Source organism: Ruegeria sp. CDSB117, assembly GCF_059611005.1.
This window is the reverse complement of the sequence record NZ_JBXWOS010000022.1, coordinates 1-56,998: the sequence shown is the minus strand read 5'-3', so window position 1 is coordinate 56,998 and position 56,998 is coordinate 1. Positions and strand designations below refer to the sequence as shown.

At 56.2% G+C, this 56,998-nt stretch carries 52 protein-coding genes and 4 pseudogenes (1 of these 56 cut by a window edge); 33 read left to right on the top strand and 23 right to left on the bottom strand.

All coding sequences use genetic code 11. The features are described 5' to 3' along the window. The 6 genes in view from AC2FJC_RS19865 to AC2FJC_RS19840 are tightly spaced (at most 24 nt apart) and all read left to right on the top strand, a layout consistent with a single transcriptional unit that may run on beyond the window. Positions 1 to 1,405 carry the 3' portion of an aldehyde dehydrogenase gene (locus AC2FJC_RS19865; protein WP_496741030.1) on the top strand. The gene continues 56 nt to the left of window position 1, outside the view, so the window shows 1,405 of its 1,461 coding nt (coding positions 57–1,461); its start codon lies off the left edge, out of view; the stop codon is at positions 1,403 to 1,405. Between the two features lie 24 nt (positions 1,406 to 1,429). Then, positions 1,430 to 2,800: a Rieske 2Fe-2S domain-containing protein gene (locus AC2FJC_RS19860; protein ID WP_496741029.1), complete on the top strand. Its 1,371-nt coding sequence runs from the start codon at positions 1,430 to 1,432 to the stop codon at positions 2,798 to 2,800. Next, positions 2,797 to 3,429 carry a hypothetical protein gene (locus tag AC2FJC_RS19855; protein ID WP_496741027.1) on the top strand — a complete coding sequence of 211 codons (633 nt, stop codon included), beginning with the start codon at positions 2,797 to 2,799 and terminating at the stop codon, positions 3,427 to 3,429. Before AC2FJC_RS19860 ends, AC2FJC_RS19855 begins: the two co-directional genes overlap by 4 nt. After that, the gene (locus AC2FJC_RS19850; RefSeq protein ID WP_496741025.1) at positions 3,429 to 4,055 is read left to right on the top strand and encodes a hypothetical protein; all 627 of its coding nucleotides are present in this window, start codon (positions 3,429 to 3,431) and stop codon (positions 4,053 to 4,055) included. The genes AC2FJC_RS19855 and AC2FJC_RS19850 overlap by 1 nt, the downstream gene beginning before the upstream one ends. Next, a complete protein-coding gene (locus AC2FJC_RS19845; protein ID WP_496741023.1) occupies positions 4,028 to 5,245 on the top strand; it encodes a YlbE family protein in 1,218 nt (405 codons plus the stop codon). Before AC2FJC_RS19850 ends, AC2FJC_RS19845 begins: the two co-directional genes overlap by 28 nt. Continuing rightward, complete coding sequence (locus AC2FJC_RS19840) at positions 5,242 to 6,525, top strand: amidase (protein ID WP_496741021.1); 1,284 nt, start codon at positions 5,242 to 5,244, stop codon at positions 6,523 to 6,525. Before AC2FJC_RS19845 ends, AC2FJC_RS19840 begins: the two co-directional genes overlap by 4 nt. Positions 6,526 to 6,529: 4 nt before the next feature. Here AC2FJC_RS19840 and AC2FJC_RS19835 read toward each other — a convergent pair whose 3' ends face one another. The 6 genes from AC2FJC_RS19835 to AC2FJC_RS19810 form a co-directional block, all read right to left on the bottom strand. Continuing rightward, on the bottom strand, positions 6,530 to 7,462 hold the full coding sequence (locus AC2FJC_RS19835; RefSeq protein WP_282170338.1) for an AEC family transporter: 933 nt from the start codon (positions 7,460 to 7,462) through the stop codon (positions 6,530 to 6,532). 91 nt (positions 7,463 to 7,553) lie between these two features. Next, entirely contained in the window at positions 7,554 to 7,967 is a 414-nt protein-coding gene (locus AC2FJC_RS19830) for a RidA family protein (protein WP_496741019.1), read from the bottom strand. A 13-nt stretch (positions 7,968 to 7,980) separates the two neighbouring features. Continuing rightward, positions 7,981 to 8,478 (bottom strand): sarcosine oxidase subunit gamma family protein, encoded by a 498-nt coding sequence (locus AC2FJC_RS19825; RefSeq protein WP_496741017.1) that lies wholly within the window; start codon positions 8,476 to 8,478, stop codon positions 7,981 to 7,983. 1 nt (position 8,479) lies between these two features. Next, the gene (locus AC2FJC_RS19820) at positions 8,480 to 11,350 is read right to left on the bottom strand and encodes a 2Fe-2S iron-sulfur cluster-binding protein (protein WP_496741015.1); all 2,871 of its coding nucleotides are present in this window, start codon (positions 11,348 to 11,350) and stop codon (positions 8,480 to 8,482) included. Further along, positions 11,337 to 11,594 (bottom strand): sarcosine oxidase subunit delta, encoded by a 258-nt coding sequence (locus tag AC2FJC_RS19815; RefSeq protein ID WP_282121036.1) that lies wholly within the window; start codon positions 11,592 to 11,594, stop codon positions 11,337 to 11,339. Before AC2FJC_RS19815 ends, AC2FJC_RS19820 begins: the two co-directional genes overlap by 14 nt. Before the next feature lie 14 nt (positions 11,595 to 11,608). After that, positions 11,609 to 12,859 carry an FAD-dependent oxidoreductase gene (locus AC2FJC_RS19810; RefSeq protein ID WP_496725722.1) on the bottom strand — a complete coding sequence of 417 codons (1,251 nt, stop codon included), beginning with the start codon at positions 12,857 to 12,859 and terminating at the stop codon, positions 11,609 to 11,611. A 308-nt stretch (positions 12,860 to 13,167) separates the two neighbouring features. Between AC2FJC_RS19810 and AC2FJC_RS19805 the strand changes: the two genes are divergently transcribed. Beyond that, positions 13,168 to 13,956, top strand: a complete 789-nt coding sequence (locus AC2FJC_RS19805) for a phytanoyl-CoA dioxygenase family protein (RefSeq protein WP_496741013.1) — start codon at positions 13,168 to 13,170, stop codon at positions 13,954 to 13,956. A gap of 113 nt (positions 13,957 to 14,069) precedes the next feature. Here the strand turns inward: AC2FJC_RS19805 and AC2FJC_RS19800 are convergent, their stop codons facing one another. Both AC2FJC_RS19800 and AC2FJC_RS19795 read right to left on the bottom strand, forming a co-directional pair. After that, the gene (locus AC2FJC_RS19800; protein WP_496741011.1) at positions 14,070 to 15,116 is read right to left on the bottom strand and encodes an aromatic ring-hydroxylating dioxygenase subunit alpha; all 1,047 of its coding nucleotides are present in this window, start codon (positions 15,114 to 15,116) and stop codon (positions 14,070 to 14,072) included. 96 nt (positions 15,117 to 15,212) lie between these two features. Continuing rightward, the gene (locus AC2FJC_RS19795; RefSeq protein ID WP_282154149.1) at positions 15,213 to 16,142 is read right to left on the bottom strand and encodes a LysR substrate-binding domain-containing protein; all 930 of its coding nucleotides are present in this window, start codon (positions 16,140 to 16,142) and stop codon (positions 15,213 to 15,215) included. Between the two features lie 96 nt (positions 16,143 to 16,238). Here AC2FJC_RS19795 and AC2FJC_RS19790 point away from each other — a divergent pair, with 96 nt between their 5' ends. The 3 genes from AC2FJC_RS19790 (at position 16,239) to AC2FJC_RS19780 (ending at position 18,739) form a co-directional block, all read left to right on the top strand. Continuing rightward, positions 16,239 to 17,324 carry a hypothetical protein gene (locus AC2FJC_RS19790; protein ID WP_496741009.1) on the top strand — a complete coding sequence of 362 codons (1,086 nt, stop codon included), beginning with the start codon at positions 16,239 to 16,241 and terminating at the stop codon, positions 17,322 to 17,324. A gap of 152 nt (positions 17,325 to 17,476) precedes the next feature. Continuing rightward, entirely contained in the window at positions 17,477 to 18,418 is a 942-nt protein-coding gene (locus AC2FJC_RS19785; protein ID WP_496741007.1) for a fatty acid desaturase family protein, read from the top strand. A gap of 3 nt (positions 18,419 to 18,421) precedes the next feature. Beyond that, positions 18,422 to 18,739, top strand: coding sequence for a non-heme iron oxygenase ferredoxin subunit (locus AC2FJC_RS19780; RefSeq protein WP_496741005.1), 318 nt, complete (start codon positions 18,422 to 18,424; stop codon positions 18,737 to 18,739). Positions 18,740 to 18,751: 12 nt separating this feature from the next. On the opposite strand, the gene AC2FJC_RS19775 is transcribed toward AC2FJC_RS19780, so the two are convergent. From AC2FJC_RS19775 to AC2FJC_RS19755, 5 genes are read right to left on the bottom strand one after another with little or no spacing between them, the layout of a single operon-like run. Further along, positions 18,752 to 19,360 (bottom strand): glutathione S-transferase family protein, encoded by a 609-nt coding sequence (locus tag AC2FJC_RS19775; RefSeq protein ID WP_496741003.1) that lies wholly within the window; start codon positions 19,358 to 19,360, stop codon positions 18,752 to 18,754. 13 nt (positions 19,361 to 19,373) lie between these two features. Next, complete coding sequence (locus AC2FJC_RS19770; protein WP_282170329.1) at positions 19,374 to 20,255, bottom strand: amino acid ABC transporter permease; 882 nt, start codon at positions 20,253 to 20,255, stop codon at positions 19,374 to 19,376. A 59-nt stretch (positions 20,256 to 20,314) separates the two neighbouring features. After that, entirely contained in the window at positions 20,315 to 21,148 is an 834-nt protein-coding gene (locus AC2FJC_RS19765) for a transporter substrate-binding domain-containing protein (protein WP_496741001.1), read from the bottom strand. Positions 21,149 to 21,183: 35 nt separating this feature from the next. Further along, positions 21,184 to 22,026, bottom strand: a complete 843-nt coding sequence (locus AC2FJC_RS19760) for an amino acid ABC transporter permease (RefSeq protein ID WP_496725729.1) — start codon at positions 22,024 to 22,026, stop codon at positions 21,184 to 21,186. A 1-nt stretch (position 22,027) separates the two neighbouring features. After that, on the bottom strand, positions 22,028 to 22,774 hold the full coding sequence (locus AC2FJC_RS19755) for an amino acid ABC transporter ATP-binding protein (protein WP_282121048.1): 747 nt from the start codon (positions 22,772 to 22,774) through the stop codon (positions 22,028 to 22,030). A 308-nt stretch (positions 22,775 to 23,082) separates the two neighbouring features. Here AC2FJC_RS19755 and AC2FJC_RS19750 point away from each other — a divergent pair, with 308 nt between their 5' ends. The 6 genes and pseudogenes from AC2FJC_RS19750 to AC2FJC_RS19725 all read left to right on the top strand — a co-directional run bounded on the left by AC2FJC_RS19750 (position 23,083) and on the right by AC2FJC_RS19725 (position 28,309). Then, positions 23,083 to 23,661 carry a carboxymuconolactone decarboxylase family protein gene (locus AC2FJC_RS19750; protein WP_496725730.1) on the top strand — a complete coding sequence of 193 codons (579 nt, stop codon included), beginning with the start codon at positions 23,083 to 23,085 and terminating at the stop codon, positions 23,659 to 23,661. An 11-nt stretch (positions 23,662 to 23,672) separates the two neighbouring features. Next, positions 23,673 to 24,260 (top strand): helix-turn-helix domain-containing protein, encoded by a 588-nt coding sequence (locus AC2FJC_RS19745; protein ID WP_282154157.1) that lies wholly within the window; start codon positions 23,673 to 23,675, stop codon positions 24,258 to 24,260. Positions 24,261 to 24,272: 12 nt separating this feature from the next. Continuing rightward, entirely contained in the window at positions 24,273 to 25,652 is a 1,380-nt protein-coding gene (locus AC2FJC_RS19740) for an MATE family efflux transporter (RefSeq protein ID WP_496740999.1), read from the top strand. Positions 25,653 to 25,806: 154 nt separating this feature from the next. After that, positions 25,807 to 26,515: pseudogene (locus tag AC2FJC_RS19735) on the top strand (IS6 family transposase). Between the two features lie 127 nt (positions 26,516 to 26,642). After that, positions 26,643 to 27,652, top strand: a pseudogene (locus AC2FJC_RS19730) (IS110 family RNA-guided transposase). A 120-nt stretch (positions 27,653 to 27,772) separates the two neighbouring features. Next, positions 27,773 to 28,309, top strand: a complete 537-nt coding sequence (locus tag AC2FJC_RS19725; RefSeq protein ID WP_496740997.1) for an adenylate/guanylate cyclase domain-containing protein — start codon at positions 27,773 to 27,775, stop codon at positions 28,307 to 28,309. A gap of 648 nt (positions 28,310 to 28,957) precedes the next feature. Here AC2FJC_RS19725 and AC2FJC_RS19720 read toward each other — a convergent pair. Then, positions 28,958 to 29,335 (bottom strand): hypothetical protein, encoded by a 378-nt coding sequence (locus tag AC2FJC_RS19720; RefSeq protein ID WP_496740995.1) that lies wholly within the window; start codon positions 29,333 to 29,335, stop codon positions 28,958 to 28,960. Between the two features lie 127 nt (positions 29,336 to 29,462). On the opposite strand from AC2FJC_RS19720, the gene AC2FJC_RS19715 reads away from it, so the two are divergent. After that, a complete protein-coding gene (locus AC2FJC_RS19715) occupies positions 29,463 to 29,690 on the top strand; it encodes a hypothetical protein (RefSeq protein ID WP_496740993.1) in 228 nt (75 codons plus the stop codon). 8 nt (positions 29,691 to 29,698) lie between these two features. Then, positions 29,699 to 30,350 (top strand): annotated as a pseudogene (locus AC2FJC_RS19710) (IS6 family transposase). Positions 30,351 to 30,498: 148 nt separating this feature from the next. Here AC2FJC_RS19710 and AC2FJC_RS19705 read toward each other — a convergent pair. After that, a complete protein-coding gene (locus AC2FJC_RS19705; RefSeq protein WP_496740991.1) occupies positions 30,499 to 32,469 on the bottom strand; it encodes a 3-hydroxyacyl-CoA dehydrogenase NAD-binding domain-containing protein in 1,971 nt (656 codons plus the stop codon). Between the two features lie 276 nt (positions 32,470 to 32,745). Here AC2FJC_RS19705 and AC2FJC_RS19700 point away from each other — a divergent pair, with 276 nt between their 5' ends. From AC2FJC_RS19700 to AC2FJC_RS19655, 10 genes are all read left to right on the top strand, one after another. Beyond that, positions 32,746 to 34,284 carry a class I adenylate-forming enzyme family protein gene (locus tag AC2FJC_RS19700; protein ID WP_496740989.1) on the top strand — a complete coding sequence of 513 codons (1,539 nt, stop codon included), beginning with the start codon at positions 32,746 to 32,748 and terminating at the stop codon, positions 34,282 to 34,284. A gap of 2 nt (positions 34,285 to 34,286) precedes the next feature. Then, entirely contained in the window at positions 34,287 to 35,504 is a 1,218-nt protein-coding gene (locus AC2FJC_RS19695) for an acyl-CoA dehydrogenase family protein (protein ID WP_496740987.1), read from the top strand. After that, the gene (locus tag AC2FJC_RS19690; RefSeq protein ID WP_496740985.1) at positions 35,501 to 36,673 is read left to right on the top strand and encodes a CaiB/BaiF CoA transferase family protein; all 1,173 of its coding nucleotides are present in this window, start codon (positions 35,501 to 35,503) and stop codon (positions 36,671 to 36,673) included. Before AC2FJC_RS19695 ends, AC2FJC_RS19690 begins: the two co-directional genes overlap by 4 nt. Continuing rightward, a complete protein-coding gene (gene pcaF, locus AC2FJC_RS19685) occupies positions 36,673 to 37,878 on the top strand; it encodes a 3-oxoadipyl-CoA thiolase (RefSeq protein WP_496740983.1) in 1,206 nt (401 codons plus the stop codon). Before AC2FJC_RS19690 ends, pcaF begins: the two co-directional genes overlap by 1 nt. Before the next feature lie 134 nt (positions 37,879 to 38,012). Continuing rightward, entirely contained in the window at positions 38,013 to 38,969 is a 957-nt protein-coding gene (locus AC2FJC_RS19680; protein ID WP_496740981.1) for a tripartite tricarboxylate transporter substrate binding protein, read from the top strand. Then, the gene (locus tag AC2FJC_RS19675; RefSeq protein ID WP_496740979.1) at positions 38,966 to 39,487 is read left to right on the top strand and encodes a tripartite tricarboxylate transporter TctB family protein; all 522 of its coding nucleotides are present in this window, start codon (positions 38,966 to 38,968) and stop codon (positions 39,485 to 39,487) included. The genes AC2FJC_RS19680 and AC2FJC_RS19675 overlap by 4 nt, the downstream gene beginning before the upstream one ends. 10 nt (positions 39,488 to 39,497) lie before the next feature. Next, a complete protein-coding gene (locus AC2FJC_RS19670; RefSeq protein ID WP_496740977.1) occupies positions 39,498 to 41,009 on the top strand; it encodes a tripartite tricarboxylate transporter permease in 1,512 nt (503 codons plus the stop codon). 53 nt (positions 41,010 to 41,062) lie between these two features. After that, positions 41,063 to 43,963, top strand: a complete 2,901-nt coding sequence (locus AC2FJC_RS19665; RefSeq protein ID WP_496740975.1) for an FAD-binding and (Fe-S)-binding domain-containing protein — start codon at positions 41,063 to 41,065, stop codon at positions 43,961 to 43,963. Continuing rightward, positions 43,950 to 45,410, top strand: a complete 1,461-nt coding sequence (locus tag AC2FJC_RS19660) for a sulfatase family protein (RefSeq protein WP_496740973.1) — start codon at positions 43,950 to 43,952, stop codon at positions 45,408 to 45,410. Before AC2FJC_RS19665 ends, AC2FJC_RS19660 begins: the two co-directional genes overlap by 14 nt. Then, positions 45,407 to 46,288 (top strand): amidohydrolase family protein, encoded by an 882-nt coding sequence (locus AC2FJC_RS19655; RefSeq protein ID WP_496725752.1) that lies wholly within the window; start codon positions 45,407 to 45,409, stop codon positions 46,286 to 46,288. Before AC2FJC_RS19660 ends, AC2FJC_RS19655 begins: the two co-directional genes overlap by 4 nt. Here AC2FJC_RS19655 and AC2FJC_RS19650 read toward each other — a convergent pair. Both AC2FJC_RS19650 and AC2FJC_RS19645 read right to left on the bottom strand, forming a co-directional pair. Continuing rightward, positions 46,276 to 47,235 (bottom strand): LysR family transcriptional regulator, encoded by a 960-nt coding sequence (locus AC2FJC_RS19650; RefSeq protein WP_496725753.1) that lies wholly within the window; start codon positions 47,233 to 47,235, stop codon positions 46,276 to 46,278. The genes AC2FJC_RS19655 and AC2FJC_RS19650 overlap by 13 nt on opposite strands. A 73-nt stretch (positions 47,236 to 47,308) precedes the next feature. Continuing rightward, positions 47,309 to 47,695 carry a hypothetical protein gene (locus AC2FJC_RS19645; protein ID WP_496740971.1) on the bottom strand — a complete coding sequence of 129 codons (387 nt, stop codon included), beginning with the start codon at positions 47,693 to 47,695 and terminating at the stop codon, positions 47,309 to 47,311. Positions 47,696 to 47,922: 227 nt separating this feature from the next. On the opposite strand from AC2FJC_RS19645, the gene AC2FJC_RS19640 reads away from it, so the two are divergent. Beyond that, entirely contained in the window at positions 47,923 to 48,852 is a 930-nt protein-coding gene (locus AC2FJC_RS19640) for a LysR family transcriptional regulator (protein WP_496740969.1), read from the top strand. A gap of 9 nt (positions 48,853 to 48,861) precedes the next feature. Here the strand turns inward: AC2FJC_RS19640 and AC2FJC_RS19635 are convergent, their stop codons facing one another. Both AC2FJC_RS19635 and hutC read right to left on the bottom strand, forming a co-directional pair. Next, positions 48,862 to 50,322, bottom strand: a complete 1,461-nt coding sequence (locus AC2FJC_RS19635) for a sulfatase family protein (RefSeq protein ID WP_496740967.1) — start codon at positions 50,320 to 50,322, stop codon at positions 48,862 to 48,864. 338 nt (positions 50,323 to 50,660) lie between these two features. Then, on the bottom strand, positions 50,661 to 51,344 hold the full coding sequence (gene hutC, locus AC2FJC_RS19630) for a histidine utilization transcriptional repressor HutC (protein ID WP_496740965.1): 684 nt from the start codon (positions 51,342 to 51,344) through the stop codon (positions 50,661 to 50,663). Positions 51,345 to 51,494: 150 nt separating this feature from the next. Between hutC and AC2FJC_RS19625 the strand changes: the two genes are divergently transcribed. Continuing rightward, positions 51,495 to 52,043, top strand: a complete 549-nt coding sequence (locus AC2FJC_RS19625; RefSeq protein WP_496740963.1) for a HutD/Ves family protein — start codon at positions 51,495 to 51,497, stop codon at positions 52,041 to 52,043. Between the two features lie 56 nt (positions 52,044 to 52,099). Here AC2FJC_RS19625 and AC2FJC_RS19620 read toward each other — a convergent pair whose 3' ends face one another. Both AC2FJC_RS19620 and AC2FJC_RS19615 read right to left on the bottom strand, forming a co-directional pair. Next, entirely contained in the window at positions 52,100 to 53,113 is a 1,014-nt protein-coding gene (locus AC2FJC_RS19620) for an amidohydrolase family protein (protein WP_496740961.1), read from the bottom strand. Between the two features lie 99 nt (positions 53,114 to 53,212). Continuing rightward, positions 53,213 to 53,989, bottom strand: coding sequence for a transporter substrate-binding domain-containing protein (locus tag AC2FJC_RS19615; protein ID WP_496737584.1), 777 nt, complete (start codon positions 53,987 to 53,989; stop codon positions 53,213 to 53,215). A gap of 123 nt (positions 53,990 to 54,112) precedes the next feature. Between AC2FJC_RS19615 and AC2FJC_RS19610 the strand changes: the two genes are divergently transcribed. Then, entirely contained in the window at positions 54,113 to 54,856 is a 744-nt protein-coding gene (locus AC2FJC_RS19610; RefSeq protein WP_496725760.1) for an amino acid ABC transporter ATP-binding protein, read from the top strand. 10 nt (positions 54,857 to 54,866) lie between these two features. Then, complete coding sequence (locus tag AC2FJC_RS19605) at positions 54,867 to 55,631, top strand: amino acid ABC transporter permease (RefSeq protein ID WP_496725759.1); 765 nt, start codon at positions 54,867 to 54,869, stop codon at positions 55,629 to 55,631. On the opposite strand, the gene AC2FJC_RS19600 is transcribed toward AC2FJC_RS19605, so the two are convergent. Beyond that, positions 55,632 to 56,357, bottom strand: a complete 726-nt coding sequence (locus AC2FJC_RS19600; RefSeq protein WP_496740959.1) for a creatininase family protein — start codon at positions 56,355 to 56,357, stop codon at positions 55,632 to 55,634. It lies immediately after the preceding gene. Positions 56,358 to 56,398: 41 nt separating this feature from the next. Between AC2FJC_RS19600 and AC2FJC_RS19595 the strand changes: the two genes are divergently transcribed. Continuing rightward, positions 56,399 to 56,743 (top strand): carboxymuconolactone decarboxylase family protein, encoded by a 345-nt coding sequence (locus tag AC2FJC_RS19595; RefSeq protein ID WP_496740957.1) that lies wholly within the window; start codon positions 56,399 to 56,401, stop codon positions 56,741 to 56,743. A gap of 129 nt (positions 56,744 to 56,872) precedes the next feature. Here AC2FJC_RS19595 and AC2FJC_RS19590 read toward each other — a convergent pair. Then, positions 56,873 to 56,998, bottom strand: a pseudogene (locus AC2FJC_RS19590) (IS6 family transposase); the annotation flags it as partial.

The following is a 56,998-nucleotide window of genomic DNA, read 5'->3' as shown; positions in this document are numbered from 1 at the left end:
CCTGCCCAGTATAGACCCCGCCACCGGTCAGGTGTGGAGCATGATCGCCCGTGGCGACACACAAACCGCCGACATGGCTATCCGGGACGCCGACCAGGCCTTCCGCAGCGGGCCATGGGCCAAAGCTGGGCCGACAGAACGGGCGGATATGCTTGACCGTTTAGCTGACATGCTGGAAACCCGGTGGGAAGACCTTGTCACACCCGAAATTCGCGACAACGGCAAACGCATTACTGAGGTGCGCGGGCAGTTTGCCGGGCTGCACAGCTGGTTTCGATTTTTTGCGACAGAGGCACGAATGCTGCAGCCCGAACCTCAGGCCAATTCCATCCCCGGCGTGCATAGCGTGGGCCACTTTAGGCCCTATGGCGTCGTGGTGGCCATCACGCCCTGGAATTCTCCGCTGATGATCCTTGCATGGAAACTGGCCCCGGCACTGGCAGCTGGCAATACGGTTGTAGTGAAGCCCTCGGAAATGGCTTCGGCTTCAACCTTGGAATTCGCACGCCTGGCACATGAGGCGGGACTACCACCCGGGGTGCTGAACGTCGTCACCGGACTGGGTCACGAGGTCGGCGAAGCACTGGTCCGCCACCCTCTAACACGCAAGGTCACCTTTACCGGTTCGGACCTTGGCGGACGAAAAGTGGCCGAGGCTGCCTCAGCCGGTGTAATCCCGGCGGTGCTGGAACTGGGCGGCAAATCTCCGCAGGTGGTGTTTGCCGATTGTGACATGGACAATGCGGTCCACGGAATTCTGTCCGGCATCTTCCTGTCAAATGGTCAGACTTGCGTCGCCGGATCGCGGCTGATCGTTGAGGCCGGGCTGAAGGACAGGCTGTTATCCCGCCTGATCGACCGCGCCCGCACATTGCAGATGGGGGATCCGATGGACCCGGATACTCAGGTCGCACCGCTGGCCAATGAACTGCATCTGCAAAAGGTTACGGCAATGATCGAACGCGCCAAAGCCGACGGTGCGATTTGCTTATTGGACGGCACCGCCACAACTGCAGGCCGGAATGGGTTCTATATCGGACCAACGGTTTTCGACGATGTGACGCCCGGCATGCAGCTCTGGCGTGAAGAAGTGTTCGGACCGGTTCTGGCCGTCACCTCTTTCACCACCGAAGACGAAGCCATCGCGCTGGCCAATGACAGCGACTACGGGCTGGCCGCCGGTGTCTGGACCACCGATGCCGATAAGGGCGCGCGGGTAGCCGAGGCAATCGAGGCGGGCACTGTTTACATCAACCATTATCGCAGCGTTGACCCTGCCTGCCCCATTGGTGGGGTCAAACTGTCGGGCTACGGGCGTGAATTGGGCCCGGACGCCATAAGGGATTTCTGTCAGGTCAAATCGATCTGGACTGGCACCACGCCGGTGTCAGATCCGTTTCCCTGACCACCGATACGCACGGAGGACGGCATGAACGATCATTTCTCAGCCCCCAAGGGCAATTTCCGCGGTCACGACCAACAAAAAGTCTGGCAACAAGAACCTGACCCGGAACTGACCGAGGTTGGCCCGGGCACTCCGTGCGGCGAATACCTGCGCCGGTTCTGGATGCCGGTGGCAATGACCGATCAGATTGGCGACCTGCCCTACCGCCTGCGTATTCTGGGCGAAGATCTGGTTCTGTTCCGCGAAAAGAAAGAGGGCAAGCTGGGCCTGACCCATCTACATTGCTGCCACCGCAACATGAGCCTGGAGTTTGGCATCGTTGAGGAAGGCGGAATTAGATGCTCATACCACGGTTGGAAGTACGGTTTGGACGGCACCATTCTGGAAACCCCGTGTGAGCCGCCCGCCTCACAGGTCAAGAAAAAGGCCTGTCTGGGGGCTTATCCGGTGATCGAATACAAGGGTTTGGCCTTTGCATTTATGGGCCCCCCCGACGAGCAACCCCCGTTCCCAGTAATGGACACATTTGACGAAGATGGCGACGAGTTGGTGCCTTACCTCATCAAATCCCCGTGCAACTGGCTTCAGGTGATGGAAAATGCATGGGACCCGTTCCATGTTGTCTACCTGCATACACTGGCAGTACGCAGCCAGTTCATCGACGCCTTTGCCGAGATGCCGATGATCGAGTTTCACGATAGTCAAACGGGCGACTTTTACACCAATGTCCGACGTGTCGAAGATATCGTCTGGGTGCGCATACATGACCATATGCTGCCGTCGTTCACGCAAAATGGCGGCCACTTCCCGGTGCCAGACGGGTCACGCTATTTTGGGCGCTGCGGGCTGTCGCGTTGGATAACCCCAATTGACGACACCAACACGATGGTCATCGCATGGCGCCACTTCCGGGATGCGGCGGCGAATGACGATCCAAAGGGCCTAACGGACAAAAGCAAAGTGGGCTTTGGGATGACGGATTTCTATGGCCAGGATCCCGATCGACCCTATGAGATGCGCCAGCGGGACCCCGGCGACTATGACGCCTGGGTCAGTCAGGGGCCGCGGAACGTCCATGCCCGTGAAAACCTCAGCTTTACGGATCGGGGCGTGGCCAAGGCACGCCGCCTGTTGCGCAACGCCATTCGTGCGTTGAAAGACGGTCAGTCCCCCCAGCAACCGACCGATGGCTTTGCCGGTCAGGTGATACCGACATATGCCGGGGACACAATGCTGCGCATTCCGCTTCAGGACGGCCGCGACGATGGTGCAGTGCTCAAGGAAATCTCGCATCAGGTGGCTGAGATCTACAAATCCGGCGACCATTTGCAGGGCGAGGCCCGCAAGACGTTCATCGTCGATGCGCTGAAAAAGTATGAGGCAAGTTGGTCATGACAAATCGTGTTCCACATAATCCGGGCCGGGTCGACTGGTCCGGCGAAAACCCCGGGATTTATCTGAAACAGAACTCAACGCAGGACCACTATGACACGCTGGCGCTGTTCTTTCGGGTGGTACTGTCGCCCTATGGTCGAGGCCATGCTGCATTAATCCTGGGCGCACCGGATCAAGCACAGGGTTGGCCGCACGCACCCAATCTGATCATGACGGACAACCAACGCATGATGCGCTGGATCGTGGATGGTTGGGTCACCAAGATGCCCACCTTCATCGGAAAGGCAGGCCTCGACGCGATGAGCTGGCTGGACTGTGACAGCGTCGAAAAACGCCCCGGCGATTTGAGGTCGCGCTATTCCGAGACCCTGCGCGGCTCGGGCGTTACGGTCGAGATGATCTGGCAGGAAATGGGCCTACCCTTACCAGTTGAGGTCACTAAGGAAAATTCGGCAACTAAAGAGCATGAGATGTATTCAGTGTTCCTTGAGGCCAAGGCGGCGCAGGTCGTCATCAACGGCACCCCGCTCCCCGGTCAGGTCGCAAGCCGCCAGTTCTTTGGCCGCACCATGTCGACCGCCTTTCTGGCCTTTTCCGAAACCTGGGTGACCCCGCAGGAGGATCTGTAATGCCGTTGAACGAACCGATCACCCCCGGAACAGTCGACTGGACAGGCGAGAACCCCGGCATCCTGTTGAAAGACGACAACAACAATTTCACCGCTATGGCGCTGTTCTTTCGCGTGGCATGGTCTCCGGTCGGTCAGGGTCAGGTGCTGCTGCTGTATGGAACGCCAGATCAAGTGGACGGACCGCCGGAGGCACCGAACGTAATCCTGAGCGACAATCCCGATTTGACCGCCTTTCTGAAGACCAATTTCATCAGCAAACTGGCGGCTTTCGCAAATGCTCCCGCTTTTGCTTCTCTCCCCGAGATAGGCGCGCAGGTCGTCCGATCCTCGGGCGATCCGATGAGCCACCGCTATACCGAAACCATCGCCGGAGAAAACCTGACAGTTGAACTGGTCTGGGAAGGGCTCGAGCCGCCTCGCGCGCTGGAGCTCTCTCCGCACGAAGTCGCTTCGGGCGAGCAGAACATGTTTTCGCTTCTGGTGCCCGCACATTCGGCCCAGATCATCGTTAATGGTCACGCATTGCCGGGCAAGTTGGGCACACGGGTGCAGGCTGGGTATGAGACGACGACAGCCTTCCTCTACTTCTCGGAAACATGGATCATCCCACCGGAGGATACTTGATGGTGCACCCGGCTGATCAGCTGGCGTTCGACAAGGCCATGGTCACACAACCGGTCTGGAACCGATTCAACACTGCGTCCGAGGCGCTGAGGTTGGACGAAAATGTACTGCTACATGCCGGTCCCGCCTTCGCCAGCCCGGATCAGATCACCGCTCCGATCCTGAACTCGGCCTGTGTCGCTGCCGTCTGGCAAGGGCTGGCGCAGAATTTCGATCAGGCCGAGGCGATGATCAACGCGGGCGAGATCGTGCTGAAACCCGCGCAGGACCATGATGTCGTGACACCTCTGGCCGCTGTGGTCTCGGCGGATATGCCGCTGCACACAGTCTATGACGCGTGGCGCGGCCAACAACGTGTTTATGCGCCGATCAATGCAGGCAGCCGCCCGGCCATGCGTTTAGGGCTGAGGTCCGAGGCGGTGCTCAACCACATTCGCTGGCTCAACACCCGGTTTCTTGATGTTCTGGAGAAAGGGATTGCCGAAGGGATCGCGCTGGTCCCGCTGGCCGTGATCGGCCTGATGGGCGGGGATGATTGCCATGGCCGGACACCCGTGGCCGCACAGGCGTTGATTGCTGAACTCAAGGATCGCACCACCAGCGGGATCACGGATGACGACGTGTTGGCCTTTATGGACAGCTCACCCTCACTATTTCTCAACCTTTGGATGGCGGCGACCAAATGCATGATGAAACTGGCGGAGGGTATTGAAGGGTCAAGCTTCGTCACCGCTGCAGGCGGCAATGGGCGTGAAGTTGGCATCCAGATCTCGGGCCTGCCGGGCCGTTGGTTCACAATCCCGGCCAACCCTCCCAAGGGGGCGTTTGACGTGGATTTGCCGCAGGTCCGCGCCCTTGGCGCGATCGGCGACAGTGCCGTGGTCGAGGCATTCGGGCTGGGGGCAATGGCCATAGATCTGAGCCCTGAACAAAAGAAGGGTCTGGGTGCCTATCTGCCCGACGACGCTCAAGCGCGAATGTCAGGTCTGTCAGTCGGAACGCATCCGTATTTCCGGGCCTTGGATGTTCGGCTGGGCAGCACGGCGCGGGGTGCCGTGGAACAGGGTTTGGGGCCTGTGATCGGGCTGGGCATTCTTGACCGATTGGGCGAGGCCGGTCGCTTGGGCGGTGGCATCTACGACATGCCAGTCGCCCCCTTTGCCGACGCGTTGAAAGCGCTGGAGGCATGACCGGGCTGAACCATCATTCTGCCCATGAACTTGCCACATTGATCCGGGCAGGTGAGGTGAAGCCTTCCGAGGTTATGGCGGCACATTTGGACCGGATCACAAACCGTGAACCCGTCATCGGGGCTTTTCAAACCCTCGAAGCGGACCGCGCCATGGAGCGTGCAAAGGCCGCCGATACTCTCCCCGTTGGTAGGCCGCTCCATGGCGTGCCGTTTGTGATCAAGGATATCATCGACACCGAAGACATGCCGACAGGATGGGGTAGCGACCTGTATGCCGGGCGCCGCCCCGACCGCAATGCAGTCTGCGTTCAGGCTTTTTTGGACGCGGGCGCGATCCCAATCGGAAAAACCATCTCCACCGAATTCGCCTACTTCAAACCCGGTAAAACTGCCAATCCGGCGAATCCCGTGCATACGCCGGGTGGCTCGTCATCCGGCTCTGCCGCAGCTGTGGCCGATTTCATGGCTCCGCTCGCATTTGGTTCGCAAACCGCAGCCTCGCTGATCCGACCAGCAGCGTATTGCGGGGTCTGCGGGTTCAAGCCAACCACCGGACGGTATGTTCTGACGGGTGTCATGGGCTTGTCCCAAAGCCTGGATACACTCGGCCTTCTGGCTCGTGATCCCCGCGACTTTGTGCTGACCGATGCGGTAATGTGCCGAACTGACCCGGCACCGCCAGTTGAGTTCGACGAGGCTTTGCCTCGGATCAGCCTAATGCGCGGCCCGCACTGGCGGGACGGTTCGGTCGAGATGCGGGACACGTGCACGCGTGCGTTAGCCGCCCTTGCCGCAACGAGAGCCGAGACCGGCGAAATTGCTTTTCCACCCGTTTTTGCCGAACTTACGCAGGCTCAGATTACCGTCATGAGCTATGAGGTCGCGCGGCAGCGCGCTGCAGAATACGCTGTAGGCATGCCCGCCATCAGCCCGCAATTTCACGACCTTGTCACAGCGGGGCTGGCCGTTACCGACGCAGAATACCAAGCCGCGCTGGACCTACGCGACCGGGCGGGCGCGATGCTGGATCAGATGTTCCGGGATGTGGACGCTCTGTTGGTCCCGTCGGCCCCCGGACCAGCCCCTGCCGGTTTGGACGCTACTGGAGATCCGCTTTTTTCCCGGATGTGGAACCTGTTGCAGGTGCCTTCGGTCGCTTTGCCATTCGGGACCGACCAGAATGGCCTGCCGCTTGGCATTCAATTGATCGGACGAAAGGGTGATGACGCCCGCCTGTTGGACATCGCGGTCTGGGCCCATGAACACTTGTCGCAATGACCGCTTAAGGAATTAGGGGCAGCAGCAAAGCAAGTGATACGGGAATGCTGACGGCTGCTATCAACGTCTGCAACGTGACAATGGCCGCCATCAGCGGCGCGTCTCCACCCAAGTGCTTGGCCAGCGTGTACGAAGACGCACCAGTGGGCACCACCGAATAGACGACGGCGATCTGCAGAACCTCCCGCGGCAGTCCTACCAGCAATCCGATCACCAATACTGCCAGAGGGAAGACAATCATCTTGCCCGTGAAGGCCAGAATCAAGGGCAGCGCACTGGCGGCCATGGCCCGGACTCTCAGATTGGCACCGACAGCGAGCAATGTGATCGGCAAAGCGCCTGCACCCAGAACATCCGTCACATCATGCACGACCGCTATCCTGTCACCGATCAACTGGTTGGCACAGACCGCCAGAAAGATCGAAATCACGTACGGATTGCGCGCGAGTTCCCGCAGGATTGCAACGGCCAGGCTGTTGGTCCGGTCGCCTTTGAGCGCACCAACCATCAGAACCACCATGACGATATTAGTAGTGGGCACGAGAATTGCGGTCGCGAGGATCGCAATATCCAACCCCGCCGGCCCATACAAGTTGGCAGCCAGCGCAAGCCCGATGAATGAGTTATGTCGCGCACTTCCTTGCAGGATCGAAGTGGCTTGCGGCGGCGCAAAACCCATCAAACGGGCACTAAGAAGCGCAAACAGAAGCGCCACAGCGAACCCGCCCAGAATGGCAACCGAGTAAAGACCCAGCGCCGACTTGTCCAATGGCGACAGGGAAATTTTGCTAAACAGAAGGCATGGCATCAGAACCCAATAAACAAGCTTGTCATTCAGGTTCCAGAAATCCGTACTGGGAATGCCGCCTTTGCGCAGGGCCAAGCCCAGCGCAATGATCAAAAAGATCGGCAATATCGAGGTGAGTGTCGAAAGCATTACAATTCGCAGACAAAACCGGACCGGCTCGACCAGACACTCTCATGACTGGTGTTTCTACGCAATGCGATGTCGAATAAACCCGACTCCCTCAGCCGGGGGTGTCAGCATCATCGTCGATGACAGCCATCGCGTCGATCTCGACCAAAAGCGACGGATCGGCCAACCCCTGCACAACCACGCCTGTCGAACAATGATGAACACCTTCGAACCAGCGATTGATCGCCTCGTAAACGGCCGGACGGTACGAAATATCGGTGACGTAGACTGTCAACTTGCAGACATTGGTCAAGCTTCCCCCGGCCTCTTCCATCCAGCGCTGGATGTTGCGGCAGGCCTGATCTGCCTGCACGCCCGGATCGCCTTCGCCAACCAGTGTGCCATCCATCAGCGTGCCGACCTGTCCCTGCATGAAAACAAAGTCACCCCGGGCGCGGATCGCCTTGGAATAGGTTGCTTTCGCGTGATAGCGCGTCTGGTACTTGTGGATGTGCGTTCGAGCCATGCCGATCTTCCCCTCAAGCCGTGGCGCGGATCAGATAGTCTTCGACCATATCCGCAAAACTCTGTTCGACTGCGAACTCAATACCATCCTGACACCGCATCACCAAAGCCTTGAGGCCAAACACTTCGGTATAGGAAACCGCATCCGTCCGGAACACGCTGTCATGCAGGTCCATCGGGCAAGCAATTGACATCACCTGACCTGCATCTGGGCCGACTATGCGAAAGAAGGTCATCGTGTCCGAGACCCGAACAATACTGATATCTGCCGGGCAGTCCGTGGGCTTCAGCCGGGCTTCAATCGCGTCTTCCTGTGCCAGTGGGGCGCGGGCGATCCAGTGGTCACGACCGATGTGAAACAGTTCGATGCCGTCCTTTTCTGTTCGGCTGTTTGGGCGGTACGGCAAACTCGGCAAAGCGTCCCCGGCCCATTGCGATACCGCGTCAGGCGCGCCTTTGAGGTCGAACAGAGCCATCAGGCCGCACCGTTCAATTGTGACGTCATAACTCATCTCAGGACCTCAGCAATTTACCTTCGGGGTCGTGAAAGACCGGTTTCGTGACTGTGACCGGGATCACGTCATCCTTCAGCCGGACGTGGGCGGTTTCGCCCTGCCGCGCGTGGCCATCTTCCAGCAATGCCAGCCCAACCCAGCGGTTGTTTACCACGCTCCATACACAGGCAGTGACCAACCCGTCGGTGGCTTCTTTCCGACCTCCGGGCGTGAGTGGCGCACCTTCGGGGATTTGCCGGTTCGGATCATCCGCCAGAATTCCGACCAGCTCGCGCCGGGTCCCGCCGCCTGACCTGCGCAGCTGGACCGAGCGTTTGCCCAGATAGTCAGGTTTCTTCTTGGACATCGCCCATCCCATTCCCAGATCATAGGCATCGACCGTGCCGTCGACCTCATGCCCCAACGACAGGAACCCTTTTTCGACCCGCAGCACATGGCTGGATTCCGAACCCACAGGCAGGATACCAAAGGGTGCACCAACCGCCATCACCCTGTCCCAAAGGGCCGCCATGTGGCGCGGGGCCACGTTGACCTCATAGGAAAGTTCACCGGTGAAACTCACCCGCACCACCCGCGCAGGGAAACCAGCTACGGTGCCTTCGCGGAAAGACATGAAAGGGAACGCCTCGGGCGCGAGGTCAATATCCGAGCCCAACGCCTGCAAAACTTCACGCGCCTTGGGACCACAGATAGTGGCATTATTCCACTGACTGGTGACAGTAGTGATCAGCACCTGCCAGTCGGGGAATTCGGTTTGCAGCAGCTTTTCCATATGCTGGTTCACCGCATCCGCGTGACCGGTCGAAGTCGAAATCATCCAGCGGTGGTCATCCAGTCGGAAGGCAACGCCATCGTCCAGGATCAAACCATCTTCAGACAACATCAACCCATAGCGCCCGTCACCCGGTTTCAGCGTGGACATAATGTTGGAGTAGATGAAATCTAGGAATTTCGGAACGTCCCTTCCCTTCAGTTCAAACGTGCCAAGAGGTGAGCCGTCATAGACGCCGACGCCTTCACGAACAGCGCGGCATTCGCGGTTTACCGCCTCTTGCAGGCCTTCACCCGGCTTCGGAAAATAGCCCGGACGCCGCCAGCGCGCGCCAGCTTCATACATCACAGCGCCGTTGTCCTTATTCCATTGGGTTACAGGGGTATGGCGATAGGGAAATAGCCGCCAGCCTTCCCGTAACCCGCCAATCGCACCGAACGAAACAGGCGTGTAGGGGGATCTAAATGTGGTTGTTCCAACCTCTTGCAGCGGCACGCCCTTTTGCATCGCAACAGTGCCGATGATGTTGATATTGCCGGTTTTACCCTGATCGATCCCCATGCCGCCGGTCGTGTAGCGCTTGACATGTTCCACATTGTCATAGCCTTCGCGCAGGGCCAGATGAACATCGCTGACCGAGACATCGTTCTGCACATCCAGAAACGCCTTCCCGCGCTGTCCCGGCACGTTGACCCGCCAGAGAGGTTCGATCGCGTAGGCCAGGTCTTCGCCGCCACCAACAATCCTATCCAGCGTCAGATCACCAGCCGCTGCGCCCACAGCGCGACAAGTCTGAACCGCCTCGTCAGGGACGAAGGCTGCCAGATCCTCATCAAATCGCAACGTGCTGCGGGATTGCGACCAAAGATGAACGGTCGGGTTCCAACCGCCGGAACAACCCAGCACATCACAGTCGATCCAGCGACCCGCCCCTCCGGTCACGGGAACGGCTTTGACTGCGCGCACACTTTTGCGCCCGCGCACGTCACCAGCAACGGTTGCGGCATGAACCGGAATATCCGGCACCAGGTTCAAAGCTTCAGGTGGAACGGTTTTGCGACAGTCGAGGATGGCCTCAACTTGCATACCGGCTGCTGCCAGATCGGCCGCCACGGCATAAACACTGTTGTTGTTTGTAAACAGCACCACACGCTGCCCGGGCTTAACGCCCCAGCGGTTGACATAGGCCTGTACCGAAGAGGCCAACATGACACCGGGTCGATCATTGTCACCAAAGACCATGGCACGTTCGGTGGCCCCGGTTGCGATTACAACTTCCCCCGCTCGCACGCGCCAGCTGCGTTCCAAAACTCCGTCCAGTTCGGGTTCGCGTTCGTTCACGATCATCAGATTATGCTCGCGGTAGGCCCAGACGGTTGCATTCTGCAGATGGGTGACTTTCTCCATCCCACGCAGCTCAGCCACCGCATCCGCGACCCAGTCCAAGGCCGAACGTCCACCGATAGACAGGTTGCGGTTCAACAAACTACCGCCCGCCTCGGTACCCTCATCGGCCAGAAACACGCGTTTTCCGGCGTGACCAGCCTCAAGCGCCGCTTGCAGCCCGGCTGGGCCCGCCCCCGCGATCAGCACATCGGCATGGGCGTTTCGGGCTTCAAAATGGCCTGAAGCCGGGGGGCTTTCGGGTGCTGCCGCCAACCCAGCAGCCCGGCGGATCGAAGGTTCGAACAGATGCCAGTTCGGCCATTTGAACGTCTTGTAGTAAAACCCTGCGGGGATAAACCGCGAGAGTAACTGGTTTACCCCGCCCAGATCGAACTCGGGCGATGGCCAGCAATTGACCGATCGTGCGCTGAGCCCGTCCCGAAGCGGCACCGTGGTCGCGGGACGGTTGCCCGAGGCATCCTCGCCGTCCAATTCCACCAGAGTCGCGGGTTCTTCGACCCCATGCCCCATAATACCGCGCGGGCGGTGATACTTAAAACTGCGGGCGGTGACACGAATTCCGTTGGCCAACAAGGCCGAGGCCAACGTATCGCCCTCAAACCCTTCATATGGTTTGCCATTGAAGGTGAAATGCAAAGGGCGGTTTCGGTCGATGCGCCCGCCCGAGGCGCGGCGGTTACGTTGTGCCATCGGGTGCCTCCACAATGTCATGGGTCCGTGTATCACGCCAGATGGTGAACCATTCACCGCATCCCCGTGCGTGCCACCATTTCTCCTGAACCGGACCCAATGGATTCGGCGTCACTGTCAGATACTCGACCCATTCCTCATCGCTGACGGCATTGGGATCTGGGCGGACCGCCCCTACCGGGCCACCATGGATAAATTCGCTTTCATTGCGCTTGCCACAGAACGGGCAGGTTATAAGCATCATGATCCTGTCCTTTCCTATCGCGCAGTGGTGGTTCCGGCTTCCATTACGAAATCCAGATGCCGGAACCTGCCCAGTGTGAAGGGTGCCATCAATGGGTGCGGTTCACCTTTGGCCACCAGATGCGCCAGCGTCAGCCCGCCCGCAGGGATTGCTTTGTACCCTCCCCACCATCCGGCGGTGACAAACAGGCCCGGCACATCTGTCTGATCCATGATGGGTGATGCATCATGGGCAATATCCAGATGCCCGCCCCATTGCCGCATCAGTTTGAGCTTCTTGAAACTGGGGAAAAGCGACAGCATCGCAGTCACGGTATCCTCGAATACATGCTGCTTTATGTCTCGACGGAAGCTCTGCCCCATATCGGGCGCGCCGCCGATGACCATCTCACCTTTGTCGGACTGGCTGAAATAGAACCCGCTGTCCGGGCAATTCACGATCACATCAACCAACGGCTTGACCGGCTCAGACACAAAGGCCGTCAGGTTCATCGTCCGCAGCGGCAGTTTAAGGCCCGCAGTTTCGGTCAGCGTCGTTGTATGGCCTGAGACGGCCACGACCACTTTCTTTGCGCGAACTGTGCCCCGGTTGGTCTCGACCCCTTCGATGGACCCATCCGCCCCGCGTAGCAGGGATTGCACCGCTGTTTGCTGATGAATCTCAATCCCGCGCGCATCAGCCGCGCGGGCATAGCCCCAGGCCACCGCATCATGCCGGTTCACGCCCGCATCCGTATGAACCATGCCGCAGATCACAGGCAGCCGTGCATCTGGGCCGCCGCCAGTCAACGCAGGAATGCGGCGGCGCAATTCCTCGGTTGTGATCTGTTCGTAGGTCGAGCCGTAAATGTCCATCACCAACTGCCGCCGCCGAAGCTCGCGTAGCTTGGGCCAGGTCTGAACCACATCGACCATGGTTCGTTTGGAATGCATCATGTTGAAATTCAACTCGTCCGTGAGCCCTTCGTACATGGCGACGGATTTGACATAGAACGGGATTGACTCATCCCTCATGTAATTCGACCGAATGGTCACCGTATTTCGCGCGATGTTGCCGCCGCCCAGCCAGCCGCGTTCCAACACGGCAACATTGGTGATGCCAAATTCCTTGGCCAGATAATAGGCAGTTGCCAGCCCGTGACCCCCTGCCCCGATCACCACGACATCATAGCGGTCTTTCAACGGCGGGCTGCGCCAGACCTGCGGCCAGTTCCGGTGCCCGGTTAGCGCATTACGGGCGAGCGAGAAAACAGAATAATTTTGCATGATGGTAATAATATTTATCACTGTGCACATTTAGTCAATAAATTTATCGACATGCAAAACAACTCGCCACGGGTTCTATTCCAATGCGGAAATTGCGGCTAAGGTATCGGAGAAAGGTGACGCAATGAGCTTTCGCGTGGAACAGTTCCATCGACGTCTCGCCGGCAAATGGTCGGCCCGGTCGCTTTGGCCCTGCTTCATCATAAACTGTCGCAGTTCACCCGCCTCGTAACGCCAGAAAAACCGGGCGCAACGCGCCTGCCCTCTGCAACCGCCTCTGTGAATGAGGTGACAGAAATGGACGTTACATGACACAAACACCTGACCTGAAAACCGTTCGGAATACCTATGCGCGCGACGGAGTCGTGCTGCTGAAACAAGTGCTGTCACAGGATTGGCTGAGTAAGCTGCGCCAGGCTGTCGATGACGAAGTTGCCAAAGGCGACCGTTACTTTGCTTACAAAAACATGCGTGAAAATCCTGGCGTGTTTCAAGACTATTGCCTGAATTCTGATATTGGGCAGCGTGTGGCAGAGGTAGCAAACAGCCCCTGGACCTCGCTGATCTACGACCAGATATTTGCCAAAGAACCGGGCACAAGAACACAAACGGGCTGGCATACGGACCAACCCTATTGGCCGGTCTCAGGCCCGATCATGACCATGTGGATTGCGCTGGACCCCGTGGACCCCGACAACGGTGCGTTGGAGTTCGTAAGAGGCTCGCATGCTTGGGGCGCCAAATACCGGCCCTTCAAAACAGACCAACTTGGGGGCTTTTTGCATTATCTGGAAGTGGACAACCCAGACTATATCGACATGCCCGATTTCGAGATGAACCGCGCCGACTACGACATCTTTCACTACCCGAAAATGAAACCCGGTGATGCGCTGGCATTTGACGGTATGATTGTACATTCAGCGATGGGCAACCGCACCTCAACCCGGCGCAGACGCGGCTATGCGATCCGGTTCGCTGTGGACGGCGCAAGCTATGAGCCCCGCGATACTGTCACCGAATGGCTTCACGACGACAGCTTGCGCCCCGGTGCGCCCTTCGCCGGGGGCCGGTTTCCAGTGATCTACAGAGCGTCGTAACAAGCAAGTGGCAAACTCCGCCCTTCTTGCCAAAAATTAGGTCGGCAGGGCGGGGTCAACTTCAAATAACCCGATCTATTGACACTACGTGTGTAACCTTCCCAGAAGGCGCCTCAAGCCGGAACTGTTGTACTCACAGGGGTGGTTTCGGCTTCGATCGCGCGATCAAGCGTTTTGCGAAACAGTTTGGCACCCGCGTCCAACCCGAGATCGATATTGGGCGTCTTGGCGTACTTCATACCTTTGTGAACTTCTTCCAGAACGTCCTTGTCCTCAAGAAACGCCATGCGCGCACCGTCATTCATGAATTTGGACACTTCCGCATTTTCGGGATCGGAATTTCGATGCTGAAACCAGAAGTATCTGGTGCGGTCTTCATCGATTGGGGTCATGAAATTATAGGAGATATTGATGAACGTTTCAGCAATGGGTTGCTTGTCATACCCGCCGGTCCCGACCGGCGTATAGATGGATTTGTTCAGCCCGATCGCGGGCATGCACATCTCATAGTGCTGCAGCCGGTCGCAATTGCCGTCAAATGCCACCAGTTTGGCGTAATAGGGCGATGGCGGTTTGTTCGCGATCCAGCGCGAGACGACGACGCCACGGTCGGTCCGCTCAACGTTCAGCGGCTCTTCATCCGTTCCGGCGCCCGCAAAAGAAGATACATGCACCCAGGCGACATGGCTGGGATCAAGCAGGTTGTCGCAGACCCACAGGTAATGGCAGTCGATATCCATTACCCCACCGTCGGTCTTGCCCCAGCTGTCATCGTCAAAATTCTCGATCGGGAAAATCTTGTCTGGATCTGCCAGTTCCGGATCGCCCATCCATATCCAAAGGAACCGATACCGATCCACAACCGGATATGATCTAACCACCGCCCGCCGCGGGGTCATGCCGCGCTGCGTCGGGCTGTCTGTGCACTTGCCCGTGCAGTCAAATTTAAGCCCGTGATAGCCACATTCCACGACGTCCCCGATCAGGTTGCCCTTGGACAAAGGCAGCTTGCGGTGCGGGCAAGCATCCTCCAACGCGACTGGCCTGCCATCCTCCTGCCGGTAAAGCACGATATTCTCGCCCAGAAACGTCTCGGCCTTCAGCTCGCGACCGATATCTTTGCTCCAGGCGGCGACATACCAGCAGTTTCTCAGATACATTGGAATGCTCTCCAGATTGTCAGATGGCTTGTGCAAGTATGGGCGGCAAGCCGATCTTGCACCATGCTGGAATAGTAATGACTCGTATAAGTCAGGCTAATTCCCGGCGCCCGCGGCTGGCGGAATGTCCGGCTGCGCCTCAACCTCAGCACGGATCCAGTTCAGAAACTCACCGACTTTCGGGCTGTCCTTAGTTTCATGGGGTCGAACCAGCCAATAAGATAACGGAGATTGCGTCAGCTCCGGAATTGGTCGCACCAAACGTCCATCGCACAGCGTGTCGATGACCAGAGGTTCCCGCCCTAAAGCGACACCAAGCCCCTCGATGGCCGCCTGAACAACCAAATTGGATTGCCCAAACCTCCGTGTTCGCAAGGGCCACGGTAGCGTCAGTCCGCATTGCCGCGCCCAGAAATCCCACGTTGGACTTGCGGGTCCATGATGCAGGTTCTCATCCACCAGCATCGTGTGTTGCGCCAGATCTTCGACCCCACGCAAGCTTGGTATCAAAGAGGGAGCGCAGACCGGAAACAGCTGCTCGGTCATCAGCAAATCGACCTGATAGCCAGGATAATCACCCAGACCATAGCGAATACCGATATCCGCGTCCGCCCCTGAAAACGGATATTGCCCGGTATCTGTGGCAATGGAAATCGACAGGTCCGGATGAGCGAGATCAAAGTTTAAAAGGCGCGGAAACAACCAGTTGAACGCAAAACCCGGCAGACATGAAATCACGATGGTCCGGTCGGTGCGGGTCTTGTCCCTCAGCTGGGTACAAACGTCCGAAATACGCCCCAAACCTTCAGAAATGGCCAGCGCCAGCAGTTCCCCTTCGCGGGTCGGACGCGATGACCGCGCACCACGCACCAGCAATTCGAGACCAAGCCATTCCTCAAGCGCCCGCACATGCTGACTGACCGCGCTCTGGCTGACGCCCAGCTCAGCTGCAGCAGGAGAAAAGCCGGAATGCCGGACAACTGCCTCGAAGGCGCGCAGGGCGGAATAGGGCAGGTTTACGATCATATTAGTCACCCTAATGTCAGGCATAATCACTTTCAAATAGATTAGGCGCTCAACCCGAGCCTAATCTATACTGACCGGAACCCGTAGGAGACGCGAATGTCGGACATCACACCCGAGCGCGGCGCGCGAAATCTATTGACTAACTGCGCCCACGCAACGGCAGGCGACCGGTTGTTGATCGCTTATGAACCTCCCGAACATGGCTATTTCGATGCGGATAGTGTCCAAATCGTCACGCATGCCGCGCGATCCATGGGGCTGTCGGTTGATGCGGTGGATGTGGGTTTCAATCCGGACAATCCACACCTGTCCGCGGATCTCCTGGCACGGTTCGAAACCGCCGATATCATCCTGTTTCTGGCCCGTCTCGGGGATCAGCTCCGGTTCTCGGAAATGCCACAGGGCAAGAAGATCATCGTCAGTTTCGCCCTGAGCCGCGAGCTTTTTGGCTCTGGTTTTTCCAACGGGCATCACGATGCCTTCCTCGACATCAAGGCAGGGATCAACGGCGTTCTGAACAGGGCCACCGACGTGCGGGTCACCTGCCCTCTGGGCACGGACTTTCAGGGGCGGCCTGAGATGAACCTGGATACGACAGGCGATACGTCGATCTTGCGCTTCCCCATGTCGGTATTCACGCCAGTCCCGGCACACAGCTTTTCGGGCCGGGTGGCGTTGAAATTTCTGACGGGCACTGGGTCAAAATACTATGATGATTATACGGTAGAGTTCGAAAGACCGGTGTTTGCGATGCTGGAAAACGGGCGTCTGACAGGGTTTGATGGCGATCCTGCCGACGCCGCGCGGGCCGAGGCTCATTATGACCGGGTCGCGGGTCAGTTTGGCATCGACCGCAATTTCGTGCATTCTTGGCATGCGGGCATCCACCCGGGCTGCGGCTACCCATGGGACATGCGCGAGAATTTCGAACGTTGGGGCGGGTCCGCTTTCGGCAATCCGCGTATTTTGCACTTCCACACCTGCGGTGCTTATGCCCCAGGCGAAATCAGCTGGAACGTGTTTGATCCGACGATCGTGATCGACAGTGTGACATACTGGGAAAACGGGGCTTTCCACGCCGACCGGCTGCCCGGCGGAGCCACCATTCTAGACAAGCACCCCTGCGCAGCTGCCCTGTTCGCGGACCCCGACCTGGATATCGGTCTAAGCCGCACTGGTTGAACCTTGCCGCTTGATCGAACGCGCGCCATCGCGCTAAACTGATTGCAATAGGGCCACCTGACAAGGTCCTATGGTGCGGAGCACTCCCGTCTCCGGTGCCGGAACATGCGATGAGGGCGCAGCCCCCGCACCGGCAAAAATGTGGAACTCACATGTCACAAGCAATCGTTACGCCCCTGTCTCAGGCACTGGCCGAAGGCAAGCTCACGCGTGAAGAACTGAAAGGATTCATGCAACGGTCCGACGGCCCCGGCTTGCGCCATCTGGCGCTTTGGGTACTGGTGCTGGCTGGCACAACTACCCTTGTCACCCTAGCCTGGAACAGCTGGCTAATCTGGCCCGCAATGTTCCTGCAAGGCATCGTTCTGGTGCACCATTTCTCACTACAGCATGAATGCGTGCACTATACAGTGTTCCGAACCCGGTGGCTGAATGATTTGGTAGGTCAGATCTGCGGCCTGATCATCATTCTGCCACATCGGTTCTTTCGCTACGAACATTGCGATCATCACACCTATACGCAACTGACCGGGGAAGACCCCGAACTGATCCCTTTGCCCGAAACAATGGGAGAATATCTGCTTTATCTGTCCGCCCTGCCCTATTGGCGCGGCAAATTCACGGAACTGTTTCGCCACGCCAGCGGCAATCTCAGCGAGACCGAGCTGCGGTTCATTCCGAAAGTCGAACATCAGGCCGTATATCGCGATGCCCGCAGAATGCTGGCTATTTATGCGGCGATCGTTCTGGGCATGGCTATCACGGGTTGGTGGGGGCTGATCTGGTACTGGTTCATCCCCCTGTTTCTGGGCGAGCCGGTAATGCGGTTCATCCGGATGACCGAACATGTCGGACGCCCGACCGTCGCGCAGATGTCGGAAAATACGCGCACCAATCTGGTTTCGGCACCGTGGTCCTTTCTGTGCTGGAACATGAATTACCACGCGGAACATCACTATGTCGCTTCGGTCCCGTTTCACGCGCTCCCGCGCCTGCATGATAAGCTAAAAGACCACATCCATATCGAGCCCGGCGGCTATCTGGCTGCCCACCGCGAAATCCTGCGTCAGATCCGGCACAAGGAAGAGGCGTAATCCATGACAGATGTAAAACCGTGGAAAGACGTGATCGAAGCTGCTCGGTTGGAAAAAAATTGGGTCACACGGGTCGAACTCGGCTCACGTATCATCGCAATCTACGACACGCCCGGTGGTATCTATGCCTCACTGGCGCTTTGTAATCATGGCGGCGCGGATCTGTGTGACGGGTATTTCGATGGCTATGTCATCGAGTGCCCCCTGCATCAGGGCGCGTTTGATGTGCGAAATGGGCACCCGGTTTCAGCGCCTGCTACGCGGCCGATGAAAGTGTTTGAATCCCGGATCGAAAACGGCATGGTTCAGATCAGAGCATAGGCCCGATTGCCCCTAACCCGGTGCCGGCAACCCCGGCATCGGGACATATCCCGGCAAAGCCTCAACACGCGCGATCCACGCGCGCACCGCCGGGTATGGAGACATCGATATTCCACCCTGATACGCCAAAGCTATGTAAGGATAGCAGGCCAGATCTGCGAGGGTGGGACGGTTGCAGGCCAGCCAGCGATGGTCTGACAAGTGATGCTCCATGATCTTCAGAGTTTTCTGCCCAAGCGCCTGCGGCTCGGCCAGATCGATGTCGCGTTCAAAGAGAACAATCGCCCGGGCCATTGCAACGCCGTGGAAGATTTCATTCACAGAAAACGACAACCATTGCTGTATGTCGCCGTGTTCTTTCGGTGTGGTCGGGGCCCATTCGGCAGCGCCGTATTTCTGCGCAAGATAGACCATGATGGCAGTGCTGTCGCGCAGGATGAACCCATCATCGTCCAGAACTGGTACCTTGTTCAGCGGATTGACCTGCAAAAACGCACTCTTGTTTTGGTCACCGTTCAGCAGGTCTACGTCGATGATCTGGTGATCCCGCTGCAGCATGGACAGTAACAGTCGTACTTTGTGACAGCTGCCCGAAAGCCGGAAATCATAGAGGCGTATCATACTGGCCTATATGTCAGCGCTTATCTGACCGTTTTTCAAGCCGCGCAAACAATCGGCTAAGGCCGAAGCAAACCACAAAGTAGAAAGCGGCCGTGGTGATCCACGCCTCAAAGATCATGCGGGATGAGGCCACAAGCTCAACCGTTTTGTAAGTCAGTTCCTGCACAGAAATCAGTGACAGAATTGAGCTGTCCTTGATCAGCGATATGAACTGATTGGCAAGCGGTGGCACCACTTTCTTCATCGCCTGCGGCAGTACCACATAGCGCAGTTCCTGAAGGCGGCTCATACCGATAGAGCGCGCGGCTTCCCGCTGACCTTTTGGGATCGACTGGATACCGGCACGCACAATTTCACCAACGAATGCGCTCTCAAAAAGGGCCAGTACTATGACGCCCGAAACAAGCGACGGGAAGCGGCGCATTTCACCGAAGAAGAACTCCCACACCTGATTGTTTTCCTGCCGCGCGATACCGCGCGCCCAGCGTTCCAGATTCAACGCATCGATCAGCTGTTGGGACAGGAAGAAGAAGAAGATGAAAACGACAACAACCGGCGGCACATTGCGCAAGAATTCCAAGTAGGTGCGCGCCAGCATGCGGATGGTCAGATTTGATGAACAGCGGGCTACACCCAGAATGGTGCCCAGGATCAACGCCAGAATTCCGGCATAGAGGCTGATGCGAACCGTTGCGGCCAACCCTTGCAGCAGCAAATTGGCAAAGTATTCCTCACGACCTGAATGCCAGCCGACAATGTAACTGGGGATGACGTCCCAGCGCCACCTATAATTGAGCGTGCCTTCAATCGACAGCCAGATATACCCGAAAAACACGAACAGAACCGCGGCGATCAGGTAGTCCGGCCATCTGAGTTTTTTGAGAAAGTCCTGCACGCGAGACGCTCCGTATCAGATCCGGGGGGCTGCATCGCTGCCCCCCGGGTGGGTCAGGGTTACTGGGCGACCTGGTCAGCCCATTCGTTTCCAGCAAACCAATAGTCATGACGTTCTTTCAGCCAACCGGAACGCCACTGCTGCGCGATCCAGTTGTTGAAATAGTTCATGGCGTCCGGGTCGCCCTTTCGCACACCAAAGGCTTCACCACGCGGATCATAAAGATTTTCGAACGGCACACTCAGCGTTTCAGGGTGCAACCCAGCCTCGCGGTTCGGAGTCGGCTGCGCTGCCATGGAAGCATGAGCGTTCCCATTCAGAACCTCCTGAGTCGAGGCACCGTCTTCATCGAACAACAGCAAGGTCGCGTCAGGGAAGTTCTGTGCAATCACTGCCGCAGGTGTTGCACCACGCCGGGCGGCAAAGGTCACTTCGGGATTGTTGAAATCCTCAAGCGTCATGCCTTCGGTCATCGACTTATTGGCCAGAATGGCCAGACCCGAATAGGCGTATGGATCGGTAAAGTTAATGGTCAGGTTCCGCTGCGCCGTCACCGACATGCCCGAGATGATCACGTCGAAATTGCCGGAGACCAGCGCCGGGATAATACCATCCCAAGCAGTCGGCACGAACTCAACCTCAACGCCCATATCTTCAGCCAGCTTGCGGCCAACATCCAGTTCATAGCCGATCAGATCACCATTCTTGTCGCGCATCGACCATGGCACGAATAGCGACAGACCGATCCGAATCACGCCGTCCTGCTTGATAGTTTCAATCACACTTTCGCTGGATAGTTCCTGCGTAGCGCTCTGCGCCCAGCCTGAGGTCGCCACACCGGTAGCCACGACCGCGCCGAGGGCAGCCCTGAGCATTCTGCGAGAAAGCTTCATCTTGGTTCTCCTTGTTGTCCGACATATTTTCTGGGTTATTGGTCGACGGCATATTTCTTCTCCAGATGACTTACGCCAATCGACAGGATCAGGGTCACCACCAGATAAACCAGTGCGATGGTGAACCAGATTTCGAAACTCATGTATGTGTCTGAAATGATGTTGCGTCCGAAGGTCGTCAGCTCGGCCACTGCAATCACGCTGACAATGGCCGAGGATTTGATGAGATGAACGACCTCGCCGGTCATCGGCGGCAGCATGAAGCGGACGGATTGTGGCAGGATGATGTAGCGATAGGTCTGGGAGGGGCTCATACCGATGGATTTAGCGGCCTCCCACTGGCCAGTGGGGACGGCGTTGATCCCGGCCCGAAAGATTTCAGAAATCAAGGCAGAATGGAACACGGCCAGGGTAAGGATACTGGCCGTGTATCGGTCAAATCCAAAGATCGGCCCCAGAACATAATAGAAGAGGTAGAGCAGAACCAGCAGCGGGATGTTACGGATCAGCTCCAGAAATCCAACTGCAATTGCAGACCCGATGACCAGGTCCGACAGGCGCAGCAACGCCACAAGCAGACCTATAACCATAGCCAGAATGAAAGCCGTGACCGACAACTTGATCGTCGCGACCAGCCCGATGGGAATCTCACCCCATTCAAAACCGACCTCGGTATTGCGATACAGAAACTGCGGCACCCGGTACCATTGCCAGTTATACCCCATGCCCTGCGCACCAGTATATGCACCATAGGCGATCAGCCCGACGATAATGGCATAGATCCCGACCGAAATCAGGGTCGAGTCAAAAAACCGCTTTAAAAAAGGCTGCTTAGGCAGCGGCTGGCCTTTTGGCCGGGAAATGCCCAGATCGCTCATGTCAATGCGCCAAGATCTGATCTAGGAACAAACGGCAGCGTTCGCTCGAGGGGTTGGTGAAAAACTGTTCGGGTGGTGAGACTTCGACGATCTGGCCCGCCTCCATAAAAACCATCGTATCAGCGACCTTACGGGCAAAACCCATCTCGTGAGTGACGACAACCATGGTCATGCCGGTGTCGGCCAGCTCGACCATCACATCCAGCACCTCATTGATCATCTCGGGGTCCAGCGCGGATGTCGGTTCGTCAAACAGCATGATCCGAGTTTCCATGCATAGAGACCGCGCAATTGCTACGCGCTGCTGTTGCCCGCCCGACAGCTGCGCCGGGTACTTGTCGGCCTGTTCCGGGATATGAACACGTTCAAGATAATTGCGTGCGGTTTCTTCGGCCTGCGCCTTGGATATCCCGCGCACTTTCATCGGACCAATCGTCAGATTCTCTAGCACTGTCAGGTGTGGAAACAGGTTGAACTGCTGAAAGACCATCCCGACTTCCTGCCGCAGTTCGCGAATTTCTTTGGCTCCGTCATAAACCTCGATTCCATCGATCACGAGGCGGCCGGAGTTGTGCCACTCCAGCCCGTTAAAGCACCGGATCAGCGTCGATTTTCCCGATCCCGAAGGGCCGCAGATCACGACTTTTTCACCCTGATGGACCGTCAGATCGATGTTTTTCAACGCGTGAAACGCGCCATAATACTTATCCAGATTGGTCACTTCAATCATCGGAGTGGCTTGGTTCATGTCGTACCTGCTTGGGTTCGGGACAACATGCGAGTTTGTCTTTTGATGGACCGGGCGCACAAAGGAGTTTCCTCCACCATTCCTGCAAAGGCAGGCCGGCATCTCGTGGTGCCAGGCCTGACGAAACAGCCGAGGCCGGGCTGGCGCTGCGATTGTTTGGGGCAGTCGGGCAAGGCCTGAGCCTCCTCAAATACGTTGCACACTAATTAATATGGTTGCTTAATATGCAATACTCGTCAATAAAAAACTCAGAGGACAAATTTTGAACTGCCCTCAGATAATACTGACGACCAAGGGAGGAACCGCAAATGTCTGCCTGGATCAGGATGATATCTGACGAAGATGCTGACACGCATCTGAAGGCCACTCTGGATCTGGCGCGTACACCGCACGGTACTGTCGACAATGTCATGCGTGTGCATTCCCTGCGGCCTAACACCATGAAGGGGCATGTGATTCTGTATCGCGCCTGTCTGCACGATAAGGCCAACAGAGTTCCCATGTGGTTTCAGGAAGTGATCAGTTCATACGTATCGACTCTCAACACCTGCCCCTATTCCTATGCCAACCACTGGTCCAACGCCCGGCACTTGATCGACGACGCCGCACGCGCCGACAAGATCGAAGCCGCACTCGAGGCACATCGCCCTCAAGATGCGTTCGACGGCGCACATTTGGCGGCCCTGACCTATGCTGAAAAGCTTACACTTTCGCCGGGTACGATGGTCGATTCTGATGTGGCAGCCCTAAAAGACACCGGTTGGGAGGATGGCGAGATTCTCGAAATCAACCAGATCGTAGGGTATTTCAACTACGCCAACCGATTGCTGAATGGCCTAGGTGTTACCACCGATGGCGATGTGGTGGGATATTATAGCAGCGACTGAAAGGACGGATCATGCAAGGAGACACTCCAGGCAGACAGATCGACCGTGCCATCGGCGCCTCGCTGAAGGAACTGCGCCAAAGTCGGAAGCAATCCGCTCGTAGGCTGGCAGAGCAGTCCGGTATCTCAGCCGCTATGATCAGCCGGATCGAAAATGGGTTGGTTTCTCCGTCAATCGACACTCTGGCGGCACTGGCCGAAGCGCTCGAAGTTCCGATTGTTTCTTTGTTCCGCGAAGCGCGTACAGATCACACAGACTACACTCTCGTGCGCCATGGTGAGGGACTGAAATCAAACCGAATCTCGGCGGGGCACAGCCACGAATATGTCAATCTTTCACTGCATTCTCGTAAAGACCTGCGATTTCAAGCGCGCCGTGTGACTTTATTGCGCGAAGGCGGACCGCCGCCCACTTATGTCGGCCACGGCGTAGTGTTTGTACAAGCACTCGAAGGCCAAGCCGTTTACCGATATGGCGAGGCCCGCTTTACGCTGTCAGCCGGCGACTCGATCAGTGTGGACGCTGAACTTAACCACGGGTTTGAGGATGTTCTGACCCCTGAGTTTGTCTTTCTGACAGTTCAGGCCGAGCGCCCATGACACCCAGTTAACATGGCTCAGGCAATCGACCTTAATCTGACCCAAGGGTCCATTGCAGGCCATTTCCGAACATTGGCGATACCCGGCGCAGTCGGAATGCTTTTCAGTACACTGTACAACATCGTCGACATCTTTTTTGCCGGGCTGTTGTCGACCAGCGCCCAAGCCGGGTTGGCCCTAGGTTTTCAAGCTTTTTTCATCTCCATTTCCGTAGGCGTCGGGCTCGGAGCAGCTATGAGTGCACTGGTTGGAAACGCTCTGGGTGCAGGCGACAACCGAGCGGCACGTCGCCTAGCGGCCCAAGGGATAACTTACGGAATCGTTGCGTCTTGCCTGCTTGCCCTGGCAGGGCTTTGGTTCGGCCCATTGTTAATCAAGCTTGTCTCGGAACCAGGCGTTTATCGTGAAGCCGGGCTTCGCTATTTCTATTGGTTGCTTTTGGCAATGCCGGGATTTCTTCTGGCTCATGGATGTAATGGCATCTTGCAGGCCCATGGCGACGCAGTGTCTATGCAACGGGCACTTATCGTCGCGTTTCTGGCGAACATCATCCTGAATCCCCTTCTGATCTACGGAATTCCGGGCGTGATCCCGGGCATCGGCTTTAACGGTTTGGCTTTATCTACGGTGATCAGCCAGACAGGCGTGATGATCTTTTTGATCCAGCAGGTTCTTCGGCGGAGGCGAATGAAACGCATGCGCGCAGCCTACTTCAAACCACGCCTGAAACGGTTTGCAGAAATTTCGCTGCAGGTTCTGCCCACTGCCTTTTCGTTTACGATCATGTTGTTGTCGGCCTTTGTCCTGCAGTTTGCGCTGAAGCTGTTTGGTGAACATGCAATTGCTGGTTATGCAATCGCTATACGGCTTGAACAGGTTTTGTTGCTGCCCATTCTGGGTGTCACGGGTGCCCTACTTCCAATCGCCTCACAGAATTTCGGTGCTCGGGACAGCCAGCGGGTGCGCGCCGCGTTGTTTTATTGCTGGCGAGTCGGGTTTTATATGTCGCTGGTTGCGATCCCGATCCTTTGGCTTGGTGGTCCCTTAGTTATGCGCCTTTTTACAGCGGACCCAGAGGTTGTACGCGTTGGTGTGGGATATCTACGAGTCGACAGTCTGATCCTGCCTTTTTACATGATGCTATTTTCAATCAACTCACTTTTGCAGGCCTTCAAAAAACCCATTTGGACCGTTTGGATTAGCCTTTATCGCCAGGCCTTTGGGGTCGCGTTCTTTGTTTGGGTGTTTATTGGCATATTGGGATTCAACGAAACCGGAGTGTGGTTCGGCACAGCAGCGGCCGTAATGACCGGCTGGGTTGTCGCAATGGCGTTGACCATACGTATTGCGAAGACAGAGATCGGTGGATTGTGGGTACCCGCCACAGAGTGAAAAAGGATGTGTCGCAAACTTTTTGTCTGGATTGACAAGTACGCAGGGTCCGACGTTTGTTCTCAGCGTATAGTTTTTTGGTAAGCTTCAGCATGATCTCTTTTAAAAGCAACACCAAGTTGATCGCGTTGTCCTTCTCGGATCGCGCGGTCCCATGACCTTACCAACCTCATTGCCGCGGCTGAAGGGCTTCCGTTTTCCTTGCGAAATCATCGCCTATACGGTGAGGGCATGTCACCGGTTTGCTCTCAGCACGGCGGATGTCGAAGACCTCCTGGCGGAGCGTGGCGTCATTGTTAGTCGTGAAGCGGTTTATACCTGGGTCAATCGTTTCGGGTCTCGGTTCGCGACGTGTATCCGACGCGACCGGCCCCGGCCGCACGACAATTGGAATATGGACGAAATGGTCGTTCCTATTAACGGCATGAAACATTGGCTATGGCGTGCGATCGATGGTAATGGAGATGTACTCGACATAGTGATTCAGCCTCGACGTAATGCGCAAGGCCGCAACGCGTTTATTCGGCCGACTGGCTGCTGACTATGGCGAACCACCTGTCGTGATCACGGACAAGCTGCGCAGCTATACCAAGCCAACCCAGGCCTTCGCGCCGGGCACCGATCATCGGGCGCACAAGGGGCTCTACAACCGGATCGAAGGATAACACCGGCCGGCGCGAAAGCAGGAAAAAATGATGTGCCGGTTCAACTCACCACGCCAGGCTCCACGATTTCTCGTCGTCCACAACCAAATCAACACCATGTTCCGCCGCCGCTTATGCCTCTGTACCGTCTTCTTCCGCCGCGCACGATCAGATGCACACGATCGTTGGAATGGCCATGCCTTTGAGCTAACAGCCTGACCGCGCCTTCCGCGGCTCCTTTCAAACGCCGTCAAACAACTTGATGGTGTGGACAGCTCCACCACGTGGCATCGCAATGTGCCAATGTTGGCGTTGTTGTACCCAACGGAAAAGATGAGCTGTCCACATGCATGTTACAACACTCGGGATCGATCTGGCCAAGTCCGTCTTTCAGCTTCATGGAGTTGATGCTGATGGAGAGGTTGTTCTTAGAAAGAAGGTTCGGCGCGACGCATTTCTCGATATGCTGTCCGGCCTGGCCTCCTGCTTGGTTGGCATGGAGGCCTGTGCGACCAGCCACCATTGGGCCCGCGAAGTTGCCGCGCTCGCGCATGAGGTACGTCTGATCGCGCCCTCGTATGTCAAGCCATATGTGAGGCGGCAGAAAATGATATGGCGGATGCCGAGGCGACTTGTGAGGCCGTTACCCGACCGAACATGCACTTCGTCGCGATCAAGAGCGCCAATCAGCAGGCGGTTCTGATGCTGCATCGAGCACGCGACCTTTTGGTCCGCCAACGCACCATGCTGATCAACGCGTTGCGGGCCCATCTGGCGGAATTCGGGTTCGTATCTGCCCGAGGTCCGCACAAGATACGCGACCTCTGCGCCAGACTTCAGGAAGGTCACCTCGACATCCCTCAGGTGGCGCGGGTCGCGCTGCTGTCACTTGCCCGGCAGATGAATGAACTGGAAGAAGAGATCACCAATCTCGATCGCAAAATACAGGGTTGGCATCGCACGAGCGAGGTCAGCCAACGGCTGGCCACAATCCCGGGCGTCGGGGTGCTCACCGCGACGGCTCTTGCCGCCACTATTGCTGATCCCGCGCAATTCCGGTCTGCGCGCCAGTTTGCGGCCTGGCTCGGGCTGGTCCCGAGACAGAACTCCTCTGGCGGTAAGGACCGGCTGGGAAGGATCACGAAGACGGGAGATGGGTATCTACGCAAACTGCCTATCGTAGGTGACACTGCGGTTCTCAGACGTGTTATCCATATGCAAACACAAACCGCAGAATGGGTCCGGCGCTTGTTGGAGAAAAAGCACGCACGGTTGGTCAGCGTGGCTCTGGCCAACAAGACCGCCCGGATCGCCTGGGCGGTCTTGTCCAAGCAAGAAGTCTACAAGCCAGCCTGAGATTTCGGGGCGTATGAGAAACGCTCCATACGAGTTGCAAGGGCAATTCCTGTGATGATGATCTTTGCCGCCGCCGGAACACCCCTTGGCATTGCCAGGGCATCATAGTCCGGCAACTTGATGGGGATCCAGCATGCGTATTTCATCAGGGCCAGCGGTCAAACGCGCCGCACAAATAGGCCGGACAAACGACCGCTACGCAAAACGATCAAAATCACAAAGAAAACCCTTGCAAAACCGGAGCTGTCCACAAATTGCGATACCTTCAAGGATTCGATTCCGGTTATTCATCCGGCAGGCGACGCGGTGTGCATGGCACTGGCCATGCGCGATAAAATGCAAGTGTTCTGCGCCAAATGGCAAAAGCTGGGCAATCGGGTTCTTTTTGGAGTTGGCATCTCGTTTGACTACAATACGGTCGGTATCGTCGGTTCAGCGGGACGATTTGATTGCACTGCCTCAGGAACCTCGATCAACATGGCCGTGCGGCTTTGCAACATGGCCACCCGCAATGAGGTACTGATTTCTCCCCGAATGTGGGCTGCCGTCGAAGGCGTTGTGGATGCCGTAGGCAAGGGAGAGGTGGAGATGAAGGGCATCAGGGAGCCGGTTGAGGCGTACGCTGTTGTTTCAGAGAAGCATCCGACGAGTTGGTAGATCGGCTACTCCATGTTCACCTTTTGGTTCTTGCAGCCCAAGCCGGTCGTTGACCACCACTCTCGGCCGCTGCGGTCGCAACATTCGTTCCCGACATTCGCTGCAGGCGCAAAAGATCCACTACATTGCCGCTGGCAACCACACGATTGCTTAGCTTTTACTCCCTGTCTATTGTAGCCCAATACGCAAAGAGCCTCGGTTCAGCAGCGTGCTTCTATCTGGGTCGAAACACCAGTATGGATGAGAACAAAGTGAATTCTGATAGCGAAACGTGGAATGCTCCAGGATTTGGCGTGCATCAAATTGCCAAGCTTCTGGAAAATCGCGGTTCGAATATTGTTGCGCTTCTCAGATCGGTCAACCTGCCCTTAGAATTAAACCTAACGCCACCTGTCGGGCGACACATAGTTCTGCCACTAACGCTGCACTAAGCTGTTAATTTCGCTTTAGCTGCCATTTCAAAAGTGCACACGTTCTTCCATTTGCGTCTCAAAGGTCTTTCATCGTGCCGGCCGAACTCCAAGAGAGTTTCCATTCGCCTAAAGTGCGGAATATATCGAGAGAAAACCCGAAGCAAAAATCGCTTCCAGAAAGCGATGTCATTCTTTTTGTACGTTAAAAGTGTTCTTTTATCGACTGCCTCCGCCACTACTGCAGTTGTAAAATGTCCGGAACGCAAAGTTTTCTTTTTGCTGGCATTTTGTCCGCACCATCCGATCGTTTCAGTCGTTTCGGACCGTCTTTGACCTTGATCTTCGGCTTTGCTAGTGGGCCCTTCAAGGTCACGGGCCAAGGGCTCTTCGAAAGTGGTTCGCCAATCTTGCGGGGCTGCAGATTTAGGTCCAAAACCTTGCCCGCCACATCAACACCGCCAAAGACGACAACTTGGACATGGTCTGTCTCCAATGTGGTTTGTTTCGTCGAAATACTTCCATTGGAGATACTAATTGGCGCGCGCAAGCATACGATCGGGGCAACCTTTTGTTTCTCTTTAGCAAACACCCAACCCTGAGTTGCATTTAGCACTGCGAGTTCGGCCTATTGCTACCATTGCCCGAAGGTTCCCGCGGTCTTTTACCTATTTGCTTTGGTCAGGGCGCAGATTCTGCGCTTCGAGCTCAGCCCGTGGGGCATCGCTATCATTGTCATCATAATGCGCTGGATCAAAATTCTGATCACCATGCGCGGAATTGAGAACCTGCTGTGGATTCCAAATGTCGGCCCGGTGTTCAAAAATATCATCATGATCCTGCTGGGGGTCTGCAGCATCTATGTGGGCCTGCAGCACCGCTTTGCCAATGAAGTCAACTGGCAGACGATAACCCCATCGCTTGGGGACTATCGCGTTAATCGGCTCATTTGGCCAGTTTCTTGCGTTTGAGGTTGGTCATGCCGCGTAGTTCCCCTTTCAAGAAACACCGCTTCCCGCGTAAGATCATATTTTGTGCCGTGCGTTGGTACTTGCGCTACCCGCTTACCTATTAAGATGTGGTTAATTTTCTGTCAGAGCGTCGCATCTCGGTAGATCGATCGACAGTGTACCGGTGGATTCAAAAATTCGGGCCTGAGCTGACCAGGCGGACCGAGAAGTATCTGCGTCGGGCGAGTGTCGATTGGCATGCCGATGAAACCAACATTCCGGTCGGTGGCAAAAGGTGCTATTTGTAGCGCGCCATGGATGCAAACGTTCAAATGGTCGACTTCCGACTAACCGTAAGCCGGGATGCCAAAGCTGAACGAGCTTTTCTTCGCAAGGCAATTGAGAGGGTGCGGGTACATCGTCCAGTCTAGATCTGCACAGACAATGCACCAACATACCGGTGCGTCATCCGTGATGATCTATCATTGCTATGATCTGCATTTTGACAGCATCAGGCACATCGACAAGAAGTGGCGTAACAACCTCCTTAAAAGCGACCACGCCGCAATAAAGCGCATCCTCAGATATCGGCAAAGTTTCCGATCCTTACAAACGGCAAAAGCGACCTTGAGTGGCATTGATACCATCCGAACCATCAAACGCGGCCACATTCACTACTAACAACGAGGCGTCAGAGGTGAAATCGAATTCATGCGCCAACACTTCCTAGTGCCCACCTAAGGTTCAAGCCGCATCCCACAATTTCGTAACACGTCATTTAACACAACAGTCCCGTTTGGGACGCATCCCGTCCCGACAACCGCCGAATTTAGGCCGGAATTTTGTCGGTTACTGAATTCTTGTGATACATCGGACCACCCTGGTATCGAGGAAAACCATAGCCGTTGACGAACACCACGTCGATGTCACCGGGCTTAGCCGCGATGCCTTCTTTCAAAATTTCGTCACCCTCTTGCTGCAGCGCGTCGATACAACGTCGCGCGATTTCTTCCGCGCTCAAATCGCGCGAATTGATCCCTGCATCCTCGGCCGCCTCCCGGATCAGCCCCAGAACAACCTCGTCTATCGAAGGATCCTTCTCGTTGTAACCATAAAAGCCAGCCTTGGTTTTGCGGCCTTTGCGCCCCATTTCGACAAGCCGGTCATGGACCTGAAATGCGTGAGGATGCACTGCGCCGACAGGCAGCGATTTGCGCATCAGATAGCCAATATCGATGCCCGACAAATCCAGCACCTGAAACGGCCCCATCGCCATTCCGTACTGGCGCAGCGCGGCGTCAACCGGTTCAGGTGATCCACATTCCAGCATCAACAACCCAGCTTCGCGCTGATAGGCTTGGTACATCCGGTTACCAATGAACCCGTGGCAGACCCCAGCAATCACACCCGTTTTTCCCAGCTTTTTCATTGTCGCCGCCAGAGTCGCCGTTACCGCCGGGTCCGTCTGATCGGTGCGAATGATCTCGACCAGCTTCATGATATGGGCAGGACTGAAGAAATGAAGGCCGGCAACGCGCTCGGGGCGATCGGTCGCTTGAGCGATCTCGTCGATATCTAGGTACGAAGTATTCGTCGCCAAAATGGCACCTGGGTGACAGATCTTATCCAGCCGTTTAAAGATTTTCTTTTTTATGACAATGTCTTCGACCGCTGCTTCGATCACAAGATCGGTCAAAGCCATATCATCATAGTCGGTCGTGGGTGAAATCAGCGTCAAAATGGTTTCGGCACGAGCTGCGCTCATCTTGCCGCGCTTGACCCCTTGTTCCAAATTGCCCCGGATTCGGTTGATTCCGGACTGTGCCGCTTCGTCCGAGATTTCGACCAGAGTGACGGCAATGCCTTGGGTGGCAAAGACCTGCGCAATCCCTGCTCCCATGGTTCCCGCCCCGATTACCGCAACACTGCCAATCTCGCCTGCTTGCGACAGATCCAGCCCCTCTACTTTGTAGGTTTCGCGTTCGGCAAAAAAGATATGTCGCAATGCACCAGATTGCGTGCTTTGGCGCAGGGTTAGAAACAAGTTGCGCTCTTTGTCGAGGCCAGCCTGAAAATCCGGCCCGGTGGCAGCCTCGACCGCGTCAATAACTGCCAAGGGCGCATCGAAGCCACGCTTGCGTTTGGCACACATGGCCCGCCATTGATCGAACAGGGCAGGATCAAAGCTGTCAGCCGAAATCGGCAGGTTGAGCTTGAGAGGGGCAGTATCGACCCCGATCAGCGCATTTGCATAGGTGATCGCTTCCGGCTCAAGATCGTCTGCTATCTTGTCAATCAGGCCAATTTCAACGGCTACTTTGGCAGAGACCGGCTTACCTTCCACCGCCACGTTAAGCGCTTGTTCCACGCCTACCAATCGCGGTAGCCGCTGCGTGCCACCCGCACCGGGCACGATTCCAAGCGTTACTTCGGGCAAACCAAAGCGCGCATTCGCGGTCGCGATCCGGTGGGAACAGGCCAACGCAAGTTCCAGTCCACCACCAAGTGCCTGACCGTGAATTGCCGCAACAACAGGCTTAGGGCACCTTTCGATGAAGGACACCAGATCGTTAAGATGGGGCGGCATCGGCGGTTTGCCGAACTCCCTTACGTCTGCCCCTGCCATGAAGGTCCGGCCGGAACATATTAGCACCGCAACAGCAATCTGCGGGTCGTTTGTGACCTCGTCAAATGCTTCCCACAAACCCTGCCGCACTGTCTGGGAAATGGCGTTCACCGGGGGGGCGTGGACGCGAACGATGCCAACCTGATCTTTGCGCGTCAAAGTAACCGCATTCATGACTTTCCCCTTCGATCAGCCTTTGGTTTGCCTTGTATGTTTAGCTGAAGCACCAAAGTCGTGGAAAATACTATGGTGTGATCACTGCCATAATAAATTACTATAACATTGCAGAGCGACAAGTATTGTCACGGCATCATCCCGCAATAGGTTTTTATTATCTTAGGCAGCTATAAATAGTATTTTCTTGTCTACAGCTAGCCCTCTACCCTTCCTTTCAATCTTGCTGTGCCTCCGCATTTCGAGGCCTGGATCGGATAATGCGAGGAATTGAACATGAACCTGGGAAATCTTGTAACACGCGCCGCCCTGTTCTGGGCCGACCGGATTGCCGTAAAGGACGAACGCGTATCACTGTCCTATGCGACACTGGAAGAGCGTACTAACCGGCTTGCGAACGCGTTGTCGGATGCAGGATTGACCAAGGGTGATCGTGTAGCGGTTCTGGCTTGGAACCGGTCCGAAATCGTCGAGGCCGAGGTGGCTCTGCTCAAAGGTGGCTTTACCCGCGTGCCGATAAATGCACGCCTGTCAGCAGACGAAGTTGTTCACGTCTGCAAGGACAGTGAAGTCAAAATCCTGCTGACAGACGAGGCGCATTTGGCAGCGGCGCAGCAGGCATTCAATGAAAACGAAAACTTGCAGCTGTTGGTGATGGGCGACGGCGGTAGTTATGAGGATGCTCTAGCTCAGGCTAAGACCGAGACCGTTTGCGCGGATGTCTCGCCAGATGACATCATGGTGCACCATTACACCTCCGGATCTTCAGGTGTGCTAAAGGCTGCGATGCATTCCTTCCGCAATCGCCGAGCAATCCTGCGTAAGATCACTTTCCGTTCTCGGCTGTATCCTGATCAACATGAAACGTATTTGCACGTGGGACCCATTACCCATGTATCCGGAATGGCGATCATGCCCTTGCTGTCACAGGGCCACACCAACGTCATCCTGTCGCGGTTCGACGTAGACACGTATCTTTCGACGCTTCAGGCCGAAAAGGTTACGCAGACCTATCTGGTCCCGACTATGATCAACCGCATTCTGGCCGCACCAAACCGAGGCGACTACGACCTCTCTTCACTGAAGTTGCTTCGGTACGGTGCGGCCCCCATTTCCCCGGCGCGTTTGCAAGAAGCGGTCGAGTTCTTTGGCCCGATCCTAAACCAAGGTTACGGCGCGGGTGAGGTGTGCTCTTCAGTTACGCTGCTGACCGAAGCGGACCATGAGTTGGCCCTGAACGGGCGGCCCGAACTGTTTAGCTCCTGCGGTCGTGCCCTCTTTGAGACTGAAGTCGCGGTGATCGATGACGAAGGCAACGAATTGCCCGTGGGCGAGGCTGGTGAGCTGGTGGTTAAGGGCGAGGATGTCATGCAGGGCTACTACAACGCACCCGAGCTGACTGCTCCGGTTCTGAAAGACGGGCGTTATCACACTGGCGACATCGCCTATATCGACGACACCGGCTACATCTTTATCATCGACCGTAAGAAGGACATGATCGTCACCGGCGGATTCAATGTATACCCCAACGAAGTTGAAAATGCCCTGTTCGAACGCCCTGAGGTTTACGAAGTTTGCGTTGTCGGCGTTCCTGACGCTGACCTCGGCGAGGCGGTCAAGGCCGTTGTTGTGGCACGCGATGGCGCCGAGATTGATACCGATGCCCTGATAACGCATTGCGTGGACAAGTTGGGCAAGTTCAAGAAACCGCATTCGGTCGATGTTGTGGTCGAGCTCCCTAAAAATGACGCCGGCAAGATCCTGCGCCGTCAGGTGCGTGATGGATACTGGGCCGGTTCGGATCGGAAGGTGTAATCATGAATCAGGGGTTGAACCGCGCAACAGCTGGCCTGGAAGCGGGCAAATTTGCCGAGCTTCGCACCAAGGTCAACGACTTACTCTACAATGAAATGCTCCCGTTCGAAAAAGAGAACGGGCTGACCCATGAAACTCGGTTCGAACGTGCTCAGCTCGAAGAATGGTGGAAACGCTCGCGCGAATTGGGCATCTATGGTTGCAACCTGCCCGAAGAGTTCGGCGGCTTAGGCCTGTCTATCGATCAGCTCTGTACTCTGAAAGAGGATGCCACCCGGTCGAACGCGGCGCTTTATGGCTGCGTTTTGGGTGAAAACGGTGGCCCGATGAGGATCGGGTATATCATCACACAAGCGACAGAAGGGCAGAACGAAGAGTTCTTTTACCCGGCAGCCCGCGGCGAACGAGCAGGGTGTTTTGCGTTGAGTGAACCCAATGCCGGATCCGATGCAGCGCGCATTCAGACCAGCGCAGTCAAGGACGGAGATGATTACATCATCAACGGCCACAAACGGTTCATCACCGCCTCGCGCACGGCGGATTTTGCCATCGTCATGTGTGTGACTGACCCAGAGGCCGGAACCAACGGCGTGACGGCATTCCTGGTAGATGCAAAGTCGCCCGGATACCGGATCGAAGGGCATTACCTACCCATGTCGGGACAACACATCGACAACGACATCATCTTAGAGAACGTTCGCGTGCCTGCGCGCAACATACTGGGGCAACTGGGTGGTGGTTTCAAATTGGGGATGGAAAGGATCAACATCAATCGCCTGCTGCAATGCCCGACCATGCTGGGCCATGCCCAATTCGCGTTGGAACAGGCAGTGGATTATGCCAATCGTCGGTTGCAGTTCAAACAGCCTATCGCCAATTTCCAGGCGATCCAGCACATGATGGCCGACATGAAGACCGCCAACTTTGCCGCTCATTCAATGATCCACGCGGCCGCCGCCAAGGCGGACCGGGGGGAAAACATCCGGACCGAGGCTTCGATGTGCAAAGTCTTCGTGGCCGAAAATGCCTTTCAGGTTGCTGACAAAGCGATCCAGATCCATGGGGCAACCGGCATGACCAAGAACCATCCAGTCGAATGGGTGTTCCGCCGCCTGCGTATGTTCCGCGTGCTCACCGGTAGTTCAGAGATTCAACGCAACACGATCGGAAAAGGCATCCAGAAAGAATGGAAAACCGCAAACCCGGAGGCCGCACAATGACGAATGAGTGGTCGTTTCTGAACGGCATGCGCATCATAGACTTGTCGCGCTTGCTGCCCGGCCCTTTTGCAACCCAGACGCTTGCCGATTTGGGGGCTGAGGTCATCAAGATCGAAGAACCCAAACACGGCGACCCGGGGCGCTTTCTGGGCAAAGACATGTTTGCCCGCTTGAACCGCAACAAGAAGTCGCTGACGCTGGATCTGAAAACCGACGAAGGCAAGGCGGTACTGACCAAGCTTTTGGAAAGCGCAGATGCCGTCATCGAAAGCTTTCGTCCCGGCGTAATGGACCGACTGGGCTTCGGATACGAAGCGGTAAAGGCGCAAAACCCGGCCATCGTCTATTGTTCACTCTCGGGCTTTGGTCAAACGGGTCCCTATCGTCAACGGGCGGGTCACGATATCGATTTTTTGGCACTGTCGGGTTATTTTGCGGTGCCCTCTCAGGTCAACGACAAGCTCGCGCGTCCCAAGGTCAGACTGTCGGACTACGCCGGGGCGATGTATGGCGCGCTGTCGCTGGCGATTGCCATGGGATCTGCCAAGATGAGCGGCAAAGGGCAGTATCTGGACGTGTCCATCACCGATGCGATGGTCAACTGGTCCTCACCGCTTGTGCGGATTGCGCATGATCTGTGCGACGGTGATCCGGATCGGATGTCCTTTGTGATGCCCGACAATGACATCTTTGAAACCGAAGATGGTAAACACATCGCCATCGGTCTATTCGAGAACAAGTTCTGGTTGGTCTTGGCCGAGATGATGGGCGACGAATTCCCCGACCTGCGGCGCGAGGATTTCCGCACCAACAAGCTGCGAAACCAACAGAAACAGGCAGTGCATGGGTTAATGTCGGACATGTTCGCTTCGAAAACCCTGACCAAGTGGGAAGAGCTTTTTGGCCCGACCGATCTACCCTGGGCGGTGGTGTATGAAGACATGCGCCTGTTCGAAGACCCGCATCTGATCGATCGCGGCATGTTTGGTGAGTTGGGCGAAGGCGAGGACAAAACGTTCCAGGCCGGATACCCCACCAAATTCTCCGCCGGTCTGAACGAGTTTCAGTCCGCTCCGCCCAAGAAAGGACAAGACACGGATGAGATCCTGCGCAATCTGGGCCATGACGCGGCTGCCATTCAGGCAATGCGCGACGCGGGGGTGATCTGATGGTTGATGCGTTTATTTGCGATGCCATCCGCACGCCCATCGGGCGCTATGGTGGCGGGTTGTCTTCTGTTCGGGCCGACGATTTGGGCGCTGTGCCTTTAAAGGCGCTGATGGAGCGGAACCCGAACGTCGATTGGGCCGCTGTGGACGATGTGCTATATGGCTGCGCCAACCAGGCAGGCGAAGATAACCGCAACGTTGCGCGTATGTCGTCGCTGCTGGCGGGATTGCCCGAAAACGTATCCGGCACGACCTTGAACCGGCTGTGCGGTTCAGGCCTGGATGCGGTTGCTTATGGTGCGCGGGCGATCAAATCGGGCGATGCAGATTTGATCATCGCAGGCGGTGTCGAAAGCATGAGCCGGGCACCTTTTGTGATGCCCAAAGCCACCAGCGCCTTTAGCCGTGCCAATGAAGTGCATGACACCACCATCGGCTGGCGCTTCGTCAACAAGTTGATGAAGGCCCAATATGGCGTCGATTCGATGCCTGAGACGGCCGAAAACGTGGCCGAAGATTTCGGGATCAGTCGCGCTGATCAGGACGCATTCGCCTTGCGCTCGCAACAGCGGACGGCGGCGGCGCAGACGGCTGGCGTCTTCGCTGAAGAAATCACACCAGTGATCATACCTCAGCGCAAAAATGATCCCAAAGCTATCGATACTGATGAGCACCCTCGCGCAGAAACAACCGCCGAGGGCCTGGCCAAACTCCGCGCGCCGTTCCGCGAGGGCGGGTCAGTGACGGCGGGCAATGCGTCCGGGGTCAATGATGGCGCGGCGGCTTTGATCATCGCCAGCGAAGAGGCCATCAAACGTTACGGGCTGACGCCACGGGCACGGATCGTGGCGGGCGCTTCGGCAGGTGTTGCACCGCGCATCATGGGCTATGGTCCTGCACCTTCTACACAAAAACTGCTGAGCAGAATTGGCATGCGCATCGACCAGATCGACGTGATCGAGTTGAATGAAGCCTTTGCTGCACAGGCGCTGGCCGTCACGCGCGCCCTTGGGTTGCCCGATGACGCGACGCATGTGAATCCAAATGGCGGCGCCATCGCCCTTGGTCATCCCCTAGGCATGTCAGGTGCGCGTTTGGCTTTGACGGCCACAAATCAGCTCTGTCGGAGCGAAGCTTCGTTAGCACTGTGCACAATGTGCATCGGTGTCGGTCAAGGTATTTCCGTACTACTGGAGCGCGTTTAATTGGGCATCGGAAAACGTGATAGCCGGGATACGCATATAATATTTCTGCGATCAGCAAGCCCTCGCTAATCTCGATGCAATTCAAAATCCAATGACCTCATTCGGTCGAAACTCATGTTTGGGAGGAAACAAACGTGTTCACACTTGCTAAGATCAAAACGGCCTTAACCGGCACTGTCCTGGCGGTTGCCGCTTCCATGGCACAGGCTGCGGATTTTCCCGAGCGCCCGATCGACCTGATCGTCGGCTTCAAGGCAGGCGGCGGCACCGACACCTACGCCCGTGCGCTGGCCAGCGCCGCTGACGCACATCTGGACGGTCAGCCCGTTGTTGTCGTCAATAAACCCGGCGGTGGCGGCCTTGTTGGTGGTCGCTTTGTGGCAGACCAACCGCCCACCGGGTACACCCTCTATCTGGCGTCCGCCGGTTCGATGGTTCTGAAAAATCTGATCAAACCACAGGTTGTTTCGGAAGATGACTTCAAAATGGTCGGCACCATTGGTGAGCTGACCGCCGGCATCTTTGTCCCCACTGGTTCGCCGATCCAATCGCTGGACGAGTTGATCGAAGCAGCCAAAACTTCGGACACTAAACTGCGTTGGGGTCACACTGGTCGCGGCAACGTCTGGCACATGGCGGGTCTAGGTGTTCTGAACCCCAACGACGTCAAAGCCAAGGACGTTCCATTCAAAGGTGGCTCAGGTGTGCGTGCTGCGCTGACCAGCGCAGATGTTGATTTTGGCGTCATGGGCGCGCACCTGGGCCGTGGGTTTGAGGACGACGTGCGCCTGCTGGCCGTGTTGTCAAACGACCGTCACCCGGCGGCGCCTGATGCCCCTTCGGCCAAGGAACTGGGCGTCGACTTCATCCCAGTTTCAACCCCGATGATCGTGATGGCTCCTGCTCGTACCTCTGACGAGGTTGTTGCACAACTGTCCGATGCCATGGTCGCGATCACTCAGGAAACTGCCTATATCGACACCCTCTCCAAGGCCGGCCTGCCGACTTCGAGCGTGAGCGGCCCCGATACCGCGTCGGCTATCGAAAACTCGAAGGTCGAGTGGGGCAAGTTGTTGGAAACCCTGGAATGACCGAGGGTGTTCAAATTGAAGTGGCGCGCAAGTCTGCGCGCCACAACATTTTTGCCGGATTGGCCTTGGTGGTGCTCGCGACTTTCTTTTTCTGGAAATCCTTAAACATCTCGCTGGATTTCATTGATGAGGAAGGCATCGGGCCAAGGTTCTTTCCACAAGCCATCTGTGTCGCCCTGGGCTTGATCGGCGTGACCATGACTGTTTTTGGCCTGCGCGAGCAAGTCGCCCCTGCTGACAAGTCAAGCTTTGAGATCAAACGCTTCTTTGCCGACGCAGTGCCGCTCTTCGCTTTGGGAATCGCCTTCGTCTGGATGTTCGGTGCCTTTGGTTACGTCACAGCCTGTTTCGTGCTGCTTTTGGTAGCGGCGTTGATCTTCGCCGTGCGTGGCCCGGCCCTGATCCTGTTGCCTGTCTGTGCGACCGTCGCGCTCTATCTGCTGTTCTTCAAGCTGATGACCGTGTTTGAACCGGAGGCGACCATTTTCAACCCCCTGACCCTGATCGGGCTGAAGTGAGGGATATGACATGGAACTTCTGAACGGTTTCTACACCATCTTCACCACGCCCGAGACGCTTATGTTTGTAGTGCTTGGCGCGGTCCTGGGTGTCATCGTGGGTGCTGTGCCGGGGCTGACGGCCTCGGCCGCGATCGCCATGCTGGTGCCAATCACGTATTACATCGACCCGCTGTCGGCATTGGCCTTTCTTTACGTCATAGGCAAGGCTGGACGGTTCGGGGGGTCGATATCCGCGATTCTGTTCAACACGCCTGGGACAACGGCGGCTGCGGCCACAGTGATCGACGGGCACGCGCTGACCAAGAAAGGACAGGCGGGCAAGGCGTTGAAAACGGCGACTGTGGCCTCGGTCATTGGCGACTTTGTCGGTGAGTTCATCCTGATTTTTGGCGCGCTGACTATTGCGCAGCTGACCCGAGAGCTGGGTCCGCCCGATTACTTCGCGATCTATGTCTGTGCCTTCCTGATCATCGGTTCTGTCATTTCAGACTCCGTACTCAAGGGCATCGCATCGACTCTGTTCGGGGCAACGCTGGCGATGATCGGTCTGGATCCGATTACGTCCGAGCCGCGGTTCGATTTCGGTATGGTCGAACTCTACAACGGCTTCTCGCTGGTTCCGCTTCTTATTGGTCTGTTCGTGATCTCCGAAGTTTTTGCTCAAGTTTTCCCTGCGCGCAAAGGTCAAGAACATCATGACGAAATCCGCGCGAAGAACCCCGATGACGACCGCCTAAGCTGGGCCGAGGTCAAGCGCTGCCTGCCCTTCATCGGGCGTGGTTCGGTGATCGGTTCGATGGTGGGTCTGATCCCGGGTGTTGGCTCCGCCGTGGCGTGTTTTGTGGCTTATGGTTCGTCCAAGGCGAAAGCTGCAAACAAAGATGAATGGGGCAAAGGGGCGATCGAAGGCGTCGCGGCACCTGAAGCGGCCAATAACGCCGTGTCCGGTCCGTCGATGATCCCGCTTTTGGCGCTTGGTGTGCCCGGATCGACCATTGCGGCGATGCTCATGGGCGTGTTTCTGATCCATGGCATCCAAGTGGGGCCAAAGATCTTTGAGACCTCGGGCGACATCGTTTACGGTTTGTTCGCAGCCGGTTTGATCGGGATCGCTCTATATGGTCTCATTGGCTGGTTTGGTGGTCCACTGATCGGTCGTGTGATCGACAAGGTGCCGCAGCGCCTGATCTATCCAACCATCCTGGCGGTGGCGCTGATCTCGGCCTACACTGCGCGCTCGTCGATGTTCGATGTCACCGTTGCCTGCCTCTTTGGTCTGATCGGCTATTTCATGCGGACTCTGAACTTCAGCCCCGCTGCCACAATCATTGCTTTTGTTCTGGCACCAGGTGCCGAACAAGCGCTGCGCCAGTCGGTGTTACTGACCGATGACGGCTTTGGCATCTTCCTGCACCGTCCTGTTGCGCTGGTGTTCTTTGCCATACCGCTGGTTGCCATTGGTATTCGGATCATCGCCCGCATGCGGACGTCGAACCAAGCGCCCACGCCGCAAACCTGAAGCCATGGGTTCGGGCGTAATTGCGCCCGAACCAACCCTGCAGGATCGCTAACATGCTGGATCACCCCCCCGAATCCTTGTCTCGGTATCTCGATGCGCTGCGCATAGAGGGATTTTCCGGTGATGTCGAAAACGATGAAGGCGCTCGTCTGGTCGCCGCCACGGACAACAGCATCTATCACATTACTCCCGACGCGATCCTGTTTCCCAAATCCGGCAAGGACGTCGCAATACTGGCCCGATTGGCGCAAGAGCATGACATTGCCCTGACAGCACGCGGTGGTGGAACGGGAACCAACGGGCAATCACTGAACGCGGGTGTGATTGTAGACATGTCGCGCCACATGCGGGGTATCGAGACCCTGGATCTGCAGGCAGGAACTGTCACCGTTCAGCCCGGTGTCGTGCTGGATCAGCTCAACACTTTCCTCGAACCCCACGGATTTTTCTTTGCACCCACGGTGTCGACCTCTTCTCGGGCAACAATCGGCGGTATGTTTGCCACCGATGCCAGCGGCAAAAGCAGCCGGATCTATGGGCGCATGTCTGATCATGTCATCGCAGCGGATGTGATTCTGGCCAACGGGCGGCCTGTCTCTGTCACCACTCACGGCACACTTGATGCGGAGCTTGGTCAAATGGGACATGCTCTGCGTCAGGACTTGGACGACAAGGCCGCCGAGATCGCCCGACGTTTCCCAAAGCTGAACCGGGGGCTGACCGGCTATAACCTTGATCAGGCGCGCGGCACGTCGGGTGAATTCGACTTTATCAAGCTTCTGGCCGGGTCAGAGGGGACATTGGCGCTGACCACCCAATTGACCCTGCGACTGACACCAATTCCAAAACAGCGGGCGCTGACAGTTCTGGCTTATGACGACTGCGCTTTGGCGCTCAGACATGTTCCGCATCTGGTGCAGGCAGATCCAAGCGCAATAGAGTTTCTGGATGACAAGATCCTTGCCCTTGCGGCCGCCTCGCCCATGTGGAGCGAGCTTGAGGGCGTGCTGGGCCAGATCGGCGATGCTGGCGGGTTCCTGTTTGTCGAGTTCATCGGTGAAACGGTTGAAGAGGTCACAGCCGGTCAAGAACGTCTGGCCCGAATTCTGAACCAAAACCGCGTGTATGTCACAGCACAGGTGACCACGGCAGAACCCGACGAAATGTCAGCATTGTGGGAAATGCGCAAACGCTCTGTAGGACTGCTGGCCGCGGTTGAGACAAAGCGGATCGGGCTGCCTTTTGTCGAAGATGCCGCAGTACCGCCCGAAAACTTGTCAGCCTTTGTCGCCGAATTCGGCGCGCTTCTGGATCAGTTCGAGTTATCTTATGGCATGTTTGGGCATGCAGATGTCGGCTGCGTCCACGTGCGCCCAATGCTGAACATGCGAGAGCCGCAGGATCGGGCGATGATCCGCAAAGTCTCGGACGCGGTATCGGACCTGTGTCAGAAACACGGAGGCCTGATTTGGGGCGAGCATGGCAAGGGCGTGCGCGGCGAATATGTTGAACGCTATGTTGGTCCCGAGCTTTATGCGGTGATGCGCAAAATCAAGGCTTGGTTTGATCCCGACAATCGCCTGAACCCCGGCAAGTTGGTGACAGCCGCCGAAAGCGATCTGACGGTGATGAAGATCGACGCCGTACCCATGCGCGGCCCTCGCGATGCGGAAATCAACGAAGAAAACTTTGGCGCCATCGAACGCGCGATTGCCTGCAATGGCAACGGGGCGTGCCACAACTGGGCACCTAGCGATCCAATGTGCCCGTCCTACAAGGCTACGCACGATAAGGTTCAAGCCCCCAAGGGTCGCGCCAGCCTATTCCGCGAATGGGCGCGTCTGCGCTCAACCGGCGAGGATTCCGCCCTTGTTGAAGAGGCGCTGAAACGCAGTCTGGACACGTGCCTGTCCTGCAAATCCTGCACCGGTCAATGTCCGGTCCGCGTAGATATCCCGGCGATGAAATCCGCCTTTTTGCATCAGTACTTCCAGACCCGCGCGCGCCCTGCACGCGATCACCTGCTGCGCCACATGGAGGGGCTTTCGCTTGCCCTGCGCAAGCTGCCGCGTCTGGCCAATCTGGTGTTGGGGAAAAGCTTGACCAGGGCTGTGTTGAACCGGGGATTTGGCCTTGTCGATATCCCGCGCTATGCGCCGCTGACCGCAGAAGAGGCGGTGCAAAACGCCGGGGGTCGCATTGTTTATCCGGACACGACGCCATCGAAATGGGGTCAGAATCCGGCACTTCTGGTCCTCGACAGTTTCACTGGCGCATTCGACACCGGCGTGGTTGCGCAATCAACAGCCCTGTTGAAGAAGCTGGGATTTACTGTCTGGGCCATTCCACCTGTGGCCAATGGCAAGGCACGGCAAGTGCGTGGCATGATGGATGCCTTTGAAACGCAGCGCGATCAGACAACCGCTTTTTTGTTGCGGGTCATGCCCGACGATCTGCCCTTGATCAGCCTTGAACCCGCCGTGACCGACCTGCTGAACAAGGAATACGATCTGGGCGCGCGAAAAGTCATGTCATTGGACCAATTCCTGTCTGACATTCTACACTCAGTTCCCCAAATGCCCGTTGATGACGCGGGGCGCTATACCTTGTTTTCACACTGTACCGAGAAAACAGCCGACCCCGCCACCCCCCGGCGCTGGCAAGCAGTGTTTCGGCATTTCGGCCTGAAGCTCGACATCGCCAGCACCGGGTGTTGCGGCATGGCTGGGCTGTTCGGCCACGAAGCCGAACACCGCGACATGTCTAGCCAACTTTTCGAAATGTCTTGGCGCGAACCCTTAAACGTTGCCGGAACTGGCGCTTTGGCGACCGGGTTTTCCTGCCGGTCCCAGGCGGGGCGGTATGGCAACGTCAAACCCGCACATCCCAGCTCCGCACTTTTGGCGCGGATTGAAGCGCACGCACAAAATGGAGGCCGCAATGACCACCCCTAACATGATTGTCCTGATGTCTGATGAACACGCATCCAACATCATGGGATGCGCCGGACACCCATTTATCAAGACACCCAATCTCGACCGGCTGGCCGCGCGGGGCACCTTGTTCGAAAACGCCTATACCAACGCGCCCATCTGCGTGCCTGCACGCGCCAGTTTTGCAACTGGTAAATATGGCCATCAGACCGGCCATTGGGACAATGCCACACCTTACACGGGTGACCCTAAGTCGTGGGGCCATTACCTGCAGCAAAACGGTAACCCGGTGGGTTCGATCGGCAAACTGCACTACCGCAACGCATCTGACCCGGTCGGGTTGGATTTCCAGCAGATCCCGATGCATCTAGTCAACGGTGTCGGCGACGTGCTGGGATGTGTACGAGAGCCGATGCCGCGCCGTTGGAAAGCCCGCGATCTGGCCGACAGCGCAGGCGCAGGTGAGACATCCTACACCACCTATGATCGCAACATCACCGATGCCGCATGCGAATGGATTGCCGAACGTGGCAATGAACAGGCGGGCGACAAGTCATGGACAGTATTCATCTCGATGGTTGCGCCCCATTTCCCGCTGACCGCACCACAGGAGTTTTATGACCTGTACAAGGACATGGATCTCAAACCTTCGAAACCCGCGCGCGAGGATGACCACCCCTGGCTCAAGGCACTGCGCCATTGCTTTGTGTACGACAATTTTAATGAGGAACGCACGCAGGCTGCGCTGACCGGTTATTTTGGACTGGTCAGCTTCATGGACTACAATGTTGGCCGAATTCTGGATGCGATCGAAGCTGCTGGGCTGAACGACAACACAAATGTCATCTATGTCAGCGACCACGGCGACAACATGGGCGAGCGTGGCATGTGGGGCAAATCCAACATGTACGAAGAAGCCGCCGCCATTCCAATGATCATGGCCGGACCAGACGTGCCCGGCGGCAAGATCAGCAAAACACCGGTGTCGCTGGCGGATGTTTTTCCCACCGTCCTGGATTGCGCTGGTCTGAAGGCCAATGACCCTGAGTTGCCCGGCCGCTCGCTGTTCCGGATTGCGGCTGAGGAAGATTGCCCTGACCGCGCTGTATTCTCAGAGTATCATGCTGCCGGCGCCATGTCGGGGGCATTCATGATCCGCAAGGGCCCGTGGAAATACATTTATTACACCGGCTATGAGCCACAGCTATTCAATCTTGACACCGACCCGGGTGAAGTCATCGATCTGGGGACCGCGCCCGAGTACGAAGCGACCCGTGCCCAACTGCATACTGAACTGCTCAAGGTTTGTGACCCGGATGCGGTTGACCGTCAGGCCAAAGCTGATCAGGCGGCGATCATCGCGAAACATGGCGGTGTTGAGGCGGTACTGGAACGTGGCGGGTTTGGCGCAACCCCTGCCCCGGGCGTTAACGCTGACTTTGTCGCGTCAAACGGCACCTCGACATGACTGGGGCCAACGCAGAAATCCCGAGCTGCGCGGCCCCGGATGGGGCACCGCGCGCGCCGCAATTTACAATGCCACCATTGGCCTGCGATTGCCATTCCCACGTGTTCGGCCCGCCAGAACGGTACCCGATGGTGCCGGACAGATTGTATACCCCTCCGGAAGCGTCATTGGCATCATATGAACATTTGCTTAAAACATTGGGGTTTCAGCGCGCTGTTATCGTACAGCCCAGCATTTACGGCACCGACAATCGTGCGACGCTTGAGGCCACGGCTACCGACCCTGAACGCTACCGTGCTGTGGTCGTGGTTGACGCTTCGATCACCGAGGATGAGTTGCAGCACATGCATGATCAGGGCGTGCGCGGAGTCCGGGCCAATCTGCTGTTCAGCGGTGAAAAGGCGATGACCGAGGTACGCACTATCGCCGACAAGATCGCGCCGATGGGCTGGCATCTTCAGGTGTTGCTCGACGTCAGCGCTTTCCCCGATCTTTACGCCTTTTTCTCGACCCTGCCGCTGCAGACCGTTTTTGACCATATGGGGCACTTTCCAGTGGCAGGGGGCATCGATTCAGAAGGGTTTCAGGCTTTGTTGAACCTGATGGGCACAGGCAAGGCCTGGAGCAAACTTTCAGGCGCATATCGGATCACAGGTCGGGCTACGCTGCCTTATGAAGATGTCACACGCGTCGCGCAGGCATTGGTTGCGGCGAACCCAGATCAGGTTGTCTTTGGGACCGACTGGCCGCACCCACATATTCCGGTCGCTATGCCCAATGACGGCGATTTGTTGGATGAATTGGCGACTTGGGCCCCATCCGCAGAAACTCGGAAAGCAATCCTGTCAGATAATCCGGCGCGCCTTTACGGCTTCTGACCTTCGGTTTGCACATGCCGAAACGTGCCTCGGATAATACCGCTGTCAAACAGTTCGTGGCAGATATCCAGCAACTCTTGCCGAACGGCCCGCGATCCCGCGTTCAGCGGCTGATTGCGTGGCCAGGTCAAGTAAACTTCGCGGATCAAATCTGGCTTGACCAAACGTTTTGCAGAGATTTCCCCGCGACGCCAAAGTGCATCAATTGACGGCCACGGCAGCACACCCGACGTTACACCGCTGCGGATGTAGCTAAGCCTCAGCCGGGCGGATTCTGTTGTGACACGCAAGTTCAGCGCTCGACCCATCTTTTCAGCCACATCTTCGACAATTTCGCGGACAGCATGAGACTGCTGGCTCAAGACCAATGGCGTAGAGAACAAGGCTTTGACATCGATGGTTTCATCCCCGGAACAGGGTTTATCGCCTTCTTTGCGTCGGGTCACCAAGTACAAAGGTTCCGTATAGAGATGCAGATACTCAGCCTTGGACGCTTTTTCGCGGGTCGCCAGGATACCCAGATCCACGCGGCTGTTTTCAATCATCTCTTTCACGTTCAACGCCAGCTCCTCCAGAATTCGAAGCTCGACCTCGGGATACTTCTCGGCCACCCTTTCCAACAACAACGGCGCAACATGAACGCCCAACATCGGCGGCACGACGATCGAAACTTCACCACGGGGCGTATCCGCCTCTTTCCGGACGTCATCGGTGGCTTGCTTCATCTGCGCCACAATCTTACGGGCGTGTTGATACAGAACTTCACCAGCCTTTGTCGGTTTGACCCCCCGTGATGAGCGTATCAGCAATTCGGTGGTAAGTTCTTCTTCCAGATTTGCGATATGCTGGCTCAACGCAGGCTGGGCAATATGCAGCACCCTCGCGGCACTGGAAACACTGCCCTGATCAACGATTGAAATGAAATAGCGAAGCTGACGGATGTTCATATCAAACTCTAGCAATTTAAGCAGTCTAAACCACTATAGCCGCGCCAGAGAAAGAAGAAAATCTGATATCAGTTCAACGCAGATCCTGCGCAAACGACGATCGCATCTGCGCCGCCCAAATACCATCAATCCGCGTAACCACCCACAGCGAAGTAAAAGATACCAAGGGCAGCCCGTCGTGGTCGAACCGGTTCACCATTACGTCCAAATGCACTTTGCTTTCGCTGGATTGCAGTACGTTCAGATGCCCCCATTCGGTATGTCCCCAATCGCCCCCAGCCCTCGTTTTAAAATCGCTGTAATAGCTGTCTGGGGTTTCCCAGATCTTCACCGCCTCGCCGGACAATCGATAATGTGGAAAGTGGAGCGTCTTCGATATGCCCGTGGCATCACGTGCATTCAGTGCCTGCACATGGCGATGCATAACCTCTTTGGCCGCCGCAATTGCGTCATTGTTCATTTGTGCCCCACTTTCGAACCGACAGATCCAATCAGAGATCCCAGATTTAGTAAAAACAGTACCAACGCAGGAATCGGTTCAAAAATATCTTTTTGATATGAGTGTTAGAGGAAATTCGGATCACGAGCTGACTATTTTACTCGTGCACGGATTGAATAATTCCGGCAAGTTGGTTCCCAAAATACACCAAATTGGCACCAAGTCAGGGTTCAGAAATGTCCGCCAGAATGCCCAAAATTCCCTCACTCAGGCTGTTTGTTGAGGTCATGCAGGCAGGGACAATTGCAAGCGTCGCTGAGAAGATGCATTTGACGCCATCTGCGGCCAGCAGAATGCTATCGGCGTTAGAGCGTGATCTGGAACTGAAACTGTTTCGCAGAGAACGGCAGCGCCTGATCCCTACCGAGGCAGCTGAAACCTTTTTACCCGAAGCAATTCGAGCGCTCAGTGTCGTAGATGAGCTGCCGCGAATTTCCGATGCCATTCGCAATGGCGCGACCAAAGAGCAGACGATCCGGATACTCGGGTTTCCCCGAATGGCCGAGCAAATTCTCCCAAGCGCTGTTCGTCGCTATTACCGTGAGACCAAGTCCAACACTCGTGTCAGCATCAGCGTTGAGGCCCGACATAGTATCAAACGTTGGGCTGCATCGCGCATGTTCGACATTGCGCTCACGACGGTTCCCGTTGTGCATGCCGGCGTTCGCGGAGAGCCAATCATCGACTTTCCCTTGTGCGTTACTTTACCTCGGACACATGGTTTGTCTGACCAACGTGAAATTCCTGTTCAGGCTTTGGCCAATGAACCTCTGTCGCTGATAGAGAGCGGTTCGATCATGCGTCAACGCATTGCTCGGGTGTTCGACAGTGCGGGTTTAATCCCAAACGTTCGGCAAGAAAGCGGAACGGTTGACGTCGCGATCAATATCGGGCTGGCAGTCGGCAGTTTGACCATTACGGACGGCATTTTCTCCAAGGCCCTGCTTGGGGAAACCCATGTTCTGCGCCGCATTAAAACACAGCATTCTATTCCTGTTGGCTTCGTCGTTCCCGTCGACAATGAAGTCGACGGAGCCGCTGCATTCATGAAAAAAGCGATCCGAAATGAGGTTCTGGCGTATCGGCAAGAATTGGACAAGAAACTGGATGCCGACTAAACGGCAGACTCAGATCTTCTCCAGATTGACTTTCATGCCGGGAATGGGCGAGGCCGCAATAGAGCCAGAATTTCTTACGGCCTCATAACCGCCCAACTCCTCGATCCGGGCCAACTGATCAGCCTTGCTGACCGCGTTCAGCTCTTCGGGATTGACCATCGCGCACAGCAGTGCCGATAGTTCTGCCTCTTTTGGGTGGGTGTTCCCACCGGCCAGCAAATCGATTGCTTCATCAGGGTCAGTCGCCAGATTAAAAAGCTGGTTGGGCATATCGACGTGATAGATCAGTTTCCAGTCACCCTGCCGTATCAGGAAACTGGAATTTACACTTCCCATCGCATGATATTCGGAAAAACCCGTTCTCTGTGGCTGCTCGCCATTGATCACTTGCAAAAGCGAACAACCCGGCAGGCCCCCGTCCTTTGGGGTTGGCACGTCAAACAGATCCAAAATAGTCGGGAACAGGTCCACATGACCGACACAATCTGAAACCGTCCTACCCTCCGGCAATCCCGGACCAGCCAAAATTAGTGGAACACCGGCGGAATGCTCATACAGATTGGCCTTACCCAGAATACCATGAGCACCGATTGCCTCTCCGTGATCCGATGTGTAAGCTATCCGCGTGGTGTCAGTCAGGCCCAGTTCTTCAGCCATATCAATTACTTTGCCAATTTCTGCGTCGGTTTGAGTGATCAGGGCGCAGTATCCGGCATAGGCATTTCGCAAGAATGCTTCGTCCATGCCCTGAGGCAACTGATTCATCCACGCAAGATACGCCATAGCTGGATGGTCATAGCGATCAGACGCGTCCCACGTGGACGGCAAAGTCATGTCTTCCGGAGGGTACAGATCCCAGAACTCCTGTTTCGCCCGGAACGCGGGATGCGGGCTGGGATAAGAAACGATCAAGGCCCACGGCTCAGCGTTGTCGGCATTGGCGCGCAACCAGTCGATTGCGCGTTCGGTGATCTGGCGGTCATAAATCTGGTAATCTGTCTCTCCCGGCCCAGAATTCCCATAGATTGCCTTGTGACCCGCGCGACTTGGCACCCCATCTTCAGTTGCTCGCAACAACGTCAGCGGGGATCCAATCCCATCGACCACGTGCATCGTGTGAATTTCCTCGGCAAATCCATTGTCATCTTGCTCTGAACGGTAATGCAGTTTCCCAATTGCAGTGACTGGCACGTTTGCGTCGCGCAGCCGATGGTGCCAGGACTTAACTGATCCATCATACATCGTCGCGTTATCCCAGAACCCGGTTTGGTGAGGATACTGGCCGGTGGCGATCGCTGCGCGAGCCGGGCAACACAAAGTTGTGGTGGCGTAAGCGTTTTCAAAACGAACTCCACGTCCAGCAAGTTTGTCCAGGCTCGGGGTGAGCACAGTTGAATGCCCCGCTGCGCCAAGAAAGTTGCGCGCATGATTGTCCGTTACAAAAAAGATAAAATTGCCGGGCGTTGCCATGGAGTTTCCTCAGATCAAATCCATTTACGCAATGTCATAACGGCAACTACCACGCGAGTTCGTGCAAAATTGGAAACAACTGGTTCGAAATTGACCAGCTTGACTCAGGAATTCAATTGGATCTGCGGCTCAAAAGCTCCGCGGCTTGCCCCAGTTCTCAAAACATGTGCGCAAACGGCAACTTACGCCTGGAGTCTGTCCATTCAAGCATTTCACCGAACTCGCCGTTTAACACCGATACGATCGCTGAATCAGCTCGCCATGCTCAAAAATTTGCAACAGAACCGTCTACAACAGATGCCTTTCCGAGGTTGCCCACCAACGCAATGCGAATGCCATCACAGCTTGGTCGTCATTTTGTAACCAGAAGGAAAATAGAGTTTGGCATGAGTCACGTTGTTCTCCTCCAGCCAAGTGGTTCTTTCGACGGTGAACAAGGCCGTTCCTTCGTTTTCCCCCAGGAACTCCGCAACCTCCAGATTGGCGTTGGTCGCTGAAAACGTCAGTTCAACCTCGGTAAACGGAACCTCACGGACAAGCCACTCGTTTGGCCCAATTTCTTCGAACGACTGATCGCGTGCCTGAGGAATGGTCGCAAGATTGATCCAGCGCTCTTCGAACTGAAAGGCTTTGTTTGAGGCGAAGTGCATACATCTGAGATGCAGAACCTCACCCCCTTTTGGGATCTTGACCCGAGCGCGCAACCAGCCGGGGGCGGCGATGACCTCGCGCTCTACAAGCGAATACCGATAGGAGGCCCCGAGGTTGGTGATTTCTTCCCGAATAAGCGGAATTGTGATCCGGGCTTGGCGCGTCGGGGCTGTTTTAACCCGTGTTCCTGCCTTGCGCTTACGCTCAAGAACGCCATCATCAACTAGTTCGCGCATTGCACGGTTTACCGTGGCCCGTGCACAGCCAAATTCCTTGGCAAGCTGAACCTCACCAGGCACTACCGCGCCGGGCGGCCAGGTGTTGTCGCGGATGCGGCCTAGGATGTTTGATTTTATATCCTGATAGCTCACCCGCACGACAAATGGCCTATAATATGTCTAAATTTATTGCATAATGTTTGTACTCGTATGCGGCGAGGGATTGCAACCGTCGGCACGCCTAATTCGAACAACAGCAAGCATACGCTACCTTCCTATGACCAACCCGAAATGCGAACAGAAATGAAATATGTCCGAACCAGAACCCTGGAGCCCGTCTTGTGGAAAAACGGCTTGGGGACCACGCGAGAAATTGCACAGGGAAGTGGCGAGCAGGGCGTCATCTGGCGTGTGAGCCTTGCTGACGTGGAAGCTGACGGGCCATTTTCCACATTTCCGGACATGTCTCGTATCCTGACCGTTGTCGAGGGAGATGGCTTTGATCTGGTTGGCCCTGCAACACCGTTGAACGCGCGGTTTTCCGATCCACTGAGGTTTTCAGGCGATCTTGAATTGTCGTGTCGGCTGACAGCGGGTCCAGTGCGCAATTTTAATGTAATCTATGATCCTGTTCAGTGCGCTGCATCCGTGGGTTGTCTGACCGGTGAGGGCACTCATAAGCTCCAAGCGCGTCCTAACGAAGTTCTGTGTCTGTTTTCAGTGTACAAGGGCTGCTCTATCGATGGACACAGGGTTGAGCCCACTGAGGCTGCGATCCTTGAGGTTGGCAATTTCACAGTCATCGGTCTTGAGGACAGCATTTCGTTATTGGCGCGCCTCAAGAATCGATAGCGGGCAAGAGAACCTCAATCGACTATGGGAGGTAACTTAGCCGTCACGCGTTGAAATTAGCCCGGGGTGCATTTTTGCGCGCGAAGTTCCGACAGGTGGCTCAGCAATGCGTTCGCTGTTTTCCACGTCACCTGCTCCTTTTCTTCGGCGGTCAGTGCTGCCGGAACAACCGCATGAGTATAAGGATCGTCCGTGAAGATCGGATAATCCGATCCCAGCATAATTCTGTCTGCGCCCAAAAGCTTAACAGCTGCCTCCAACGCACGTGGCCCAAGCGAAGCGCAATCGTACCAGAGCCGACGCAGACGCTGGGTCGGGAACGGATCATCCGGGTTGCGATGCCGCGCAATGCTTTCTAACCGCTCAAAAATAAAGGGGAGCGTGCCGCCCAAATTGACTATCTGAAAGGAAACAGCCGGGTAAGAATCCAACAGGTCTGACATGATCATGGTCAAGGCGACCTGAGAAGCGCTGGATTGCAGTTCCACTGCGGACAGTCGGTATTGCATCAGGTCCGCGGGGCGCGGCGGCGGGTTTTGCCCGACTTTCAGACCAGGGTGCAGCATGATGTGACAGCCGTATTCGTTTGCCGCTTTAAATAGCGGTCGCAATGAGTCAGCTTCGGCCAGAGAGTTGAAATAGTTCGACGGCAAAATAATTCCCGGCAAACCCAGATCGCGACGAACACGGCGAAGCTCTGCACAGGCAATATCAAGATCATCCAGCGGCACTCCGGCCAGCCCGATCAGGGCACCATCGCTATCAATTCCCAACTGGGCAAGGTGGTCGTTAAAGGCTGAGATGACCGGTGCAATTTCCGTGGCGGGCAACAGATCGGCGCCAAGTGCTCCGGGGAAGGTCAGCAAGCGGTGCGTCAGTCCCTGCTTTCGCATTTCGGCCAGACACACTTGCGGGTCATGATAGGCATCGGTGAACGGAAATTCCCCATTCATCGCTGACATCACAGTGACACCATCTGTGCGTGTTCTAAGGCGAGGATGCGACTTTCGGGCACGCAAAGTCTCGACCAGCCCACCACCGTAGTAATGGGAATGCATGTCAATGCGCATATCGGTCTCTCCTGACATCTCGATTACTGACGTAGCGCACAGAAAAGGCCCACCGATTGATTATCGCAGCGGGCCTTTTACAGTGTCAAAGTCAGAACGTTACAGGCCCCATTTTGCGGCGGTCGCTGCAAAGAATCCCTGCGACTGACGCAGTTCGATCCAACTGTTCACATAGTTGATCCATACCTGATCGCTTTGGGGCATCAGCATCGCGATCGGTGTCGGCGCACGCGCCTCAGTTACTTCAATCTGACGCAGGTTTGGGAATTTTTCGAGCAAGGTCGAACCTTCGATATTCGATGTGATGAAAACATCAGCGCGCCCTGCCAGAACCTCCTGGAAACCGCGTGCCGGTGCCTCAACAACCTTGATATCAGCGTCAGGGAACCACTCGCGGACGCTTTTCTCGAATGTCGTCCCCAAGGTGGTCGCAACCTTGACTTCCCCGTTGTTGATCGAGTCCCAATCCGAGAAGTTTTCAGCCTGTTCTTCAGTCGTAAAGGGATAGATTTCAACTGAGATATAGCTATTCGAATACCCGGCAGCTTTCAGGCGGGGCGGGCTGATAGAGGCCGAACCTGTAATGTGATAGTTCCCGGCAACGACACCGTTTACCAGGGTCTTCCAATCCGTTGCCACGAATTCAAGCTCCACGCCCAGATCTTCGGCGAGTTGGGTCATGACGTCGATATCATATCCCTTGTAGGAATTGGTTGCCGGATCCCGGACGGACATCGGGTTCCAGTCGCCGGTTGTCCCGACTTTCAGCACCCCATTGTTCAGTATGTCATTCAGAGCCGATTGGGCATTGGCCGCCCCTGTGAGCATTCCAAGTACAAGACCCGCGGCCAGGCCCATTGATTTCAGCAGCTTCATCGCTTCCTCCCCTTTTGTTCGCGCGTTCGCAACCAGATTTATGTCTGTATTTATCACATTTTGTATAGTTTTAATTTGAAGGCAAAGCTAGTCTTACGCTAACAATCTCAAAGGGGCAGGTCTATGTCAGATGCATCGCCGGTCATCACAATCCGCGACTTGAATAAGTGGTACGGAGACTATCACGCGCTCAGAGACATCAATCTGGATGTCTCGCTTGGAGAAAGAATTGTTGTATGCGGGCCTTCGGGATCCGGCAAATCAACGCTCATACGATGTGTGAATTCTCTGGAGGAGCATGATTCCGGTTCGATCACGGTCGACGGGATCAAAATGACGGACAAAAAGGCCGCCGAAGAAATCCGATCCGAGGTTGGCATGGTGTTTCAGCAGTTCAACTTGTTCCCCCACCTGACAATTCTCCAAAATCTGACGCTAGGACCAATCAAGGCACGTGGCCTGTCGAAATCGGACGCGGAAGAACGCGCCATGACATATCTCGAACGAGTCCGGATTCCTGATCAGGCGCACAAGCGGCCAACCGAACTTTCCGGTGGTCAGCAACAACGGGTCGCCATAGCGCGCTCACTTTGCATGGAGCCCAAGATCATGCTTTTTGACGAGCCCACCTCGGCGCTAGACCCCGAAATGATTTCGGAAGTGCTCGACGTGATCGTGGATCTTGCCCAAGAGGGAATGACGATGATCTGCGTTACCCACGAGATGGGATTCGCGCGCAAGGCAGCGGACCGGATGATCTTTATGGATCAGGGCGAAGTGATTGAAACAGGTACACCCGAAGATTTCTTTGAGGCACCTAAATCAGAACGTTGCAAGCTTTTCCTCAGCCAGATCCTTCAGCACTAAGGGGTATCACATGAAACGTACAACGCTTGTCGCTCTTTGTGCGCTTGTCATTCTCGCCGGTTGTAGTTCTTCGGGCAACTGGGGATGGTACGTCGTCAACCCCTCTACAGAAACGGGTCAGAACAACATCCGATTTCTTTTGTCGGGTTTCTGGTCGACGATCAGCCTGTCGTTGATTGCCGCCGTTCTATCAATGGCCATCGGGCTTCTGGTTGCCCTGCCGGGCATGTCTTCAAACCGATGGCTGCGGTTACCAAGCAGGGTCTACATTGAATTCATCCGCGCCATACCGCTCCTGCCGATGTTGTTCTGGGTATTTTACGGATTCCCGGTTGTTCTGAAATCAATCGGTATCAATATCAGCATCGACGCGTTCTGGGGCGCGATCATCACGCTGGCCATTTCGGATAGTGCATTCACCGCCGAGATCTACCGCTCGGGCATCCAGTCGATTGACAAGGGTCAGACCGAAGCGGCAAAAACTGTTGGCCTGAACTACCGCCAGACGATGCAGTATGTAATCCTGCCGCAGGCGATCAAGCGGATTCTACCCCCGTTGGCGAACCAGTTCATCTATATCGTAAAGATGTCCGCCTTTGCCTCGGTGATCGGGATGCAGGAGTTGACGCGCCGTGCCAACGAGTTGGTCGTAACGGAATACCGACCGCTTGAGATCTATACGCTTTTGATCTTTGAATATCTTGTTCTCGTCCTGATCATCAGCTTCTTCGTGCGCTGGCTGGAACGAAAAATGAGATCGGACGAAAGCCGCTGATCAATGAACAAAGCTGGCGAAATCCGCGGCGACGGCCTGCGCCGCGGCATTGACGAGTTCACGCCCGTGTTCGGGTCGGGCCAATTCAGAATAGGACCCAACGCGCCCATCGGGAAAGTCGCGCCGATGTTCATCGGGCGGCCCATGGCGGTCACCCGCGTGGGCCGCGATGTACTCGGCAGAAAGCTTGCGCGGAGGACTCGTGTCTCCGGCCTGAACAACGCGATGGGTGGCCTGTGTAATCGCGACCTCGGATGGGGTGGCGTGCATACCCTCCCAGTCGCCGTAATAGCCACGTCGGAGTTTGTTGACCCGGTCAAAGTCCCACCAGCTCCGAATTCGGACTGTCGCACTAACGTCGTGTGCCGCCTTCCGCAAGGGCTCAAGGTTGGCACCGTGGCCGTTCAAAACATAGATCATCGAGAATCCATGATGAGCCAGCCCTTGCATAACCTCTCTCGCCAGATCGCCGTAGAGACCGGTGCTCAGCGAGATGGTGCCCGGAAAGCTCATGTTGAACGGCGCAGGGGCGTAAGCCAGTTCGGGCGCCACGACCGCACCGGCGATATCGGCCGCAGCCCATGCGATCTCGCGCGCGCAAATGGCATCCGTACCGATCAGACCGATGGGCCCGTGCTGTTCGATGGACCCGGTCGGCAGAATAATACCCTTTCGGGTTTTGAGGTATGTCTCGACCTCGGTCCAGGTCATCTCTTCCAATCGCATATTGCCAGCTAACAGAACCAGTCAAGAAAAGGAAAGACACGATGTCCTGGAGCGGATTTCTCACTGAAACAATGGAACGTATAGGCGTTTTGCATAAACAGGCCCCGGGTATGTTCGAGGGGTTCAACTCGATGTCCAAAGCCGCCAAACGCAATGGCGCGCTGGATGAAAAGACCAAGGAGCTGATCGCCCTGGGCATTGCAATTTCGACGCGTTGCGACAGTTGTATCGGGTTTCACACCAAATCGCTTGTCCGGCTCGGCACTACCCGCGAGGAGTTTTGCGAAGCATTGGAGATGATCGGCTATATGGGTGGCGGCCCTTCGATCGCCTTTGGCGCAAAAGCGCTGGAAGCGTTTGACGAGTTCGCTGGTACCGGTGCTTAGGGGCCACACTAAGGCAGCGTGCATCTTTTTCTGTTATCCGTCAGAGCTGTTGACGCACTGAACAGCACCTTCATCTGGTTCTGTCGCAAATATTTGGAACGGCCAAAGTCAGCGACTTACCGGATACACCTATCCTGCGATCTCTGCGAATAGCTGGAAGCCAGACGTCGTATTGCTGGGGAATTGCTGCTTCCGGATCATGTTGGCGACTTCGATGCCGTCCAGTGTAGCCGAGGCGGATCTGAACGATTTGAA

Bases quoted from the DNA above. Each gene is read 5' to 3' on its own strand.
- AC2FJC_RS19705 (WP_496740991.1), bottom strand. From the start codon at position 32,469: ATGAATGCGGTTACTTTGACGCGCAAAGATCAGGTTGGCATCGTTCGC.
- AC2FJC_RS19750 (WP_496725730.1), top strand. From the start codon at position 23,083: ATGTCTGCCTGGATCAGGATGATATCTGACGAAGATGCTGACACGCAT.
- AC2FJC_RS19640 (WP_496740969.1), top strand. From the start codon at position 47,923: ATGCCCAAAATTCCCTCACTCAGGCTGTTTGTTGAGGTCATGCAGGCA.
- AC2FJC_RS19825 (WP_496741017.1), bottom strand. From the start codon at position 8,478: ATGAGTTATGACGTCACAATTGAACGGTGCGGCCTGATGGCTCTGTTC.
- AC2FJC_RS19800 (WP_496741011.1), bottom strand. From the start codon at position 15,116: ATGTATCTGAGAAACTGCTGGTATGTCGCCGCCTGGAGCAAAGATATC.
- AC2FJC_RS19725 (WP_496740997.1), top strand. From the start codon at position 27,773: ATGGGGATCCAGCATGCGTATTTCATCAGGGCCAGCGGTCAAACGCGC.
- AC2FJC_RS19650 (WP_496725753.1), bottom strand. From the start codon at position 47,235: ATGAACATCCGTCAGCTTCGCTATTTCATTTCAATCGTTGATCAGGGC.
- AC2FJC_RS19820 (WP_496741015.1), bottom strand. From the start codon at position 11,350: ATGGCACAACGTAACCGCCGCGCCTCGGGCGGGCGCATCGACCGAAAC.
- AC2FJC_RS19605 (WP_496725759.1), top strand. From the start codon at position 54,867: ATGAAACGTACAACGCTTGTCGCTCTTTGTGCGCTTGTCATTCTCGCC.
- AC2FJC_RS19845 (WP_496741023.1), top strand. From the start codon at position 4,028: ATGGATCATCCCACCGGAGGATACTTGATGGTGCACCCGGCTGATCAG.
- AC2FJC_RS19850 (WP_496741025.1), top strand. From the start codon at position 3,429: ATGCCGTTGAACGAACCGATCACCCCCGGAACAGTCGACTGGACAGGC.
- AC2FJC_RS19810 (WP_496725722.1), bottom strand. From the start codon at position 12,859: ATGCAAAATTATTCTGTTTTCTCGCTCGCCCGTAATGCGCTAACCGGG.
- AC2FJC_RS19655 (WP_496725752.1), top strand. From the start codon at position 45,407: ATGACTGGGGCCAACGCAGAAATCCCGAGCTGCGCGGCCCCGGATGGG.
- AC2FJC_RS19670 (WP_496740977.1), top strand. From the start codon at position 39,498: ATGGAACTTCTGAACGGTTTCTACACCATCTTCACCACGCCCGAGACG.
- AC2FJC_RS19635 (WP_496740967.1), bottom strand. From the start codon at position 50,322: ATGGCAACGCCCGGCAATTTTATCTTTTTTGTAACGGACAATCATGCG.
- AC2FJC_RS19780 (WP_496741005.1), top strand. From the start codon at position 18,422: ATGACAGATGTAAAACCGTGGAAAGACGTGATCGAAGCTGCTCGGTTG.
- AC2FJC_RS19815 (WP_282121036.1), bottom strand. From the start codon at position 11,594: ATGATGCTTATAACCTGCCCGTTCTGTGGCAAGCGCAATGAAAGCGAA.
- AC2FJC_RS19765 (WP_496741001.1), bottom strand. From the start codon at position 21,148: ATGAAGCTTTCTCGCAGAATGCTCAGGGCTGCCCTCGGCGCGGTCGTG.
- AC2FJC_RS19715 (WP_496740993.1), top strand. From the start codon at position 29,463: ATGCGCTGGATCAAAATTCTGATCACCATGCGCGGAATTGAGAACCTG.
- AC2FJC_RS19660 (WP_496740973.1), top strand. From the start codon at position 43,950: ATGACCACCCCTAACATGATTGTCCTGATGTCTGATGAACACGCATCC.
- AC2FJC_RS19690 (WP_496740985.1), top strand. From the start codon at position 35,501: ATGACGAATGAGTGGTCGTTTCTGAACGGCATGCGCATCATAGACTTG.
- AC2FJC_RS19600 (WP_496740959.1), bottom strand. From the start codon at position 56,357: ATGCGATTGGAAGAGATGACCTGGACCGAGGTCGAGACATACCTCAAA.
- AC2FJC_RS19595 (WP_496740957.1), top strand. From the start codon at position 56,399: ATGTCCTGGAGCGGATTTCTCACTGAAACAATGGAACGTATAGGCGTT.
- AC2FJC_RS19695 (WP_496740987.1), top strand. From the start codon at position 34,287: ATGAATCAGGGGTTGAACCGCGCAACAGCTGGCCTGGAAGCGGGCAAA.
- AC2FJC_RS19740 (WP_496740999.1), top strand. From the start codon at position 24,273: ATGGCTCAGGCAATCGACCTTAATCTGACCCAAGGGTCCATTGCAGGC.
- pcaF (WP_496740983.1), top strand. From the start codon at position 36,673: ATGGTTGATGCGTTTATTTGCGATGCCATCCGCACGCCCATCGGGCGC.
- AC2FJC_RS19760 (WP_496725729.1), bottom strand. From the start codon at position 22,026: ATGAGCGATCTGGGCATTTCCCGGCCAAAAGGCCAGCCGCTGCCTAAG.
- AC2FJC_RS19830 (WP_496741019.1), bottom strand. From the start codon at position 7,967: ATGGCTCGAACGCACATCCACAAGTACCAGACGCGCTATCACGCGAAA.
- AC2FJC_RS19615 (WP_496737584.1), bottom strand. From the start codon at position 53,989: ATGAAGCTGCTGAAATCAATGGGCCTGGCCGCGGGTCTTGTACTTGGA.
- AC2FJC_RS19700 (WP_496740989.1), top strand. From the start codon at position 32,746: ATGAACCTGGGAAATCTTGTAACACGCGCCGCCCTGTTCTGGGCCGAC.
- AC2FJC_RS19645 (WP_496740971.1), bottom strand. From the start codon at position 47,695: ATGAACAATGACGCAATTGCGGCGGCCAAAGAGGTTATGCATCGCCAT.
- AC2FJC_RS19860 (WP_496741029.1), top strand. From the start codon at position 1,430: ATGAACGATCATTTCTCAGCCCCCAAGGGCAATTTCCGCGGTCACGAC.
- AC2FJC_RS19620 (WP_496740961.1), bottom strand. From the start codon at position 53,113: ATGCGCATTGACATGCATTCCCATTACTACGGTGGTGGGCTGGTCGAG.
- AC2FJC_RS19795 (WP_282154149.1), bottom strand. From the start codon at position 16,142: ATGATCGTAAACCTGCCCTATTCCGCCCTGCGCGCCTTCGAGGCAGTT.
- AC2FJC_RS19785 (WP_496741007.1), top strand. From the start codon at position 17,477: ATGTCACAAGCAATCGTTACGCCCCTGTCTCAGGCACTGGCCGAAGGC.
- AC2FJC_RS19665 (WP_496740975.1), top strand. From the start codon at position 41,063: ATGCTGGATCACCCCCCCGAATCCTTGTCTCGGTATCTCGATGCGCTG.
- AC2FJC_RS19755 (WP_282121048.1), bottom strand. From the start codon at position 22,774: ATGAACCAAGCCACTCCGATGATTGAAGTGACCAATCTGGATAAGTAT.
- AC2FJC_RS19610 (WP_496725760.1), top strand. From the start codon at position 54,113: ATGTCAGATGCATCGCCGGTCATCACAATCCGCGACTTGAATAAGTGG.
- AC2FJC_RS19855 (WP_496741027.1), top strand. From the start codon at position 2,797: ATGACAAATCGTGTTCCACATAATCCGGGCCGGGTCGACTGGTCCGGC.
- AC2FJC_RS19805 (WP_496741013.1), top strand. From the start codon at position 13,168: ATGACACAAACACCTGACCTGAAAACCGTTCGGAATACCTATGCGCGC.
- AC2FJC_RS19745 (WP_282154157.1), top strand. From the start codon at position 23,673: ATGCAAGGAGACACTCCAGGCAGACAGATCGACCGTGCCATCGGCGCC.
- AC2FJC_RS19625 (WP_496740963.1), top strand. From the start codon at position 51,495: ATGAAATATGTCCGAACCAGAACCCTGGAGCCCGTCTTGTGGAAAAAC.
- AC2FJC_RS19840 (WP_496741021.1), top strand. From the start codon at position 5,242: ATGACCGGGCTGAACCATCATTCTGCCCATGAACTTGCCACATTGATC.
- AC2FJC_RS19675 (WP_496740979.1), top strand. From the start codon at position 38,966: ATGACCGAGGGTGTTCAAATTGAAGTGGCGCGCAAGTCTGCGCGCCAC.
- AC2FJC_RS19775 (WP_496741003.1), bottom strand. From the start codon at position 19,360: ATGATACGCCTCTATGATTTCCGGCTTTCGGGCAGCTGTCACAAAGTA.
- AC2FJC_RS19835 (WP_282170338.1), bottom strand. From the start codon at position 7,462: ATGCTTTCGACACTCACCTCGATATTGCCGATCTTTTTGATCATTGCG.
- AC2FJC_RS19790 (WP_496741009.1), top strand. From the start codon at position 16,239: ATGTCGGACATCACACCCGAGCGCGGCGCGCGAAATCTATTGACTAAC.